The sequence below is a fragment of the Desulfotomaculum copahuensis genome, assembly GCF_001655685.1.
GTDB classification, from domain to species: Bacteria; Bacillota; Desulfotomaculia; order Desulfotomaculales; family Desulfovirgulaceae; genus Desulfotomaculum_G; species Desulfotomaculum_G copahuensis.
Map to the genome: position 1 here is coordinate 57672 of NZ_LYVF01000013.1, position 57671 is coordinate 115342.

General features: G+C 60.4%; 55 protein-coding genes, 2 pseudogenes and 2 riboswitches (2 of these 59 cut by a window edge). Of the genes and pseudogenes, 9 read left to right on the forward strand and 48 right to left on the reverse strand.

From position 1 onward, the window contains the following. Positions 1 to 662 carry the beginning of a class I adenylate-forming enzyme family protein gene (locus tag A6M21_RS01600; protein ID WP_151191749.1) on the reverse strand. It extends 1006 nt beyond the left edge of the window, so the window shows 662 of its 1668 coding nt (coding positions 1-662); its start codon is at positions 660 to 662; its stop codon lies off the left edge, out of view. Between the two features lie 486 nt (positions 663 to 1148). Between A6M21_RS01600 and A6M21_RS01605 the strand changes: the two genes are divergently transcribed. Next, positions 1149 to 1973, forward strand: a complete 825-nt coding sequence (locus tag A6M21_RS01605; RefSeq protein ID WP_066666277.1) for a sulfite exporter TauE/SafE family protein — start codon at positions 1149 to 1151, stop codon at positions 1971 to 1973. Positions 1974 to 2233: 260 nt separating this feature from the next. Here A6M21_RS01605 and A6M21_RS01610 read toward each other — a convergent pair whose 3' ends face one another. The 10 genes from A6M21_RS01610 to A6M21_RS01655 form a co-directional block, all read right to left on the reverse strand. Continuing rightward, positions 2234 to 4339: a proton-conducting transporter transmembrane domain-containing protein gene (locus A6M21_RS01610; RefSeq protein ID WP_066666157.1), complete on the reverse strand. Its 2106-nt coding sequence runs from the start codon at positions 4337 to 4339 to the stop codon at positions 2234 to 2236. Between the two features lie 39 nt (positions 4340 to 4378). Next, the gene (locus A6M21_RS01615; protein WP_066666158.1) at positions 4379 to 5149 is read right to left on the reverse strand and encodes an NADH-quinone oxidoreductase subunit B family protein; all 771 of its coding nucleotides are present in this window, start codon (positions 5147 to 5149) and stop codon (positions 4379 to 4381) included. A 13-nt stretch (positions 5150 to 5162) separates the two neighbouring features. Next, positions 5163 to 6731, reverse strand: coding sequence for a hydrogenase large subunit (locus tag A6M21_RS01620; RefSeq protein ID WP_066666159.1), 1569 nt, complete (start codon positions 6729 to 6731; stop codon positions 5163 to 5165). A gap of 5 nt (positions 6732 to 6736) precedes the next feature. Beyond that, positions 6737 to 8179, reverse strand: coding sequence for a proton-conducting transporter transmembrane domain-containing protein (locus A6M21_RS01625; RefSeq protein WP_066666160.1), 1443 nt, complete (start codon positions 8177 to 8179; stop codon positions 6737 to 6739). 7 nt (positions 8180 to 8186) lie between these two features. Next, positions 8187 to 8849, reverse strand: coding sequence for a hypothetical protein (locus A6M21_RS01630; RefSeq protein WP_066666161.1), 663 nt, complete (start codon positions 8847 to 8849; stop codon positions 8187 to 8189). A gap of 167 nt (positions 8850 to 9016) precedes the next feature. Then, positions 9017 to 9967, reverse strand: coding sequence for a respiratory chain complex I subunit 1 family protein (locus A6M21_RS01635; protein WP_078060305.1), 951 nt, complete (start codon positions 9965 to 9967; stop codon positions 9017 to 9019). A 158-nt stretch (positions 9968 to 10125) separates the two neighbouring features. Next, positions 10126 to 11937, reverse strand: coding sequence for a dynamin family protein (locus A6M21_RS01640; protein ID WP_066666162.1), 1812 nt, complete (start codon positions 11935 to 11937; stop codon positions 10126 to 10128). 55 nt (positions 11938 to 11992) lie between these two features. Then, positions 11993 to 12054, reverse strand: a riboswitch (Fluoride riboswitch). 195 nt (positions 12055 to 12249) lie between these two features. Next, positions 12250 to 13632: a radical SAM/SPASM domain-containing protein gene (locus tag A6M21_RS01645; protein ID WP_066666163.1), complete on the reverse strand. Its 1383-nt coding sequence runs from the start codon at positions 13630 to 13632 to the stop codon at positions 12250 to 12252. Positions 13633 to 13893: 261 nt separating this feature from the next. Beyond that, a complete protein-coding gene (aroH, locus tag A6M21_RS01650; RefSeq protein WP_066666164.1) occupies positions 13894 to 14271 on the reverse strand; it encodes a chorismate mutase in 378 nt (125 codons plus the stop codon). A gap of 65 nt (positions 14272 to 14336) precedes the next feature. Beyond that, on the reverse strand, positions 14337 to 14756 hold the full coding sequence (locus A6M21_RS01655; RefSeq protein WP_066666165.1) for a HutP family protein: 420 nt from the start codon (positions 14754 to 14756) through the stop codon (positions 14337 to 14339). A gap of 352 nt (positions 14757 to 15108) precedes the next feature. Between A6M21_RS01655 and A6M21_RS01660 the strand changes: the two genes are divergently transcribed. Together A6M21_RS01660 and A6M21_RS01665 are read left to right on the forward strand one after the other, a co-directional pair. Beyond that, entirely contained in the window at positions 15109 to 15669 is a 561-nt protein-coding gene (locus A6M21_RS01660; RefSeq protein WP_066666166.1) for a Uma2 family endonuclease, read from the forward strand. A gap of 15 nt (positions 15670 to 15684) precedes the next feature. Next, the gene (locus tag A6M21_RS01665; protein WP_066666167.1) at positions 15685 to 16272 is read left to right on the forward strand and encodes a flavodoxin family protein; all 588 of its coding nucleotides are present in this window, start codon (positions 15685 to 15687) and stop codon (positions 16270 to 16272) included. 158 nt (positions 16273 to 16430) lie between these two features. On the opposite strand, the gene A6M21_RS01670 is transcribed toward A6M21_RS01665, so the two are convergent. The 14 genes from A6M21_RS01670 to A6M21_RS01735 form a co-directional block, all read right to left on the reverse strand. Next, positions 16431 to 16892, reverse strand: a complete 462-nt coding sequence (locus A6M21_RS01670) for a hypothetical protein (protein WP_242868728.1) — start codon at positions 16890 to 16892, stop codon at positions 16431 to 16433. Between the two features lie 350 nt (positions 16893 to 17242). Beyond that, entirely contained in the window at positions 17243 to 18049 is an 807-nt protein-coding gene (locus A6M21_RS01680; protein WP_066666169.1) for a pseudouridine synthase, read from the reverse strand. A 32-nt stretch (positions 18050 to 18081) separates the two neighbouring features. Then, positions 18082 to 18615: a spore maturation protein gene (locus tag A6M21_RS01685; protein ID WP_066666170.1), complete on the reverse strand. Its 534-nt coding sequence runs from the start codon at positions 18613 to 18615 to the stop codon at positions 18082 to 18084. Between the two features lie 4 nt (positions 18616 to 18619). Then, complete coding sequence (locus A6M21_RS01690) at positions 18620 to 19213, reverse strand: nucleoside recognition domain-containing protein (RefSeq protein WP_066666171.1); 594 nt, start codon at positions 19211 to 19213, stop codon at positions 18620 to 18622. Between the two features lie 267 nt (positions 19214 to 19480). After that, the gene (locus A6M21_RS01695) at positions 19481 to 20806 is read right to left on the reverse strand and encodes an FAD-dependent oxidoreductase (protein WP_066666172.1); all 1326 of its coding nucleotides are present in this window, start codon (positions 20804 to 20806) and stop codon (positions 19481 to 19483) included. Between the two features lie 248 nt (positions 20807 to 21054). Then, positions 21055 to 21501, reverse strand: coding sequence for a GerW family sporulation protein (ytfJ, locus tag A6M21_RS01700; protein ID WP_066666173.1), 447 nt, complete (start codon positions 21499 to 21501; stop codon positions 21055 to 21057). Between the two features lie 7 nt (positions 21502 to 21508). Further along, positions 21509 to 22198 carry a DUF2953 domain-containing protein gene (locus A6M21_RS01705; RefSeq protein ID WP_242868734.1) on the reverse strand — a complete coding sequence of 230 codons (690 nt, stop codon included), beginning with the start codon at positions 22196 to 22198 and terminating at the stop codon, positions 21509 to 21511. 8 nt (positions 22199 to 22206) lie between these two features. Next, positions 22207 to 22530, reverse strand: coding sequence for a hypothetical protein (locus tag A6M21_RS18215; protein ID WP_151191750.1), 324 nt, complete (start codon positions 22528 to 22530; stop codon positions 22207 to 22209). Positions 22531 to 22593: 63 nt separating this feature from the next. Continuing rightward, complete coding sequence (locus A6M21_RS01710; RefSeq protein WP_066666175.1) at positions 22594 to 23415, reverse strand: Gmad2 immunoglobulin-like domain-containing protein; 822 nt, start codon at positions 23413 to 23415, stop codon at positions 22594 to 22596. 312 nt (positions 23416 to 23727) lie between these two features. Then, a complete protein-coding gene (gene trpS / locus A6M21_RS01715) occupies positions 23728 to 24711 on the reverse strand; it encodes a tryptophan--tRNA ligase (protein ID WP_066666176.1) in 984 nt (327 codons plus the stop codon). Positions 24712 to 24906: 195 nt separating this feature from the next. Further along, a complete protein-coding gene (locus tag A6M21_RS01720) occupies positions 24907 to 25536 on the reverse strand; it encodes a site-2 protease family protein (protein WP_066666177.1) in 630 nt (209 codons plus the stop codon). Beyond that, on the reverse strand, positions 25529 to 28177 hold the full coding sequence (locus A6M21_RS01725; protein ID WP_066666280.1) for a CBS domain-containing protein: 2649 nt from the start codon (positions 28175 to 28177) through the stop codon (positions 25529 to 25531). Before A6M21_RS01725 ends, A6M21_RS01720 begins: the two co-directional genes overlap by 8 nt. Before the next feature lie 169 nt (positions 28178 to 28346). Next, a complete protein-coding gene (gene lysA, locus A6M21_RS01730) occupies positions 28347 to 29690 on the reverse strand; it encodes a diaminopimelate decarboxylase (protein WP_066666281.1) in 1344 nt (447 codons plus the stop codon). 166 nt (positions 29691 to 29856) lie between these two features. Then, a riboswitch (Lysine riboswitch) is annotated at positions 29857 to 30044 on the reverse strand. 398 nt (positions 30045 to 30442) lie between these two features. Beyond that, positions 30443 to 31804 carry a TrpB-like pyridoxal phosphate-dependent enzyme gene (locus A6M21_RS01735; RefSeq protein ID WP_066666178.1) on the reverse strand — a complete coding sequence of 454 codons (1362 nt, stop codon included), beginning with the start codon at positions 31802 to 31804 and terminating at the stop codon, positions 30443 to 30445. Positions 31805 to 32011: 207 nt separating this feature from the next. Here A6M21_RS01735 and A6M21_RS01740 point away from each other — a divergent pair, with 207 nt between their 5' ends. Both A6M21_RS01740 and A6M21_RS01745 read left to right on the forward strand, forming a co-directional pair. Continuing rightward, on the forward strand, positions 32012 to 32320 hold the full coding sequence (locus A6M21_RS01740) for a carbohydrate-binding protein (RefSeq protein ID WP_242868735.1): 309 nt from the start codon (positions 32012 to 32014) through the stop codon (positions 32318 to 32320). Positions 32321 to 32555: 235 nt separating this feature from the next. After that, positions 32556 to 33122 carry a TPR end-of-group domain-containing protein gene (locus A6M21_RS01745; protein WP_161485976.1) on the forward strand — a complete coding sequence of 189 codons (567 nt, stop codon included), beginning with the start codon at positions 32556 to 32558 and terminating at the stop codon, positions 33120 to 33122. Position 33123: 1 nt separating this feature from the next. On the opposite strand, the gene A6M21_RS01750 is transcribed toward A6M21_RS01745, so the two are convergent. The 15 genes from A6M21_RS01750 to A6M21_RS01825 form a co-directional block, all read right to left on the reverse strand. Continuing rightward, positions 33124 to 34101 carry an acyl-CoA dehydratase activase gene (locus A6M21_RS01750; RefSeq protein WP_066666181.1) on the reverse strand — a complete coding sequence of 326 codons (978 nt, stop codon included), beginning with the start codon at positions 34099 to 34101 and terminating at the stop codon, positions 33124 to 33126. Positions 34102 to 34387: 286 nt separating this feature from the next. Beyond that, complete coding sequence (locus A6M21_RS01760) at positions 34388 to 35485, reverse strand: CoA protein activase (protein WP_066666282.1); 1098 nt, start codon at positions 35483 to 35485, stop codon at positions 34388 to 34390. Positions 35486 to 35535: 50 nt separating this feature from the next. Continuing rightward, positions 35536 to 36639, reverse strand: coding sequence for an acyl-CoA dehydratase activase-related protein (locus A6M21_RS01765; RefSeq protein WP_078060322.1), 1104 nt, complete (start codon positions 36637 to 36639; stop codon positions 35536 to 35538). Positions 36640 to 36819: 180 nt separating this feature from the next. Next, positions 36820 to 38367 (reverse strand): spore germination protein, encoded by a 1548-nt coding sequence (locus tag A6M21_RS01770; protein ID WP_078060308.1) that lies wholly within the window; start codon positions 38365 to 38367, stop codon positions 36820 to 36822. Further along, positions 38327 to 38935, reverse strand: a complete 609-nt coding sequence (spoVAEA, locus tag A6M21_RS01775; RefSeq protein WP_066666184.1) for a stage V sporulation protein SpoVABEA — start codon at positions 38933 to 38935, stop codon at positions 38327 to 38329. The genes A6M21_RS01770 and spoVAEA overlap by 41 nt, the downstream gene beginning before the upstream one ends. Further along, a complete protein-coding gene (gene spoVAE / locus A6M21_RS01780; protein WP_066666185.1) occupies positions 38935 to 39291 on the reverse strand; it encodes a stage V sporulation protein AE in 357 nt (118 codons plus the stop codon). Before spoVAE ends, spoVAEA begins: the two co-directional genes overlap by 1 nt. A gap of 147 nt (positions 39292 to 39438) precedes the next feature. Next, the gene (gene spoVAD, locus A6M21_RS01785) at positions 39439 to 40452 is read right to left on the reverse strand and encodes a stage V sporulation protein AD (protein WP_066666186.1); all 1014 of its coding nucleotides are present in this window, start codon (positions 40450 to 40452) and stop codon (positions 39439 to 39441) included. Positions 40453 to 40464: 12 nt separating this feature from the next. Continuing rightward, positions 40465 to 40929: a stage V sporulation protein AC gene (spoVAC, locus tag A6M21_RS01790; RefSeq protein WP_282434518.1), complete on the reverse strand. Its 465-nt coding sequence runs from the start codon at positions 40927 to 40929 to the stop codon at positions 40465 to 40467. Between the two features lie 102 nt (positions 40930 to 41031). Continuing rightward, the gene (locus A6M21_RS01795; RefSeq protein ID WP_066666187.1) at positions 41032 to 41223 is read right to left on the reverse strand and encodes a dodecin family protein; all 192 of its coding nucleotides are present in this window, start codon (positions 41221 to 41223) and stop codon (positions 41032 to 41034) included. A 157-nt stretch (positions 41224 to 41380) separates the two neighbouring features. Then, positions 41381 to 42166: an RNA polymerase sporulation sigma factor SigF gene (sigF, locus tag A6M21_RS01800; protein ID WP_427854588.1), complete on the reverse strand. Its 786-nt coding sequence runs from the start codon at positions 42164 to 42166 to the stop codon at positions 41381 to 41383. A gap of 12 nt (positions 42167 to 42178) precedes the next feature. After that, on the reverse strand, positions 42179 to 42637 hold the full coding sequence (gene spoIIAB, locus A6M21_RS01805) for an anti-sigma F factor (protein WP_066666189.1): 459 nt from the start codon (positions 42635 to 42637) through the stop codon (positions 42179 to 42181). 11 nt (positions 42638 to 42648) lie between these two features. Next, positions 42649 to 42987, reverse strand: coding sequence for an anti-sigma F factor antagonist (spoIIAA, locus tag A6M21_RS01810; protein ID WP_066666285.1), 339 nt, complete (start codon positions 42985 to 42987; stop codon positions 42649 to 42651). Between the two features lie 133 nt (positions 42988 to 43120). Further along, the gene (locus tag A6M21_RS01815; protein WP_066666190.1) at positions 43121 to 44299 is read right to left on the reverse strand and encodes a D-alanyl-D-alanine carboxypeptidase family protein; all 1179 of its coding nucleotides are present in this window, start codon (positions 44297 to 44299) and stop codon (positions 43121 to 43123) included. A 414-nt stretch (positions 44300 to 44713) separates the two neighbouring features. After that, entirely contained in the window at positions 44714 to 45562 is an 849-nt protein-coding gene (locus tag A6M21_RS01820) for a serine hydrolase (protein WP_242868729.1), read from the reverse strand. 319 nt (positions 45563 to 45881) lie between these two features. After that, entirely contained in the window at positions 45882 to 46631 is a 750-nt protein-coding gene (locus A6M21_RS01825) for an N-acetylmuramoyl-L-alanine amidase (protein WP_066666192.1), read from the reverse strand. 262 nt (positions 46632 to 46893) lie between these two features. Here A6M21_RS01825 and A6M21_RS01830 point away from each other — a divergent pair, with 262 nt between their 5' ends. The 4 genes from A6M21_RS01830 (at position 46894) to A6M21_RS01845 (ending at position 49378) form a co-directional block, all read left to right on the forward strand. After that, a complete protein-coding gene (locus tag A6M21_RS01830; protein WP_066666193.1) occupies positions 46894 to 47112 on the forward strand; it encodes a spore coat associated protein CotJA in 219 nt (72 codons plus the stop codon). A gap of 143 nt (positions 47113 to 47255) precedes the next feature. Then, the gene (locus tag A6M21_RS01835) at positions 47256 to 47516 is read left to right on the forward strand and encodes a spore coat protein CotJB (protein WP_066666286.1); all 261 of its coding nucleotides are present in this window, start codon (positions 47256 to 47258) and stop codon (positions 47514 to 47516) included. Positions 47517 to 47544: 28 nt separating this feature from the next. Further along, positions 47545 to 48117 carry a manganese catalase family protein gene (locus A6M21_RS01840; protein ID WP_066666194.1) on the forward strand — a complete coding sequence of 191 codons (573 nt, stop codon included), beginning with the start codon at positions 47545 to 47547 and terminating at the stop codon, positions 48115 to 48117. Between the two features lie 610 nt (positions 48118 to 48727). Beyond that, positions 48728 to 49378, forward strand: a complete 651-nt coding sequence (locus A6M21_RS01845; RefSeq protein ID WP_066666195.1) for a lactate utilization protein — start codon at positions 48728 to 48730, stop codon at positions 49376 to 49378. Here A6M21_RS01845 and A6M21_RS19420 read toward each other — a convergent pair. The 8 genes and pseudogenes from A6M21_RS19420 to ygfK all read right to left on the reverse strand — a co-directional run. Beyond that, a pseudogene (locus A6M21_RS19420) lies at positions 49373 to 50082 on the reverse strand (ATP-binding cassette domain-containing protein). The gene A6M21_RS01845 and the pseudogene A6M21_RS19420 sit on opposite strands and share 6 nt — an antisense overlap. Continuing rightward, a pseudogene (locus A6M21_RS01860) lies at positions 50051 to 50420 on the reverse strand (molybdate ABC transporter permease subunit); the annotation flags it as partial. The pseudogenes A6M21_RS19420 and A6M21_RS01860, both read right to left, overlap by 32 nt. A 45-nt stretch (positions 50421 to 50465) precedes the next feature. Then, positions 50466 to 51512 carry a molybdopterin-binding protein gene (locus A6M21_RS01865; RefSeq protein WP_066666199.1) on the reverse strand — a complete coding sequence of 349 codons (1047 nt, stop codon included), beginning with the start codon at positions 51510 to 51512 and terminating at the stop codon, positions 50466 to 50468. Positions 51513 to 51596: 84 nt separating this feature from the next. Next, positions 51597 to 51932 carry a winged helix-turn-helix domain-containing protein gene (locus tag A6M21_RS01870; RefSeq protein WP_066666200.1) on the reverse strand — a complete coding sequence of 112 codons (336 nt, stop codon included), beginning with the start codon at positions 51930 to 51932 and terminating at the stop codon, positions 51597 to 51599. Positions 51933 to 52259: 327 nt separating this feature from the next. After that, a complete protein-coding gene (locus tag A6M21_RS01875) occupies positions 52260 to 53381 on the reverse strand; it encodes an XdhC/CoxI family protein (RefSeq protein WP_066666201.1) in 1122 nt (373 codons plus the stop codon). A 19-nt stretch (positions 53382 to 53400) separates the two neighbouring features. Then, entirely contained in the window at positions 53401 to 54237 is an 837-nt protein-coding gene (gene yqeB / locus A6M21_RS01880; RefSeq protein WP_282434519.1) for a selenium-dependent molybdenum cofactor biosynthesis protein YqeB, read from the reverse strand. 17 nt (positions 54238 to 54254) lie between these two features. Beyond that, positions 54255 to 55586: a putative aminohydrolase SsnA gene (ssnA, locus tag A6M21_RS01885; protein WP_066666202.1), complete on the reverse strand. Its 1332-nt coding sequence runs from the start codon at positions 55584 to 55586 to the stop codon at positions 54255 to 54257. Positions 55587 to 55637: 51 nt separating this feature from the next. Further along, on the reverse strand, positions 55638 to 57671 hold the 3' portion of the coding sequence (ygfK, locus tag A6M21_RS01890; protein ID WP_066666203.1) for a putative selenate reductase subunit YgfK. It continues 1026 nt past the right edge of the window; the window shows 2034 of its 3060 coding nt (coding positions 1027-3060); its start codon lies off the right edge, out of view; it ends in the stop codon at positions 55638 to 55640.

The window sequence follows — 57671 nt, forward strand, 5'->3', positions numbered from 1 at the left end:
ATGATTACATCATGCGCGGACAGGACGTCGTTTATATTGTTGATGGGCACCCCCTTGGAACGGCCGGTGGTTCCGGAAGTGTAGAGCCGGGTGGTCTCGTCGTATATATGCATGGGGCGCGGGATGCCGGGATCATCGACGGGTCTGCCGCTTACGTATTCCTCATAGGTGATCGAACCGGCAAAAGGCTCGCCCCGCCCCCACGGATCCACCATCACCACCCGGCGGGGTTTGTGTCCGGCCATGGCCAGCGCACTTTCCGCCGTTTCCTTGAATTCCACGTCATAAAAAAATACGGCCGGCCTGCTGTCGTCAATAATGAAGGCAGTTTCCCCGTCCGCAAGCCGGAAATTAACCGGGCAGTTGATGGCGCCTATTTTCTGCGGGGCCAGGTAGAGAAAAACGAACTCCGCCCCGTTCAGCAACTGGTACATGACCACATCGTTTTTACCCACCCCGTCGGCCAGCAGGGCATGGGCCAGCCGGTTGCACTCACGGTTCAGTTCGGCGTAGGTCCAGGTTTTTTCACGCAAAGGACAGGTGAGTGCCGGCCGGCCGGCAAGCCGGCGCGCATTGCGCAAAAAGCCGTTCAGGTAGGTAAATTCATACTCAAAGGTGTCTTTGAACATGCGCATGTCGTAAGTGCGTTCTTCTCCGCTCATCATCCTATCCCCCCGTTTTTCCCGTACTTTAACCGTATTCCGGCACCAAATGGCAGCGGCCGGTTTCCGGTTACAGGCACGTTGTCTTGAATTTGCCGGTCATCCCGTCACTGTTTCCATCCTTTGTACATGGATTAATTGCCCACCGTATATTTCACCTTACGAATTATTTTATCACCAACAGCATTTCTGTCAAGTTCTTCCTAAGGGCAAACCGGCGTAGTTAAAAAGCTCCTGCCGGACATTTCCTGCAGGAGCCTGGCGTCGCAGCAGCGGGAATTTGGATTGGAGATGAGTCCCCCCACGAATGTAGGGGTTTTTTCCTGAGAGACGGTTTATTTTGTTTACCTAAACATTTGCTTGCCAATGAAGTTTTTTAGTGTTATATTATTAATTATGTATCTAAAGGGATTCATTACTGTTAGCCGGCACTCCGCCGGTAAACATACAGCCCAATATGTGGATTACTGTTTTGGAGTGATATTAATGCCAGTTCTTCTCCCGGTAGCCGGTCTGGCCATTGGTATTCTTGTTTCTTTAATGGGTGGCGGGGGCGGTATATTTTATATAATCATTTTAACCGGACTTTTTCACTTGCCGGTGCCCATAGCTGCATCCACTTCCCTGGCCACAATCATTCCCACCACGCTAATGGCTTTTTCCAGCCATTACCGCCAGGGCAATATCAAAGTGAATGTGGCACTTTGGTTAATTTTGGGTGCAGTGGCGGGAGCCGTCATTGGTTCCTATAGCTCTGCCTGGATACCCCCGGCCTACCAGACAAAAATTTTAGGATTAATATTGCTGGCCATCCTGGTGCCCATGTTAAAACGAAAAAAACAATCCGGGGTCAATACCCCGCAGACGTCCGTAGCCGACGGGGAAACCGGACATGATAGAGAAACGTATACAACCACTGTTGATACCGTTTCGTCCGCGCGGGCCTTTTCACAGCACCTCCTGGCCGTTTTTTACGGTTTATTTGGCGGAATTATGTCGGGCATGGTGGGCATCAGCGGCACTCCACCCATTCTGGCCGGACTTTATGCCCTTGGATTTAAAGCCAAAGAGGTGGTGGGAACTTCGCTCATGGTGTTGCTGGCTATTGGTATTACCGGCTTCATCGCCCACTTCGCCATTGGTTTAATAAATTGGCAGATAGTAATTTTACTGGGAGTGGGTACAGTTACCGGCGCCTTTATCGGCCCGCTGCTGCTCAATCGCATTGATACAGACGTTCTGGAAAAATTTTATGAACCTTTCTTTTTTTTGCTGGTCGGTTTTTTCGGCCTTTATGAACTCCTGGTTTAACATGGGTTATATCAACGAAAAAATCGACCCGCGCAGCATGGGGCTGGTCATGGGGGGTACGTCAGCGGCGGCAGTTCCACGGCATGGCCGGGCGTATTATCATCGGCACGCTTACTGATTTTTTTACCTGACACATTCCGTATTCGCCCCCCCCGGCATAATTACCGCACGCCGGGCGCGGCTGCACGGCCATAAAACGCCGGCAGCACCCGGACCCCGCCAAATGTGCAACTATCCCGGTGACAACGGCCGCCTGCCATTTACCAGACGGCGTAAATCAACGCGCCCGCCAGAAGAAGCAGCATATAGGCCACGTACTGGTTTACCCGCCCCGACTGAATCCAGCTCAACAGTCCGGCTCCCTTGTAGAGCAGCCAGACCGCCGGGCGATAAAGATAACGTTCGGCCGGCGAATAAATCTGGCGCTGGTAGCCGGTGGCCAGGCGGAAGTTGTTTTGCGCATGGTAATGCCGCACCAGGTCCACCCGCGGCCGGTAAATGGACCCGAAAAGCACCAGCACCGGGTTGGAATAGGCCGTACCGGTATACTGCTGGGCCGGATCAAAGCGCTCTTCCCCGCCGGCCCAAACCGGCCCTTTCTCCTGTACGGTCCGGCCGCCGAAGATACGGGCCAGGGCGGCGCCCAGAAGCAGCATCAGGGGCAGGGCCACCAGCAGATAAGTGGGCGATATGCTGGAGAACCCCGGATCGGTGGGTACCACCACGGCGCCCGGCGCCGGCAGGATGCCGCGCAGAAAACCGCCGCCCAGCATGACCAGGTCTTTGAACTTTTCCGGCTGGCTGAAAACGGCCGGGACCATCTGCTGCGCCGCCGTGCCGCCGGCCAGGATGGAGGCCGGGCCGTTCAGCCGGGGAATGACCAGGGTGGGCAGCACGCCCAGGAGCAGGCAAGCAACCGCCGGCAAGGCCATACCCAGCTTCATGCACGGGCCCGCTTCCCTCGCCCGGGCCGCTTCCGGGCGCCGGGCGCGGCCCAAAAAGGTTGTGCCGCAGGCCTTGACGAAGCAGGTTATGGCCAGGGCGGCGGTCAGAGCCAGGATCACCCCGGCGGCCGCCATGACCACCCTGGGCAGCACATCCGGCAAATGAAAGCTCAACAAAAGCGTCTGTAAGGTCAGCCATTCGCTGACGAAACCGTTGAAAGGCGGCAGGGCGGCAATGGACAGCGAGCCAACCAGAAAAAACAGGGTGGTGTAAGGCATGGTGCGTGAAAGGCCGCCCAAACCGTCCATGTCCTGCCGGCCGGTAGCGAATTCCACCGCCCCGGCGCCCAGGAATAAAAGCGTCTTGTAGACGGCATGGTTGATCGTGTGATACAGGGCGGTAATGGCGGCCAGTGCGGCCAGCACATACAACCCGCCGGTGCGATAGACCATGGCCGCCCCCAGTCCAACCAGGATCAGGCCGGTGTTTTCCACACTGCTCAAGGATAGCATGCGCTTCAAGTTCTGCTCCATCAGGGCGTATAAAATGCCCAGGATGGCCGTCAGAGCGCCCAGCACCAGCAGGACCAACCCCCACCAGAGGGGCGCCGCCCCCGGCAAATCCAGGATCACCCGGCACAGCCCGTATACACCCAGACTCAGCGTCACGCCGGAAAGGACGGCGGCCACATTGGCCGGCGCCGCGGCGTAGGCCGGCGGAAACCAGCCGTACAGCGGCACAATGCCCACCTTGACGCCGAAGCCCAGCAGCGCCAGGATGAATACCGCATTCTTCACCGCCGCCGGCAGCGAAGCGGCGGCCGCGGCGATGCCGGCGAAATCAAAGTGGCCGGTATGGATGCGCAGCATGATGAAGGCGGCGATCAACAGCACCGAGCCGGTTTCGCTCATCACCAGCATGAAAAAGCCCGCCTTTGTCGTTTCCGGGTTGCGGTGTTCAAAAACAATCAACAGATAGGAAAGGGCGGTCATCACTTCCCAGGCGATTAAAAAAGTCACCAGATCGCCGGCCAGTGTGGTCACGGCCAGCGCCAGGAACAGAATGTTGTACAGTGCGCCGAAACCCCGCACGTTGTAGCGCGGGATGAACTTTTGAAGATAATCCAGGGAAAAGATGGAGATAAAGAGCCAGATCAGCATGGTCAGGACAAAAAATAACAGTGACAAGCCGTCGGGGCGCAACAAAAGTGTGCCCAGGGGCGGTAATACGGCGGCCGCCAAAAAAACGCCGCTTCCGGCAAGCGCCAGCGTCACAGCGCCCGCCAGGCCGAAAAGCGAGGCCAGCACCGCCGCGCCCATGGATACAACCACCGCCGCCCGGCCGCCGGTGACCACGGCCATGAGCAGTGCGCCCAGCAACGATACGGCAGTCATAATCAACAACCAGGTTTGACCGGTCATAAAAGCACCTCCTTGCCCAAAATATTCCCCAACACAGGTCTATTTGCCGGCGGCACCGGTCTTATCCCCCCGCAATTCCATCTCCCCGCCCGCCTCTTCCGCCCGGCCGGCGGCCAGCAGCAGGCCGTGCAGCAGGGTCAGCGGCGCCGGCGGGCAACCGGGGACGAACACATCCACCGGCAGCAGATCCGCCAGGCGATAGGGGGCCGCATAATTCATCCCGGCAAACGGCCCGCTGCAGGCGCAGGCGCCGGCCGCCACCACCAGTTTGGGCGCCGCCATGGCCCGGTAAGCCTTGTCCAGGGCTTCGGCCATGTTCCGGGTCACCGGGCCGGTAACCAGCAACAGGTCGGCGTGGCGGGGCGAGGTGACGAAAAAGAAACCGAGCCGGTGCAAGTCATAGTACGGGTTGGATAAACCGTTGACCTCCCACAGGCAGCACTCGCAGGCGCCGGTGTCCACGTGGCGGATATAGACGGAACGCCGGGAAAGGCGGCGCGGCGGTCCGCCCGGCCGGGCCGGCCGGGCCAGCCGGAAGTCGTTCCGCCAAACCAGGACTTCACCGGGACAGTTTTCCACGCAAGCGCGGCAGAAAATACAGCGCATATAGTCGATCACCGGCCCGGCCGGTCCGCCAATGCTCACGGCGCCGGACAGGCAGACAGCAGCGCACCGCCGGCAGTCCGCCGGGCAGTTGTTTCCCTTCACCACCGGCAGGCCGGACCAGCCCCCCGGGATCTCTTCCATCCGGTGCGGGTAGCGGGTGGTGACCACACCGCTGCCCAATCCTTTCCAAACCCAGTTGGCCATCGAAATTCCTCCTTCAACGGTCGCTTTCGGCAAAGGACAGGCCGAAACTGGCCAGAATAATCGGGAAATCCTGGAAGGCGCATCCTTCCGTCCCGTGGGGATAGGTGTGCCAGTTGGCCAGGGACGGGGTGCGCATGCGGTAGCGCCACAGCTGATTGTTTTCACCGGCCATCACCCAGTGCAATGTGCCGCCCCGGGGACCCTCGCACCAGCCGCAGGCGCTGACGCCCTCCGGCAGGTGCGGCCGGGCGTCATTTACCGCCGGACCGGCCGGCAGCTCCGCCGCCAGTCGGGCCAGCACGGCCAGGGACTGCTCCACTTCCGCGGCGCGCACTTTCATCCGGGCCAGCCCGTCACCGTCTGTTTCCACCGGTACCTCGAAATCCACCCGCTTATAAGCAGCGTAAGGGCGATCCCGGCGCCAGTCCCGGTCCAGGCCCGAGGCCCGGCCCACTGGTCCGGTGGCGCACAGGTTCCGGGCGTCGTGCACATCCAGTACGCCGATGTTTTCCAGCCGGTCCAAAAAGCTGTCCGTGTTGAGCAGCATTTTAAACCAGTGCCGGAAATCCGCTGCCAGCGGTTTTAATATATCCCGCAACAGGTAAATCTTTTCCAGGTTCAGATCCCACCGGACGCCGCCATAGCAAATGCTGTACATCAGGTAGCGGTGGCCGGTCAACAGGGCGTTCAGGCGCAACAGCCGCTCCCGGAGCATGAACCCCTGCGCCGCGCCCACCGACAGCGAAGTGGATTCGCAAATTTCGGCGATGTTGCCGATATGGTTATACAGCCGTTCCAGCTCGGCCAGGATGGAACGCAGATAAAGCGCCCGGGCTGGCACCTCCAGGCCGGCGGCCGCTTCCACCGCCCGGCACAGGGCCAGGGATTCGGACACCGCGCCAATGCCGGAAATGCGTTGCGCCAGCAGGAGCGCCTTTTCCAGCGGGACTTCCTCCCCCGCTTTTTCCAGGCCCCGGTGCTTGTAGAACAGCCGGGGGCTGACCCAGAAAACCTCCTCGCCAATGGAGGTCAGGGCAAAATGGGCTGCTTCAGCGATCCCCGAATAAACCGGCCCCAGGGGCATCTCAAACACCCCCCGCCCTTCCACCGGGTGGGGCCGGAGGAGGCAGGACATCTCCGGCAGGCGATCCTCCCGGCGGAAGTTTTTGCGCAGGGGAAACGGGCCGTCGTCCCCCTGGTTGCGCAGGATAAAGCCGCCCAGCGCCGGGTGCCCTTGAGGAATAATGCCGTACATTTCATAAATCTCCCGTTCAAACCAGTCGGCGGCGTGTATATCCAGGCTGACGGCGGGATAAGCCGGCGGTTGGCCCGCCACCCGGGCGCACAGGGTGACAAAGCCGTCAAGACCCGGTAGATCAAAGACATAGCGGACCAGGTAATCATCCGGCGAGACGGGATCGGCCAGAGCAAAAGCGTCCACCAGCAGGGCCTGCGCCCGGTCGTGCCACCACCGGCAGACAGCGGGCAGATCGGCGGCCTGCAGTGAGCACACCAGTTGCCCGTCCGGATTGAGGTCCGGCCAGGCGGCGCAAAAGGCGTTGATTATTTCATGATTGGACAATTCGTTCACCTCCCGGCAAAAACAGCCGCCGCCGCGTTCAGCAACGGGTGCAGCAGGGGCAGGGCAATCAGGCCCGGCAAAATAATCAGCAGCAGGCTCAAAGCCATAGCCAGGTTGTTCCAGTTGCTGATCCCCATCTCTGGCACATCCCCGCCGGGCGGGCCGAAAACCATCTGGTACATGGACCGGACCAGACCGAAAAAGACCACGGCCAGCAGGGCCAGAAGCGCCACGGCCGCACCGGGGTAGGTGCGAAACCCGGCCGTAAGCACCGTCAACTCACTGACGAAAATGCCGGAAGGAGGCAGTCCGGCGATGGCCAGCACGGCGACCAGAAACACCACGCCGGTTAAGGGCAGGCTTTTGAGCAGCCCTTTCACCCGGAGGATTTCCCTGGTCCGGTATTTGAGCAGCACGTTGCCGGCGGCATAGAAAAGGTTCGACTTCGTCACGGCATGGTTGAAGAGATGAAACAGCATGCCGTAAATGGCCAGCGGTGTGCCAAAGGCCGCGCCCAGTCCGGCAATGCCCATATGCTCCACCGTGGAATAGGCCAACATCCGTTTATAATCCTGCTGTTGCAAAATGAAAGCGGCAGCGATAAGTACGGACAGCAGGCCGAAGAAGAGCATCAGATGCTGCGCCGTTGCTCCCAGGGAACGCACAGCGATGAAGTAAAACCGCAGCACCACGTAAAAGGAAACGGTGGTTTTGGCGCCTGAAAGCAGGGCGGACACCGGGGAAGGCGCCTCCCCGTGCGCGTCGGGCAACCAGGTGTGCATGGGGGCCAGGCCGGCCCTGGTGCCGTAACCAATTAAACAGAGCAACAGCACAATCTTCATAGTCTGGGGGTTGAGACTGCCCGCCAGCCGGTATAGATGCGCCCACTCCAGTCCCTGGTAGGCCGCCGGCGCATGCACGGTGCAGTAGTAGAGCAGCACCAGCCCCCACAGGCCGAGCATGGCGCCCACAAAGGAAATGATCAAATACTTCCAGGCTGCTTCCGTCGCCCGGCCGGTATATTCAAAGCCGACCAGGAAAACCGAGGTCAGGGTGGTCAGTTCCAGGGCAATCCAGACCAGACCCAGGTTGCCCAGCAGCGGAATGAGCAGCATGGCGAAGGTAAACAGGTTGAACTGCACGTAATAGCGGCGCAGGGAGGCGCCGGTAATGGGTGCGCCGTCGTGTGCCGACCGGACGTAGCCGGCCGAATAAATGGCGGCGGTGCAGCTGACCACGGCCACCGTGAGCAAAAACAGGGCGCCCACGGCGTCGATATAAAACCAGCCGTAATTAAGCGGGCCGTACTGGGCCACGCGCCAGGCCAGAACCAGGGAAAAGGCCAGCGTGAGCGCCTGCACCAGTGCCGTCAATCCGGCCAGAAATTTATCCGTGCAAATGGAAATTCCCGAAGCAGCCAGCGGCATCAGTAAAATCAACTCGGCCATTTTCCACCTACCCCTTCAAACGGCGCAACATTCCCACCGCCGTGGTTTCATTATGCCGCTGCAGGCGCATGACCAGCACGCCCAGAAGCAAAGCGCCCACCAGCACATCCAAAAACAGGCCGAATTCGGCAATCAGCGGCAGGCCGAAGGCAGTGACCACGGCAATCAGGATGACGCCGTTCTCCATGATCAACAAACCGGAAATCTGGGGCACCGCCTCTTGCCGGCCGACCATGATGAACAGGCCCAACAGGGCCACCGCCGCCCCGACGGACAAAAGCAGGCGGGCCAGCGTGTCCCCCGGGTAAACCAGGCGGATACTGGTGAAGTAGGCCAGCAGGCATAACAACCCGCCAATCAACAGGGAGCCGGGCACACCGAAAACAAAGTGGATTTCCCTCTTTTCCAGGATGGTATCGTGAATCACCCGTTCCAGGGAATAAGGAATAGCCAGCACCTTGAACAGCAGGGTGAGACCAGCCACCAGGTACAGGTGGTACATACCGGTGACGTAACCCACAACGGCCGCCGAGATGGCCAATAAAAGCGAATGTATGGCGTAAAGGCGGATGATGCCGCGCATCTGGCGCACCGCCAGCATGAACAGCGTCTCCAGCAAAAGCAAGGCGCCCAGTACGCCCAAAAGTTTTAATGCGGTAGCATAAAGCAATATCTTTCCCCCCTCCTACAAAACGTAAGCATTTACCTGTTGTCCTGCAATCGTAAAGCAAGGAACATTTCGCCGGGTTAAAACCGCAGTGTCCATCCGCCGTTCTTCAAACGTATCCCCCTCACCGGCAAGGTGGACCCCGTACCTCATGATACCCCGGCTCAACATTAAACGCCGATAAAGTAAGTGATCAACCCGAGCAGGGAAATGACGAAAGCCATGCCCAGAAATTCCGCCACCCGGAAAAGGCGCAGCTTGGCCAGGGTGGACTCGATAATCACGATCAGCACCGCCCCCGCCAGCATCTTAAGCAGCAGGGACAGGACAGCCAAAGTCAGGGCCGGCGCGGTGACGGCGGTGGCCAGACCCCAGGGGGTGACCAGCACATTCATGAATATAGTCATCAAAACAAACAATTTCATGTAGCCGCCCCATTTGATCAAGGCGAATCCCTTGCCGGAGTACTCCAGGGACTTGGATTCGTCAATCATGGCCAGTTCGAAGTGGCCGTCCGGATTATCCACCGGGATGCGGCCCGTCTCGGCCAGGATGACCATGAAGAAGGCGATCACCACCAGCACATGGGAAGGGTAAATGACGCTCTTGCCCCCCATGTACCAGGCGTGATTAACGATATAAGGGATGGTGGCCCCGGCCACCAGGGAGACCACGAAGAAAACGCACATTAAAACCGGTTCGGCCAGGAAGGAAACCATCCGGGTGCGGCTGCTGCCCATCTGACCGTAGGGACTGGCCGTATCCATGGCCGCCAGGGTGGCGAAGAACCCGCCCAATGAGAGGATGAACCCGCCGCCCAGCATATCCCCCATAAAGGCCCAGGTCAGGGGGAAGCCGGTGAGCACCGGAATGAGCAGGGTGACCAGAAGGGGCACGGCAAAAGAGACCAGCGGCGCGGCGCGGAAAATCCAGGAAGCGTCGGTAGAAATCACTTCATCCTTACGGAAAAGCTTGTATAAGTCATAATAGGGCTGCCAGATAGATGGACCGCGTTTGGACTGAATGATCGCCTTAAGGCGGCTGATTACCCCCTTGAGCAGAGGAGAAAACAGCATTACCACCAGCACTTGCATGATGTTAAGCAAAAGGCGTGCAGTCAAACTTTACTTCACCTCCACGAAAAACAAAGCTCAACGGTAAGACTTGTAACATAATTGCGAATATTATGTTAACCGTCGCAGCATCCCCCCACCGGTATAATTTTAGCGGCTGGCGTGTTGCCTTTCCGGAGAGCGCACTTTTCGGGCAAAGACACTGTTCATGTCCGTCCGGACGACAGTTCCTTATCCGGACGCGGACGTCCGGCGCCGCCTTCCAGGACGGCCACCCGGGCAAGCACATCCTTCACGCCGGCCAGGCGGGCCATCTGGCGCTCCAACCGGTCCCGGGCGGCGTCCGTCTCCACCCGGCTTTTTTCTTTCCGGGCCAGCGCCCTTTGCAGCACTTCCCGGGTGCCGTTGATGGTGGCATCGAACTTTTCGTCCAGCTGCCGGCGGAACTGCCGCGCGCTCTTTAACAGGCGCCCGGACAGGTCATGGCGCACCCGGCCGCAGTTACGGTCCACCAGCATGTCGATGCGCCGGCGCATCTCGCCCATCAGCACCGGGCCAAAGATAAACCGGGGTAAAACGGCGGAAATTTTCACCGGATCGGGAGCCAGCAGTGAGTGTTCCTCCTCCAGCAGGTAGTACAGGCCGCTCTCATGCTCCAGCGCCTCCACGCCAGTGAATCCCTGCACGGGCAGGTTGAACAGTTGCGCCGACTGGCGCACCACTTCGGCGATCAGCCGGTTGGTCCGTCCGGTAAAGCGGGCGACCAGACGTTCATAGCCCTGCTCCGCCTTTTCCTCCAGCGCCGGCCGCCACCGGTCCAGCGCCTCTTGCAAAGTGGAGCGCAAATAATCATCCATGGCCCGCAGCAACTCCCGGTTGGACCGGCCCTTTTCCCGGGACAGGCGCTCTATTCCGGACAGAAGCCTGCCGCCCTGCTCTTCCTGGAAGCGTAAAATTTCCTTTTCCAGCTCCTCCAGCAACCGTTCCAGTTCGCCTTTCAAGATATAGGCGTTGTCACGCCGCTCCTGCTCCATAGAGGCCGCCATATCCTCAAAAAGACGTATTTTCTCCTGCAGCTCCTGCAAAGGGGTGTCCAGGGCACGGAGCTCCATCTCCACACCCAGCGTCAGTTCACCCAGCGCGTTGGCCGCCTTGTTGGCCGCGGCCAGCAGCACGGTGCGCCCCTTTTCCGCCATCAGAAATGATTCCAGCTGGCGGGAGAAGGCCGGCAGCCGGCTGGCCTCCAGAGCCACTTCATCCCCGGCCAGACGCGCCTTCATGGCCTGGCGCGCCGAAAGGGGGAAGATTACCGCGTCCGGGAAGCCGGCTTGCTCCTGCAGCGTCCGGCGGGCGAAATCAAGCGCCGCTTTGCGGTCGGCCGGCTCCAGATAGTCGATTTTATTCAGGATGAAAAACATCCTGGCTGCATACTGCCGGGTATCCTGCAAGAAGTCCACCTCGGCCCGGCTGATCGGCTGGTCGCTGGATAACAGGAAAATGGCCGCGTCCACCATGGGCAGGTATTTATAGGTCTCGTCGGTATTATTCTGGTAGATGGAACCAACCCCGGGGGTGTCGATCAGCACCACGCCATCCTTCAAGTAGCGGGACGGATAGCGCACCACCACCTGGCGCACGCCCTTCTCATTGGCCGGGTTGCCCTCCTCGGTAATGTAGGCGGGCAATTCCGCCAGGCCGGCCTGCTGCCGCCGGCCGTCCCGAAAATGCACGGTGATTTCCAGGCTTTCCCCGTATTCCAGCAGGGTAACAATGGAAGTAAGGGGAACCACGGCGGTGGGCAGCAGTTTCTCCCCCAGCAGGGCGTTCAAGAAAGTGGTTTTACCCCGCTTGAACTGCCCCAGCACCACCAGGTAAAAGCGGTTGGCCCGCAGCCTGGCGGCCAATTCCCGCACATAGGCGGCTATAGAAGCCATCCCCCTTTCACCAGCCAGGCCTTGCAGCTCATCCAGGCCGTCAAGCAACGGCTGGCGCAAAGAGTTGAAAGATACAGCGGTCATAAACCCACCCCTTTGACGCTAATTTCAGGCATAAAAGAAGCTCCTGCCGGACGCGCGTCCAACAGGAGCTATCAGCTGCAAGAGCAGTTAATGGCGAGCTCCATCGCCCCAACCGTTTGTAAATTTGCTTATATTTTACGTCACAGGCAACCGTATGTCAATAAGCTTCTAGCGCCTTGTCACCCCTTTTAAGCGGTTTTTTGAAAGGTGCCGTTTTCACGGGAAATTACTGCCGTACGGCCGGGAAGCCGTGCCGGACATCAAACAGGACACCGGCCGTTGCCACCTGTATTTTGTAAAATGATAGTTTGTTTAAAGAGCCCCGGCTTTTTCCTCCTTGCACCGTTTCGCCCAGATGTCACCAGCCACCCGGCCCCATTCCCGGGAGCGGTTGTTCAGCTGGGCGGCAATGGTGCCGGTCAGGACGGTTTCCGCTCCGGCATGGGTAGGGCGGGCACCGGATTCAGCTACGATGTTCCTTAAAGCCCGGGGCACATCAATGATCGGGCAGGGACGGAGCAGGTTGTCATCGAAAGGCTGACGCTTCTGGTAAGCGGCAAACAGGGGCGAATGCAGCACTTCGACCAGGCTCTTTTCATTAATGTTGTCCACGGCGAAATGGACAAAGGCACAGGGTTCCACGTCGCCGGCCGCATTGATGTGGAAATAACGCCGCCCGCCGGCCAGGCACCCTTGTGTCAGTTCGCCGTCATTCCAAAAGTCGGCGATTTGAATCGGTTTGTGCGTGCGGATATAAGGGATGCGCTCAGCCAGGTAGGCCCTTTGCTCCGGAGTGACCATCAGATCCACATCGGGATTGCGGCCAATCGGAATATAATGGAATGTCCAGCCATAAACGGCCCCCTTGTCGATCAGAAAGTCGATAAACTCGTCAGCGGTCACTTCCAGCACATTTTCCCTGGTGATGGTAATGGAAACGCCGAAAGCCGCGCCTTTTTCCCGTAGCAGGTCCATGGCCCGCATCACCCGGTCAAAAGTGCCCTCACCGCGCCGGGCATCGGTGCGTTCCCGCCACCCTTCCAGGCTGATCGCCGGCGTGAAATTGCCCAGGGCCACGATTTTGCCGGCCACCTTTTCGTTGATCAGTGTGCCGTTGGTATAAGCCATGAAGGCCATGTCGCGGTGTTTGGCCATTAAATCAAATAAGTGGGGGTAGATCAGCGGTTCACCGCCGGAAAAGACAATCCAATAGATACCCAGTTCTTTGGCCTCGCTGAAGAGGCGGTCCAGCCGCTCCCGGCTCAAGGAATTTTTAGCCGAATACTTACCGGCCCAACACCCGGTGCAGGCCAGATTGCAGGCGCTGGTGGGGTCCACCAGGATCAAGTTGGGCACCCCCACCCCCAGCTTTTCCGCCATGCTCCTTTGCCGGGGGATGCCCCAGAGCATGGCGTTCATAAACCAATTGTAAAGCAGTTTGTTGCGCACATTCGGGTGCAGATTGCTAGCCAAACGGTTTATGTATTCCCGGCCGGCCGGGTTTTCCCGGTAATAAGCCGCCACTGTTTCCACCTGGCGCTTGTGGCGATCTTGAACGGCCAGCAATTTAACCAGCGTTAACAGGCGTGGAAAATTAGTTTCTGGATTTTTACTGATTAAAGCCAGGATGTTTTGTGTCAGGCGCGTGGAAAGAAAGTTTTTCGCTCCGCCCAGTCCCGGTGCCTGCAGGTGCATAAGCCATCATCCTTTACAAGTAATTACTTTAAATATTCATGTCCAGTAATATACCCAAAAGGCTGGCAATCATGCTTTAAGCAAGAATGTCTTTTCCTGGTGACCCCGGTGCGGGATGCTTTACGCCTCCGGAGGGATTCCGCCGCCCCGTCCGGACGAAGGGCCAACAGCGGGGTTGGCCGGCATGCCAAAGAAAGAAGAGGCTCCCCTTAAGGAACCCCTTCCAGTGAAACAATTTAATGCTGAACGGCTATTTGTAAATTACTGCGGCAGCAGGTCGGTACGCAGTTTGGTCGCTTCCCGCAGGTAGATGTGCTTGATTTCCCGCTGGGAGCGCTCCGTATTCACGTGCACCAGCACCCGGATGCACCTGCCCAGCCGGCCGGGCACGTCGATTTCCCGCGCGCATAACAGCGGTACATACTGCCAGCCCAGCAGTTCGCGGGCGGCGGCGGCCGGGAACTCGGCGTTCAAATCGGCCGTCACGGTGAAAAAGGCGCTGGCGATATCTTCCGTACACAGATCGTTTTCCTTCACAATGGCGCGCAGCAGTTCACCGGTGGCCTCCAGGATGTCCTCCGCCCTGTTCCGTTCTACCGTGATGGCGCCCCGGATGGCCCGCACAAAAGTCTTGCCCATGCTACTGTCTCCCCCGTAAATAATATTTAAATACACACCGGACCGGCGGCCGGATTTTACTCATTTCATGATGAAACCGCCCGGTGGCCCAGACCGATCGCCACGTCATCCAGGTGTAAAAGGCCGACGCCGAAAAATACAGCCACACTGATATGGTCGTTATAACGGGCGATGCCGATCTTGCCGCCCACATTCAGGCCGATGGCCTTCATCATCACCTGGGAGAGGGCTTCCCGGGTCGCCCCGGCCACCGCGCCCTCTTCGGCGTGCACTTCCTTGATCACGCCTTCCCGCTTGGCGGCCACCACCGCCCGCTCCGTAATCTTATTCACCGAGGCAACAAAGTCACCGCCGTAATCCACGGCCGCCGTTTTAAAACCCTCGCGGGCGTACTGGACTTTAAGCCCCTTCTCATGCTCCCGGTCCTCGCTCAAAGCCATGTTTACCGCCACCCGGGCCACCTGCCTGCTTCCCTGAAAGGCCATTTAAACCCCTCCCGATTGCCAAAAACCGGCCGGAAGGCCGGCACATACATTATAGGGCAGCCGGCCGCAAAAAACAATAGCCGGCGTGATCCGGCGGGCAAACCGGTGCTGAAATTAATCACGACGCCAGCAATTGGCGGCCGGTATCAATTGGCTGGCGTGCTGCCGGACAACGTTGCAGTATCAGCAGTAAGGAATAGATTCACGCAATGATACATCCTTGCTGGCGCATAGACTGTAGACATGGCATTACATATGGAATTGATGACACATAAGACATGTTTTATACCGTTTTTCTTTATGGTATAATACAACCAGAAAACGGCAGGATGCCGGGCGGGAGTGATGCCGGATGGATGAAGCTGTGCAAAGTTTGGGCGGCGGCTTTACGTACGAAGATTATTGCCGGTTACAAGATAGCCGGCGATACGAATTGATTGGAGGGGAATTGTATTTGGTTCCTTCGCCCAGCGTTCCACACCAGCATGTTTCTTTACGCTTGAGCTGGCGCCTGGCCGAACATGTGGAAAAACACGACCTCGGCATTGTTTTATCCGCTCCGATCGATGTTTTTTTAACTTTACATGATGTGGTGCAGCCGGACATCCTTTTCATTTCCCGTGAACGGTCGGATATTATTACCGAGGCCAATATCCAGGGCGCACCGGATATGATGGTGGAAATCCTCTCTCCGGCCACTTCATTGCGGGACCGGACAGTTAAAAAAGATCTTTATGCCCGCCACGGGGTGAAGGAGATGTGGATAATCCATCCATTGGCACAAACATTGGAAATCTACCGGGCGGAGCCGGCCGGATTGACCAAAGCGGCATTTTATTCCCGCCGCACCGGACAGCCGGTCTCTTCACCTCTTTTGCCCGGCCTGGCGCTGGATCTGAACGATATCTTTTAGGAACGGGTGATGAGCATGCCGGAACAGATAAAATGCCTGGCGGTGGCCGCCAGCCCGCGCAAGGACGGCAATACCGCCCTTTTAGCCCGGCAGGCGCTGGCCGGCTGCCGGGAAGCGGGGGCGGAAACGGAATTCCTGTACCTGGCGGATTATGCCTATGCGCCCTGCCGGGGCTGCGAAGCATGTTCAAAAACCGGCCGGTGCGTGGTAGCGGACGACGCCAAAGTCATCTTCGACCGGATCCTGGCCGCCGACCGGCTGATCCTGGCCGCGCCCATTTTTTCCATGGGCATCTGCGCGCAGGCCAAAATGCTCATCGACCGGGCGCAGCAGTTCTGGGCCACCAAATATGTATTAAAACGGCCGGTGATCCCGGAGGCGGCATTGCGCCCGCCGCGCCGCGGCATCTACATTGCCACCGCCGGCACCAACCTGCCCGGCGTTTTTGACGGCGCAATCCGGGTGGTTAAATATTTTTTCAAGATGCTGGAAATAGATCTAACCGGCACCTTTTGCTACCCCCGGGTGGACGCCAAGGGATCCGTGAAGGACCACCCCACGGCACTGGCGGAATGTTTGCAGGCCGGCCGGGAACTCGGATGACAACCCGGTTGAGCTTGACTGCCTCCACCCCGGCCGGATTAAATAAATGCCCGTGAAATTCACACATTACCAGGTTACGCAAATATATCGACAAAAAACGGCCTGGCATAATCCAGCTGCCAGGCCGTCAGTAATTCCGGCAACTCAACTTGCCGGAATTACCGGTTATATTTACGCTCCAGATTTTCCCGCATCTGTTTGAACTCCCGGGACACACTGAACAGCAGCCGCTCCATTTCAGTTTTATAGAAATTGAGAGCAGCAGGTGAAATTATTTCCACCTTGCGGAAATCATCCCGGGCGATAAAGCGCACCAAATCTTCCAGTGTATCGGCGCTCACGTCCATAATCACCGGAGCGAAGGCCACATCATGATTTTCAATGTCATCATGAATAGTATAAATGTCCATGCTCAAATCCAGGTCGTTAATCTGTATCCCCTGGATGGGCACGTTGCGCAGCATGGCCACCTGGTGCTCCCGGGCCTCTTCCGCCACCTTCTCCACCGCCTTGCCGCCAAAAAGAAAACGTCCGGACTTGCCCACACCTTTGAAGTCCAGCCTGACTTTTGCTCTTATTTCTCTATGCCCGTTGGATTCCCCGGGTTGCAATTCGGCCAAAACTTCACCCCCCAGCGCTTGACTAACATGAAGATATTAGCCTAGTTCGCCGGGAGGGGAAAAATTCCTGCATATGTGACATCTTTATGCCATACGGGGACAAAAGTTTTTTAACCGCACTTTGCCGGATCAGGCCGGTGTACACTCCGGACCTGCATATGGCGCGGATCAAAATGTATACACCATATACTGAGACAAGCGCGGATTTTACTGTTACCATACCGGTTCCCGGTTCGCATGCCTGCCGCCGGCGAAACTTTCAATACCGAATCATCAACCGGGAAGCCGGTCCCGGCTTCCCGGCCGGACGGCCCGGGGGACCGGGAAAATTGAAGGACATCTGACAGGCATCAGCTCCCGACTGTCTTCCGCGCCCGTTTAGCTGATGTTTGGGAGCATTCTGCCGGGGACAGGCCGGCTGCTTCCCGCAGTTGACGTACTTCCGGCAAAGTGAGATGACGGTACTGTCCCGGCTTCAGGCCGCCCAGGGAAAGCGGCCCGGTGCGCACCCGCTTGAGCCGGCGCACCGGATGGCCGATCTGCGCGCACATGCGCCGCACCTGACGATTGCGTCCCTCGTGAATGGTGATTTCGAGCAGGGCGTTGCCTTGCGCGTCCACTTCCACCAGCCCGGCGGCGGCCGGAGCGGTGGGACCGTCATCCAGCACCAGTCCCCGGGCCATCTGTTCCAGGCTTTCCCGTGCCGGCGTCCCCTCCACGCGCACCCGGTAGGTTTTAGACACCCGGTGCCGGGGATGGGTCAAAGCCTGGGTCAGCTCCCCGTCATTGGTCAACAGCAACAAACCCTCGCTGTCGTAATCCAGACGGCCCACCGGATAGACCCGCTGCGGCACACCGGTCACCAGATCCGTCACCTTGCGCCGTCCCCGGGGGTCTTCCACCGTGGTCACATATCCCCGGGGCTTGTACACCAGCAGGTAAACCTTCTTTTCCGGCCGCCCGATTTTGCGGCCGTCCACTTCCACCCTGTCCACCCCGGGAGTGACCCGGGTACCCGGTGTGGTCACCGTTTTGCCGTTGACCTTGACCAGCCCGGCGGCGATCATTTCCTCGCAATGGCGGCGCGAGGCCACTCCGGACCGGGCCATGAACTTCTGCAGACGCTCCAATTTGCTCACCCCGGATTTGCCAAACATAACTACCTACCGGTATTTTACCACCAATCCTTTTACCGGAACACCTGGTGGGCAATAAAAACCGAAGCGGCCAGAGTGGTGAAATCGGCAGCCAGGCCGGAAACAATGGCGTAACGGTACCTGCTGATACCGACGGAGCCGAAATAAAGGGTGAGCACATAAAAGGTGGTGTCGGTGCTTCCCTGCATGGTGGAAACCAGCCGGCCGATAAAGCTGTCCGGGCCGTGGGTGGCGATCAGATCGGTGGCGATGCCTAGGGCGGCCCCGCCGGACAGAGGCCGCATCACGGCGTGAGGCAGCACTTCGGCCGGAAAGCCCAGCCGGTTCAGATACGGGGACAGTGTGTGCACCAGCACATCCATCGCTCCCGAGGCGCGGAAGATGTTGATCGCCACCAGCATGGCCACCAGGTAGGGAATGGTTTTGATCGCCGTGGCAAAGCCCTCGCCAGCCCCCTCGACAAAGGTTTCAAACACAGGCACCCCGCGCACCATGGCCGCCAGGGGCACCAGCAGCAGGGTGAGGGGAATGGCCCAGCGGGAAATCTCCGAGATTATTTCATACATGCCGCTACCTCCCCTGGTTGCTGTAAATATAGCGCATGACGCGGTCCACCGTCACGGCCACCGCCATGCCGCAGGCGGTGGCAAAAATGGTTGTCCCCACAATGGCCGTGGGATCGGCGGAACCGTGCATCAAACGGATGCCGATGATGGTGCTCGGAATCAAAGTCAGGCAGGAGGTGTTCAGGGCCAGGAAGGTGCACATGGCGTCAGTGGCCGTTTTCGGGTCGCCGCGGTTCAGCTTTTGCAACTCCTGCATGGCGATCAGGCCCATCGGTGTGGCTGCATTGCCCAGACCGAGGATGTTGGCGCTCAGATTCATGATGATCGCACCCATGGCCGGATGCTCCCGGGGCACCGAGGGAAACAAAACGGCGGTCAGCGGCCGCACCAGGCGGGCCAGGGCGCGCACCAGGCCGGCCGCCTCGGCCAGCCGCATGATGCCCAGCCAGAAGGCGATGATTGCAATCAGGTTCAGGGACACCTTGACCCCGTTGGCAGCCCCCTCCAGGGCGGCTTTGGTGACCACTTCCACCTGTCCGTGCGCCGCCGCCGTCAGAATGCCAAAAACAATCATTCCCAGCCAGATGTAGTTGACCACCGCTTCTACCCCCCGCCAGGCGGCCCGCTTTCAGCAGGCCTGTCTACTAACTTTTATGAAGAGCGGGAGGCGGTTAGAACCACATGCAAAAAGGCGGCCGCCCGGCCATGCACGGAAAACAAGCTACTGTTTTGGAAAGCGGCGTCCTGGAATGTCCGGCACAGGCAGGTAAACCGGGAATTGCATCCCGGTTTGAATCAGCCGGTGCTGTAACCGGGCTCATGCGCCCCGGCCGGTTTGCGCTGAACACCCCGCCAGCCCGGCGGGTTATGTCCCGGTGCCTGCACCGGCCGGCGCCGCGACGGGTCCGCTGCACACCCGGAGCAGTTTGCTGTTGAACACCCCCGTCAGACCGGCCCGCGCCACCCGGCCGCGGACGGCCTGCACATCGGTGGTGTACAGCCCCTTTTCCTGCATGCGCTGGAAGTAAACCGAACCGGAGAAGGTGTATTTTTTCTGCAGCCCGGCGGGCGTTTTCATTTCCCGGTGCATGAAGGCGATCAGATCGCCCACGGCCAGTTCTTCCGGCAAAACAAGCAAATCTTTCCCGGCCAGGTGGCGCACGGCGTTATGCCCGGCCAGAAAACCGGTGGCGATGGCTTCGGTGTGCCCGACCAGCAGGCCGGTCTTCTCACCGGCACAGAACAGGTTGGCCACGCCGGCCACTTTCAGGGCATCGTCGCAGGGGGCGATGGCGTTAAAACGGATCGAGTTGCCCCGCCCGCCGGAGTACGGATCGGCATAGCGGGCCTCCCGGAAACCGTCGATGGTGCGCAGCACTTCAAGCGGGAAATAGGGCGTCATCAGCTTGGCGTGACCGGTATCGAGCAGCACCAGGTTGCGGGCGAAATCGGCCAGATTGTACTGCTGGCAGGCTTTTTTGCTCAACAGGTCGCCTTTTTGTATATGCGCCGGCAGGGGGACGACCAGGCGTCCCTCCCGTTCCAGTTTATCCACCAGCCAGCCGGCCAGGGAGTTTTTATCCAGCTTGCACGAGCCGCTCATCGCCTCAAAATGGGGAAAGCCGTCCCCGGCGCGTATTTCCTCCACACCGGCCTTGTCGGTCAGGCTCACCCGCGGACCGAAGGTGGGACAGCGCAGAATGCACATGGCACAGCCGGTGCCGAAACGGGTGCAGTTTTTAATCGGCCCGGCCGTACCGGTGGTGTCGATGAAAACCTCGCCGGCTATGTTTTCCCCCCGGCTGGTCAAAATTTCGCCAATAGCATCCCCTTTTTTAAACACCCCGGCCACCCGGCTCTGCAGCCGGATCTCCACCCCGGCGTCGGCCAGAGTGCTCCGGATGGCCGGCTCAATCCGGGTCACGTCGTAAAGCGTGGCGTGCCGGTGACCGGGGAAATCCAGCCAGCGGTGCCTGGCCACTCCCTCGATCCGGCGGATGAAATCCCCGCCGCCCATCGCCCAGACTTCCTCCAGAGCGGTAAACCGGCCGTTGTTGCGCATGATGCCGCCCACCAGACCGGTGCCCAGGAGCATATCCGTCTTTTCCAGCAGCACCACCCGCGCCCCGGCCGCTGCGGCCGCATAGGCGGCCGCGCAACCGGCCCAGCCGCCGCCGGCGATAACAATCATTATCTTCACACTCCCGGGGCTGGCACGCCCTTTCTTAACAGTATATTCCCCGGTACGGCGGAAGTGCCGGAAAAACAGTTTGGAGCCGGAACCGGCCCCAAAAATAAAAACCCCGGCCGGGAGACATATCCCCGACCGGCTTTATAGCCGGGACGGGCGGACATGGCGGAAGCCCGGCTTTTGCCGGGCTTCCGGGGTGTATTCGTTTTCCTTGCGGGCGTTTTGCCCGCCCCGCCGGGAAAAACTCCTTACAGGGGCGGAATGGTGGCCTGGGGCGGAGGCGGCGGGGGCGGGGGCATCATGGCGGGCTGCCGGCGCCCGTCCCCCTTGAAGAGGGACTCCAGTTGGGAAATCAGCTGGGGGGCCAGGTCCACCAACCGGTCCACGAGCATGTTGCCATCCACGGGCAACATGCGGATCTGTCCCTTACCGACCACCAGGAAGCCCACCGGCTGCACGGAAACCCCGGCCCCGCTGCCCCCGCCGAAGAAAGGCGTCTGCTCCGTCACGCCGGCCTGCTGGGGTTCCAGTTCCCCGCCGCCGGCGCCGAAGCCGCAGGCCACCCGGGAGATGGGGATAATCACCGTACCGTCGGGCGTTTCCACCGGATCCCCGACCACAGTGTTCACATCGGTCATCTGTTTGATGCTTTCCATAGCTGTTTTCATTAAACCTTCAATCGGGTGTTCGGGCATGGTAAGCTCACCCCTTTGGAAGTTTGTGTCCGGCCAATCTGTCCTGGATGCCGCCAAGCATGTACAACACAGCCATACGCAGGGCAGCGATCATAATATGACCTGTTCTGACAGTAAATATGCAGTCCAGATCCACGGCCAGCACCGGAGTGGTGAAACTGGGCATGACCACCAGTTCCGGCCGCACCGGGGACGGGCGCAAAAAGCGGTACAGGGCGGTAACGGCCGTCCCTTTCAGTGACCATAACCCGCCCGTGGCCAGACCGGTAGCGGCGGCGTCGGACAGTCCGATCAAGGTGCGCCAGCGCACGCGCCGCGGCTGCACCTGGCGGAGCAGGCAGCGCACCGCCGGCCAGAGCCTTTTCCCCAAACGGAGCCACCGTCTTGCCTGCCGCAGCAGGACCGGTAGATCGGGCCTGGTCAGGCACTTTTTCTCCATGGCCGGGGGCGGTCCGGCGCGCCCTTCCAGCCGGGCACGCAGCTTGATCGCCGGACGGGAAAAACGGCGGGCTAAATCAATAGCGGGCAAGGCCAGTTGATAACCCAATCCCGGCCAGATTTTCAGGTTCAACTCCAGCCGGTCGTCATGCCCGCGCCGCTGGTAACTGACCTGCAAGGTCAGCGGCAGTGCGGCCAGGAGCAACAAAAGAACAACCGGCACAAGCAAGACCCAGAGCAGCACAAACAAGCTCACCATCCCCGGCACTATTCTGCCGCCGCTGGAAAAATGCATACATCAATCCGTGGCGGTGAACTTTCACGGAACGGCATTGTCCGCCCCACTCCGCCCGGCGGAATCCCGCCTGCACAGGCGGGAAGATTAACGGCGGCCGGTTGATACAACAGGCAAATCCACTGCTGATGAATAGACATAGCCGGGTTGGAATTTATGACATGAATTTCAGTTTCAAGCCCTTTAGCGAGTATCGTGGCAATGGTTTTTAACGCACCAGCGCTGTGTAAGTTATTGCCATTTGCCGGGAAATCCGTTCCCGCCCCCGGACGGAACGAAGGCGGTAATGCAGTCATCCAAGGAGCACCTGCACCCGGTCCCGGGTAGCGGCGATCACCGGTCCGGCGCGGTAAAAGCAGTCATCTGATGGTCACCTGCACCCGGGAGAGCAGTTTTTCCTGTCCCCCATCCACGGCCAGGACTTCCACATAGCCGGTTTGCGGGGAAGCCGGCGCGGTGTAGTGGAGCGTGGTTTCAAACGGCCCCATGTGACCGGCGGGTACTTTCACCGGCGCCCCGGCCAGCGTGTGCCCCCGGCCGTCCACCAGGCTGATATGCAGTTCGCCGCCGGGATGGCGTCCCTGACCGCTCACTTTTACCGGACTGGTAATGGTGCTGCCCGCCGCGGGTGTGCTGATCGCAGCCAACCCGGCGGTAGCGGCTGGCGGGGCGGGGGACGGCCGTGCGCCGGACGGAGGCGGCGCGGCCGGAACGTGCGCGGGACGGCTGAAGGTAAACCCGACGCCGTTAATGGTGCGGTCCAGTTTGCCCACCCGGGCGATAGTGAGTACCGGGCCGGCGGGTGCGGCCGGAACCGCCGCCTGCCTGGTGTATTTGACCTTCACCTCCAGCCAGGTGAAGTTGTCCCGCGGTATGCGCTGTACTACATCATTGATCTCCGCCTTCAACCGGCGCGCCTGCGGCCCCTGGTTAAGCAGCAGGTAGGTGTCCGTGCCGGTACGTACCCAGGCCGTGCCGGCGGTGTTTCCCATGGCTTTGGCCACATCTTTCACTTCATCGGGCGCTTTGGCCGGATCCACCCGGTCAAAGGAGATGCTCTTTTCCGCCGGCACCACCACTGTGCGCGGCTGGGCCGGCGGAACCGGCTTGCGGGCGGCCGTACATCCGCCGAACAGCAACCCGGCTATGACGACAAGCAATAACAATGAAAAACGGCGCAAATTAAAATTCCCCCTTCCGGATCTTTTTAACAGTATCTTCCGGAAGGGGGTTAAACATGTATACCAGATATTTCTGCTCATGGCAACAAGTGTCTTTTGCCGTGTCCAACGCCCGTTTAAAGTGCGGCCGCAGCCAGCCCTGCCTTGGGCATCACCGCACACATTCTTCCTGCACAAACAGGCAGTTCAAGATGGGTTAAACGGAATCATGCCAATCTATGGCTAAAGGCTCCATCCGCACAACCTGCACACCCGCCGCTCGCCCGCCCTCCCGCCACCCGGGCGGGAATGCCGGCTGCCGGTCGATGATCCTTAAATCTGCATGGCCTCCCGGACCAGGGCCATGGTCTTTTGCGCTTCCTCCCGGGCGCGCCGGGCGCCCTCGCGCAGCACTTCCTCCACGTAGCCGAGACGGGCCATAATTTCCCGCCGCCGCTCCCGGATCGGCCCCAACATAGCATCCAAACCGCCGGCCAGCAGCTTTTTGCAGGCCACGCAGCCGATCCGGCCGCCCCGGCAATCCGCTTCAATTTCAGCCAGACGCTCCCGGGTGTAAATGCCATGGTATTTGTGCACCACGCATACCTCCGGGTGTCCCGGGTCGGTCTTGCGGATGCGCGCCGGGTCGGTGACCATGGCATTGACCTGGCGGTAAACTTCCTCCGGTTCGGCCACCAGGCCGATGTCATTGGCGTAGCTTTTGCTCATTTTCCGTCCGTCCACTCCGGGCAGCACGGAAACCTGCGCCAGCAGCGCCTTTGGTTCGGGGAAAACCGGCCGGTACAGGTGGTTGAAGCGCCGGGCCAGTTCCCGGCACAGTTCCAGGTGGGGCACCTGGTCCTCGCCCACCGGCACGCCGCCGGCCCGGTAGAGCAATATGTCGGCGGACATGAGCACCGGATATCCCAGGAAACCGTACGTCATGATGTCCTTGCCCTGTTCCTGGAACTGCTGCACCTGGTCCTTGTAAGTGGGCACCCGTTCCAGCCAGCCCAAAGGAGTAAACATGGAAAACAACAGGTGCAGTTCGGCCGTTTCCGGCACGTCCGACTGAACGAAAACCACGCTTTTTTCCGGGTCGATGCCCACGGCCAGCCAGGCGGCAATCATCTCTTTGATATTTTCTTTGATCCCCGCGGTCTGATCAAAAGCGGTGGTCAGAGCGTGCCAGTCGGCGGCAAAAAAGAAGCACTGGTTTTCCTTTTGCAATTCAAGCCAGTTTTCCAGCACGCTCAGGTGGCCGATGTGCAGCCGGCCGGTGGAACGCATACCGCTTAAGATTCTGCCTTTGGTCATGACAATGACTTCCTTCCCGCTATATTTTTAATTAAAAAATTTACCGGCCTTAAATGCGAAAATGGCCGCCTTTGAGGTGGTGGCCGGACCGGAACAGCAACTGGTGCCGGTCCGGTACGAAACACGACCGGTGCTTTCAGTAAGCGAGCCGGCAGCGCGAATCGCGCGCCGGGCTGGGTTCAAAAATCACGGCCGTCAGGGCGAAAGAACCGACAGGGCGTTGGCCAGGCCGAGCAGCAGCCGGTAGACGGGAAAGATGATCCAGCCCAGCACCCGGCCGATCACACCGGTGAACAGAAGAAACAACAATACAATGGTGCCGTACTGCTCCAGGCCGTAGATCCACCGCTGGCTGCCCGGCAAGAGGCCGGCCAGGATCTTGGAGCCGTCCAGGGGCGGCACGGGAATCAGGTTGAAGATGGCCAGCACCACATTGATCTGGATCAGGGCGCTCAATATTTCCTGCCCGTAAGGGAGCTTCCAGCCCCCCAACCCGAGCAGCACCGCGCCCAGTACGGCCAGCAGCAGGTTGGTGGCCGGACCGGCCAGAGAAACCAGCATCATACCCCGCCTGCGGTCGCCGCGGAAATTGAAGGGGTTCACCGGCACCGGTTTGGCCCAGCCGAAACCGGCCACAAAGAGCAGGATCAACCCGATGATATCCACGTGCGCCGCCGGGTTCAGCGTGAGCCGCCCCTGATCGCGCGCCGTGTGATCGCCCATCCGGTAGGCCGTCCAGCCGTGGGCCAGTTCGTGCAGCGTCAGCCCCAGCACGATGCCGGGCAGCATGAGCCCCATTTGATAAAAGCTGGGGATGTTAAACATCATTATCCTCCCCCCGGCGCCGGTTTAAAAATTCCTGCACAAAAACCTTCTCCTCCGCCTCGCTTTTCACCCGGCCCTCCAGGCGCGCCTGCCACACCGCGTCCAGCGCCCGCCGGAAAAGCGGCCCCGGACGGTAACCCAGGCTTTTGATGTACATGCCGGTGATTTGCGGCCGGCTGTCCCGGATCAGGGTCAACAACTGCCGCAGGCGCTGCCGCATCCAGTCCTCGTCCAGGATGGCCAGCAGCAGCGGGTAGGATTCCCGGGGCAGTTCCATCAAGGCCCGGGCCAGTTCCACCACCCCACCCTGATCCGGCGCCCGCCAGACCAGTTCCAGCGTGCGGCGCCAGCCGGTCACGGTGGCGAGCACCTTTTCCGTCTGCCGCTTGTTCAGGTGATAAAGCGCACACAGTTCCGCGGCCTCCGGCGCTTTTGTCCAGTGCAGGGCGGCGATGAAATAACACAGCCAGCACGCCTCGCCGGGCACCGGGAAATCCCAGTCCGCCAGCGTCTGCATGGCCCGGTGCAGGCCGTGCAGCACCGGCTGCACTTCCCAGTAGGTCACTCCGGGGAAAACATAGGGCCAAATCTGCAATTCGTCCAGGCGGGCGAGCATGCGGCCGGCTTCCGGTTCGTTCATGATATGCATCAATTCGTCCCACAACCGTTCCCGGGAAACACGGGCCAGCACTTCCCGGCGCACGGCCTCGCGCAGCAGCCGGCCGGTCTGCGATTCCAGGTTGAAGTGGTAGCGCTGTTCAAAGCGCACCGCGCGCAGAATGCGGGTGGGATCCTCGATGAAGCTCAGGTTGTATAAAACGCGCACCAGACCGTACTGCAAGTCTTCCTGGCCGCCGAAATAATCGATCAGGTCGCCGAAGCGATCGTCATTCAAGGCCACCGCCATGGCATTGAAGGTGAAGTCGCGGCGGTACAAGTCCTGGCGCAGGGAAGAGCTCTCCACCCGGGGCAGCGCGGCCGGGTACTCATAGAATTCCACCCGGGCGGTGGCTACGTCGATTTTAAACCCGGCCGGGAAAATCACCTCGGCCGTACCGAAATTGTGGTGCGCACGCACCCGGGCGTTGTATTCGCCGGCCAGCGCTCCGGCCAGGGCGATACCGTCCCCTTCCACCACCAGGTCGACATCCAGGTTTTTCACCCCTAAAATGATGTCCCGCACCACACCCCCGGCGCCATAGAGCTGAAAGCCCAGCACGGCGGCCAACTCCCCGGCCCGCCGGATGATCCCCCACATCTCCGGGTCCAGGTTCTGCTGCATCAGCTCGGCAATGTTGCGCTGATGGCCGGATAAGCGCGGGCCGGCGGAGTAAACCACGTGGTGACGGGGCTGCAGCTGGCCGTGCAGTGTGCGCAGCACATCGGTGCGGGAGACAATGCCGACCAGCCGGCCGTTTTCCACCACCGGCAGGCGGCCGATATCATGCTCGATCATCAACTGCTGCACTTCAGCCACCGGCAGATCCGGCGCCACCGAAATCACGCTGTGGGTCATAAAGCCCTTCACCGGCGCGTGGCCCAGCCCGTGATGAGTTGCCTTCTCCACGTCCCGCCGGGAGATCACCCCGACCAGCCGGTCGCCGTCCACCACCGGCAGCCCGGTGTGCCCATAGCGCAGCATGACGTGCCCGGTCTCGCTGATCGAAGCACCGGACGGCACGGTTTTCACCGGACTGGACATAATCCCGGCCGCGGTCAGGGGCGGACGCACCTTTTCCCGGATCGCGGCCATCAATTGTTCCGTCACCGCAGTCACGGCCGCCCCCTTGATCACCGCCGAGGCGGCCGCCGGGTGGCCGCCCCCGCCCATGGGCGCCAGGATTTCCCGTACATCCACCTGGGCCACATTGCTGCGCCCGACCACATGCACCCGGTCCTCCATCTCCACCACCGTAAAAACGGCATCCATGTGCTCGATCTCCGAGATGGTGTGGGTGAGCAGGGCCAGCCCGACCACAAACTCATCCACCGCCGCCGTGGCCAGGAGGATTTTCACGCCATTGACCTGGTGGTGCCGGGCGGAAACGAGCAGCATTTTGAGCAGTTCCTTCTGCTCCCCGGTCAGCGGCCGGCCGAGGAAATCAGCCACCACCCCCAGGTTGGCGCCCTTCTCCAGCAGGAAGGCCACCGCCGCCACATCCCGGGGCGTGGTGCTGGTGAACAGCAGGGAACCGGTGTCGCCGTAAATGCCCAGCACCAGGATGGTCGCCTCCACCGGAGTGACCGGCAGACCGGCTTCCCGGATGCGCTCCACCAGCAGGGTGGCCGTCGCCCCCACCGGTTCGACCACCTCCAGTGAACCGTGCGCGTCGCCCTCCGCCCGGGGATGATGGTCATAAATATGTACGTCCACTTTCGGGCGGTCCAGCACATCGGCCAGCTTGCCCAGGCGGCGCGGGCTCTTGGTATCGACCAGAATCACCCGCCGCACCCGGTCCGGATCGATATCCTTGACATTGCGCACCACCAGCGTGTCCTTATGCAGGGCCATGAACTCTTCCACATTACGGGAGAGCTTGCCCGGAAAAACAAGCACCGCTTCCGGATAAAGCTTTTGAGCGGCCACCATGGCCGACAGCGCATCCAGATCGGTATTGGTGTGCGAAGTGATGATCTCCATCTGCCATTCCCCCGTACCCGGTAAAAAAACAAGGTTATTATACCATAATATATTTTCCTTCAGCAATGCACAAGAAAAGGGGCGGTTCCATCCCCCCCCTTTTTGCGGCGCTCCGGGAAGGCTGGAACCGTCCCCTTTGGTGTTCACCCTTTGGTGTTCAAAAATATTTTCAGCGCACCGAAGCCACGTTCAGCCGGCGCTCCCGGCGCAGGCGCGCGGGGATGAGATCATTGCGCAGCAGGTCGCTGTAGGTTTCCCGTTCCACAATCAGGTCGGCCCGGCCGTCCGCCGCCAGCACCATGGCCGGCCTGGGCAGGCGGTTGTAGTTCATGGACATGGTATAGTTGTAGGCGCCGGTGCAGCTCACGGCCAGGATGTCGCCCGGTACCGCCCGGGGCAGACGGATGTCCCAGATGAGCATGTCGCCGGATTCACAGCATTTGCCGGCCACCGAAACCACCTCTTCCGGCGCCGCGCCGGCCCGGTTGGCCAGACAGGCCTCGTAGCGCGCCTGGTAGAGGGCCAGCCGCGGATTGTCCCCCATCCCGCCGTCCACGGCCACATATTTGCGTACGCCGGGAATGTCCTTGATCGCCCCCACGGTATACAGGGTGGTGCCGGCCGGACCGCTGATCGAACGACCAGGCTCCACCAGCAGCCGCGGCACCGGCAGGTGATGAGCGACCGCCCTTTCCGTCAGCGCCTGCATCATCACATCCGCATATTCCTCCACCGGGCGGGGTTCGTCCCCGGCGGCGTAATAAATACCCAGTCCGCCGCCCATATCCAGCTCGGCCGGCGCCCAGCCCGTTTCCCGGTGCACCAGGGCGGCGAAGTCCATCATTACATTGACGGCGTGCGCGTATGATTCCAGCTCAAAAACCTGGGAGCCGATGTGGCAGTGCAGTCCGTGCAGAACCAGGTGCTTTGAGGCCAGGGCGCGCTTGATCCCCTCCAGCGCCTGGCCGTTTTCAATCACCAGGCCGAATTTGCTGTCGATCTGACCGGTTTTGACATATTCATGGGTATGTGCTTCCACCCCCGGAGTCAGGCGCAGGATGACGCCGGCTCGCACATGCAGTTCGCCCGCCAGCCGTTCCAGCAACTCCAACTCGTACAGGTTATCCACCACAATGCGCCCCACCCGCCATTCCAGGGCCAGGCGCAGTTCCTGCGGCGATTTGTTGTTGCCGTGGAAATAGACCCGGGACATGGGGAAGCCGGCTTCTTGCGCCGTATACAGTTCACCGCCCGAAACCACGTCCAGGCCCAGTCCCTCTTCCTCCACCAACCGGGAAACGGCCAGGGTGAATAATGTTTTGGCGGCGTAAATGACCTGCCCGCCATGTCTTTCGGTAAAAGCACGGTAATAGGCGCGGCAGTTCTCCCGGAACAACTGTTCATCCACCACGTAAAGCGGCGTGCCGAACCGGGAAGCCAGTTCCACCGCGTCGCAGCCGCCGATTTCCAGGTATCCCCGGCCGTTCACCCGCATTGTGCCGTGCAGTTTCATTGAATTACCCTCCTGCTGGTTTATATTACGCCCGGAAATGACCATCGGTGCCGTCGGGAAAAGTAAAACGGCCTTTTCAGCGGAGCACGGAAATTCACCGGTGGTGAAAAATCCCAACCCGTTTGAAAGGCCGCCTGGATACAGGCAAAAATTAAACCCCTTCCCACGGTGAGATAGCGCTCCATCCAGGGGCGGGCTTTCCCCCGGATGACAGTCCGGCACCTGTTCGGTGACGGCCCAGCCCAGCCGGCCCCGGGCGGCGGCTGAACTTCGGCGGCAAACCCTTTCCCTCCGTCTCACCGGACCCCGGTCCTCCCCGGAGGTACTCATGTTTTCCGCGCCTCTACCCCAGCTCCGGAAAGGAGATGAGGTACATGCTTATATGCAGTTTGTCCAATTGTATCATACCGGAAGTACAACGTCAAGAAGAAAACGGCCGGTTCAATGCTGACGCACCTTGCTCCATACCCGAAACGCCTTATATAGTGCCATGTTCACAGTTCATGCGTCAGCATTGGGCCGCTTTGGGACGTTTTCAGTGTTGATGCCCGGAAATTATTGCAATTACATCCATCCCGGTGTACCATCCTGCCCGCCGAAATCAGATGTCTCCCCCTGTCGGCCCGCCGCCCGGCCGGATTTACTCCGGGTTCGACCGGCACGCGGCGGCCGGATGTAAAACGCCGGCCCGGACCAGCGCTTCGCGCTGCCGGGCCGGCGGCGGACACCGCACGGCTGTCGCCGCCGATGTATTATTTCTTTTGCGGCAGGTGGGCCAAGGATTTTGCCAGCGCCTCGCCGGGCAGCGGATAGTCCTGCAGCCGGCCGGACAGGTAGGCGTCGTAAGAAGGCAAATCAAGAAAACCGTGGCCGCTCAAATTGAACAGGATGGTACGCGCCTCCCCGGCCTCCTTTGCCGCCAGCGCCTCGTCGATGGCGGCGCGGATGGCGTGGGCGGATTCCGGGGCGGGAACGGTGCCCTCGCTGCGGGCAAAAAGCACCGCCGCCTCGAAGGTGGGCAACTGGTCCAGCGCACGTGCCTCCACAATGCCGTCGTGCACCAGCTGGCTGACCAGGGGCGAGTCGCCGTGATAGCGCAACCCGCCGGCGTGAATGCCGGGCGGCATGAACTCCGACCCCAGGGTGTACATGGACAAAAGCGGTGTCAAACCGGCCACATCGCCGTAGTCGTAGGCGAATTCACCCCGGGTGAGCGTGGGGCAGGCGCTGGGCTCCACAGCCATCAGGCGCACCTTTGCTCCCCGGACCAGTTTGTCGTAAGCGAAGGGGAAAGCCAGGCCGCCGAAATTGCTGCCGCCGCCGCAGCAGGCGATGACCACGTCCGGATAATGGCCGGCCCTGGCCATCTGTTCCCTGGCCTCCAGGCCGATCACCGACTGGTGCAAAAGCACGTGGTTGAGCACGCTGCCCAGGGCGTAATTGGTATCCTCCCGGCCGGCGGCCTCCTCCACCGCCTCGCTGATAGCGATGCCCAGACTGCCGGGTGAGCCGGGATCCGCAGCCAGTATTTTGCGCCCGGCCGCCGTCTGATCACTCGGACTGGCGTAAACGGTGGAGCCGAAAATCTCCATCATCGAACGGCGGTAGGGTTTTTGCTCGTAGCTCACCTTGACCATATATACCGTGCAGGACATGCCGAAGAAATTGCAGGCCTGGGAGAGGGCCACCCCCCACTGGCCGGCGCCTGTTTCCGTGGTCAGGCGCATAACGCCCTCCTGCCGGTTGAAATAGGCCTGCGGCACGGCCGTGTTCAACTTGTGGCTGCCCGCCGGGCTGACCCCTTCATATTTGTAGTAAATGCGCGCCGGAGTGTCCAGCGCCTTTTCCAGCCGGCGCGCCCGGCAGAGCGGGCTGGGCCGCCAGAGGCGGTAGATTTCGCGCACCTCTTCGGGGATTTCCACCCAGCGCTCCCCCGACACTTCCTGGGCAATCAGCCCCAGCGGGAAAATAGCTTTTAGGTCGTCCGGACCGACCGGCTGCCCGGTGGCCGGGTGCAGGGGCGGTCGCGGCAGGTGGGGCATGTCCGCCTGAATGTTGTACCAGTGGGTGGGAATTTCCTTCTCTGTCAACAAAATTCTGACTTCCCCGCTCATCTCTTCTCAAAACTCCCCTCTTCTCAATATTGATGAAACAGATCCGGCCGTACTGCACGCCGTGACTATATTTTATTGGATCGCCGAACTTAAATCAAGACCTGGTTTTTCTGCCCCCGGCTGCCTGAACTGACTAAATTACCCGGTCATACCGGCCTTGTTTTGAGAGAAAATATATACGGAACCATAAGAATAAATATTTTGGAGGTGCGGCAATTGATTCAAGGTTGGTCCGACACAATGAAAGGCGTAGAGGTCAAACCGAGCGGTTTCAGCGATGCCAGCATCATCTATAACGGCCTGCTGGCCAGAAGCGGCGCCGACCGGGTCTACATGCACTGCGGCTTCGGCGATCCGAAAAGCTGGCGCAACGTGAATACCATCTGTATGGACCGCACGGCCCGCGGCTGGGAACTCACCCAGCGCATGCAGGAGCCGTTGATGAGCTTCTGTTTCAAGGATTCGGCCGATCACTGGGACAACAACAACGGCTATAACTGGACCATTCGCGCCTGAAGCGGGAGGGGGTTTTTAACCCCCTCCAAATTATTGAGCAGGATTTTCCCTGCCGGGGGCGAAACATGATCTAAAATATCAGGGTTGGTCCCCAGCCTGCCGCCAGGGAGTGGTTTTTCTGAGAAAGGCCCGGATGATGCCATTTGTGATCCTGTTTGTCTGTTTGTGTTTCATGGCCTCGTATAAGTACATCCATCAGCCCACCGTGAACTCCGTCTTCCCACCGCCGGGATCCGTGTCAGCCGCCCCAGCGCCCGGGCCGGCCGAACCAGCCGCCGAACCCGGCGGCATGTCCCGGCCGGACGAAAAAAAAGAGGCGCTGGATATTTACCGGCAGGGCTACCAGGCTTACGCCGCGCATCATTACAGCGAATCGATCGGTTATTTCGACCGGGCAATCAATCTGGATCCGGCCTGCTACCAGGCTTACAGCTACAAGGGCGCGGCGCTGGCCTTCGCGGGACGTTATCAGCAGGCCATGCCCCTTCTGGACAAGGCAATCATGCTGAACCCGCATTACGAGGACGCTTATTTCAACAAGGCCATTTCGCTGGAACTGGCCGGGGTCTACGGTCAGGCGCTGATCTTTTATGACCAGGCGCTGGAGGTAAATGCCCGCGATCCCTGGGCCTACTACGGCAAAGCCAGTATTTACGGCCGGCTGAGAGACGTGGATGCCTGCGTGAAAAATTTGAAACAGGCCATCGCCATTGACCCGTCCACCAGGGAACACGCCAAAACCGAGGCCGACTTCAACAATGTGCGCAACGCGCCGGCGTTTCAGCAACTGGTATACCGGTAATTCAACCGGTCTTCTCTTCCGGGGTCAGGGCACTGGACCATTTTCCGCAACGGTCGCCCCAGCGGGCAATCACTTCCCCTTCCCGCTTGATTTCCACCACCTCGCACAGGTTGGGGCAACCGTCGCACTCAAATCCGCCGGCCGCAAAGCGCGTTGCGGCCACGCCGAACCCCCGGAAGCGGCTGTTCCCGCCGCGGGCCATTTTTTCCCGGGCCAGCAGCGCCGCGCCCACTGCGCCCATCACACCATAGTGGGGCGGAATCTGCACCGTCAGGCCCAGAGCCTGCTCGAATGCGCGCTTCATGCCCACGTTGGCGGCCACCCCGCCCTGAAAAACCACCGGGGACAAAATTTCCTTGCCCTTGCCGACATTGTTCAGGTAATTGCGCACCAGCGCCTCACACAGCCCGGCCAGGATGTCGGGCAGACCGTACCCCATCTGCTGTTTGTGGATCATATCTGATTCGGCAAAAACGGCACAGCGGCCGGCAATGCGCACGGGCGCCCCGGACTCCAAGGCGGTGGGACCGAAATCCTCGATGGGGATGTTCAGCCGGGCGGCCTGCTGATCCAGAAACGAACCGGTCCCCGCGGCGCAAACCGTGTTCATGGCGAAATCGGCCACCACCCCGTCGCGGATGATGATGATCTTGGAATCCTGACCGCCGATTTCGAGTACGGTGCGCACCCCCGGGGCAAGCGCACAGGCGGCGGTGGCATGGCTGGTGATTTCATTCTTCACCACGTCGGCCCCGGCGATCACCCCGGCCAGGTGCCGGCCGCTGCCCGTGCATCCCACGCCGCGCACAGCTGTTTTCGCCGGCAGGCGGCCGGCCACCTCCCGCAGCCCGGCCTGGATGGTTTCAATCGGCCGGCCCCGGGTGCGCAGATAAACGGCCTCCCGGACACCGCCGTTTTCGTCCACAAAAACCAGGTTCGTGCTGACCGAACCGACATCAATACCCAGATACCCCTTCACTGTCCAATCATCCCCTTTTGCAATTATGCTTGTCGCAAAGCCGGCCGGGCATCCGTGTCACAGCCTATGCAACCTTACCCCGAATTTCCGGCAGCGCCGCAGTCAACCCGCCCGCCGCACCTCCCGGCTATGCAACCGCCGGCCTGCACCGCATCGCCAACCCGTGTACCGTCCCGGCCGGCAGCCGCTGCCCGCGCGCCCGCCTTACCCTTCCCGCCGGCACTGCCGTCCGCCAGGCAAAGAGCCCGCCCGCCGGGCGAGCGGGACATCCAAAAGGTGCTCCGGTCTAGGCCGGGGCGGCGGCGGGCAGACTGACCCGCCTTTTTCCGCGCTGCTCCAGCAGGTCGACGAAAGCTTCCAAACGGGTGACCAGGCCGGCCTCCCCGGACTGCTCGTCCATAGTCAGGGTGAGCGTCGGAATATCCAGCCGCGGCAGGATGCTGTGGGCTACAATTTCCGGCATGCAGGTGAAGGGCAGCAATTGAATCACCCCGTCATAACCGGCCCGGGCGTAAAGTACGGTGCTGCCCACCGTTTCCTGGCCGTGGCCGCCCACGCAATGGTTCAGGTAGGGTGCGGCCGCCCGGCAGGCCGCCCGGCGGCTGCGCATGTTCCGGAGCAGGCCCAGGAACAGGTGGTCGTTGATCCACTCGCTCAGGTAGATGGACCGGTCCACCTCCACTCCCAGCTCACCCAGGCGCCGTTCAATGTCCAGGTTGGCAAACGGCTCCAGCAGGGTATAGATTTCCCCCACGATACCCACCCGCAGCACCGGCCGCGCTTCCACCGCCACGGCGGCCATTATTTCCCGCGCCCGGGCAACAGCGGCGGGCATATCCGCCGGCCGGCCGGCCTGGACGACAACCCGCAGCGCATCTTTGAATGCCGCGCTGGTGGCGCCCGGCACGGCCTCCCGCGGCCGCAGGCGGTGGGCGGCCATTTCCAGCTCATCCACCGCCCGCGCCTTGCAGTAGCCGAAACGGATGCCCTGCACAACCTGCCACCAGGAACTCTGCCCGGTCACGTATTTGATTTTAGCCAGCAGTTCGCCGATGTGGCGCTGCGGCGGCTCCATCACCACCAGGCGGTAATGGTGCCCCAGATCTTCCAGAATGGCGTGCTCCACCTGGGCGTAGTAGCCGAAACGGCAGGGGCCGCAGCCGCCGGCCATGAGCACGGTGTCGGCACCCGCCTCCCGGGCCTCGATGAAGTTGCCCAGGTTCAGCTTCAAAGGCAGGCAGGCAAATTCCGGACCATGCTTGACCCCCAGGGTCAGCGTCCGCTTGCTGGAAGGCGGCGGCACCACCACTGACACGCCCAAATACTCCAGCATGGCGGAAAGGCAGATCCACGCATGCCCCATATGGGGAAAGGTCACTTTCACCGGCAAAACCTCACAATCGTCATACTGTTTGTAAGCCGGCCGGCAGAACACTAACGGAAATTGCCGCCGCCGGCCGCCGACGGCACCAGCGCGGGCAATGCACAACCGGCCCGGCCGGCGGTTTCTTCCGTTCCGGCGGCGGGTGCACCGTCCCGGCACGGCCCGGCGGCGGGAACCCCGCCCCCGCGGCAACGCTGCAACATATCCAGAAAGGCCTCCAGCCTGGTCACCACTCCCGCTTCCCCGGTATGTTCATCGAGGGTCAGGTTGAGAAACGGTACGTGCCCTTCCCGGCGGGCCCGGCGCTCAATCAGTTCGCCGGTTATGGAATCGGGACCGCAGGCGAAGGAGGCCACGTGGATCATCCCCTGCACTCGCGCGTCGCGCAAATAATAAAAGGCCGCCCCGGTCATGCGCCGGCTCAAAGTCCAGAAAAGCCGCTTGGGCAGGGTGGCCGCCTCCCGCCGCACCGTTTCTTCGGACAGCATTTCGGCGGTCACCGGCCTCACCCCGGCCGCGCGCAAGCGCTGGAGCAGGTTCATGCTGATATAATGGTCGTAAATATTATATGGATGGCCGATCACCGCCACCAGCGGCTGTTCCGCCGTTTCCGGCGGCTGTTCATTCCCGTCCCGCGCCGCTAAAGCCATGGCCTGTTCCGGCGGCCGGCCGGCACGCAGCAGCGACTCAAAACGCCCCTGTTCAGCCAGCGCCCGCCGGTAGGCCGCGTAAACCAGCCAGCGGCCGCATTTCAGCCTCTGCCCGGTGCGGGCAAAGGTTGGCCACAGGGAACTGTGCCGGCGGTAAAGATCGACGGTGGTATCGATCAGCGGCGGCAACCCGTCCACCGTCTGCCGTACCATGTCCGGCAGCCCCAGAAACTTGGGGCAGATGTACTCCCCGGGGGCTACGCTGACCAGGCGGGGGAGGAACAAGTAGTCCACCCGGCCGGCCAGTTCAAGAATATGCCCGAAGGCCAGCTTCACCGGCAGGCAGACATCGTCCCCGGCCTGCTTGAGTCCGCGGCCGAGCACAGTCTTGTTGGTCGGTCCGGACAAGCTCACCTCGGCGCCCAGGGACTGGAAAAAAGCACGCCACAAAGGAAAATAATAATAGTAAAGCAACGCTCTGGGAATGCCGACTTTGGGCTTCATAACCACTCCCCTTTCCCGCACTAGTATGGCCGGAATGACAAAAAAATAAAACGCCGGCAGGCGCTGCCAATCCATCAAAAGTCGGCGGCCGTACCCCGGTCGCTCCAATGCTCCGGTACGGCCGCCAACTTCAAACCAGGTTCAAGAAAAGGGCGTGACTGCCCGCACCCCGGACCGCCTTCAGCGGTCCTTTTCCCCGCCTCTTTTGCGCGCCGGTTCGGGCACGGCCTGGCGGAAGACATTGCGCGGCCGCACGAAACCGGGGCGCACGTTTTGAATGGCCACCGGCGGACGCAGCAGCATATTTTTCATGGCCGCCCAGTTGAAGGGCAGCAGCGGCCACAGATAAGGCACGCCGAAGGAGCGGGTGGACGCCAGAAAGGCCAGCACGCCCAGTACGCCCAGAATAAAGCCGGGCAGGCCGAAGAAACCGGTGATCAGAACCAGGAACAGGCGCACCAGCCGGTTGGCCTGACCCAGTTCAAAACTGGGCGTCAGGAAGGTGCCCACAGCCGCTATAGCCACGTACAAAATGGCTTCCGGGGAAAATAAACCAACCACGGTGGCCACCTGGCCAATGAGCAGGGCGGCAATCAAGCTGATCGCCGTGGACAGGGCGGTCGGGGTGTGGATGGTGGCCAGGCGGACCATGTCGATGGATATTTCAGCCAGTACAAACTGCATAAAAATCGGTATTGATGCCGCCTTCTTCACCCCGAGAAATTTCAAAGCCGGCGGCAGCAGATCCGGATGCATGGCCGCCAGCAGCCACAGGGGCAGCAGGAACAGGGAAACGGCCACCCCCATGTAACGCACCCAGCGCACCCAGACGCCGATGGCCGGACTGTTCCGGAATTCCTCCGCGTACTGCAAGTGGTGGAAGTAAGTGGTGGGCAGAATCATCACGCTGGGCGAGGTATCCACCAGCACCAGCACATGCCCCTGCAACAGGTGCGCGGCGGCCACGTCCGGCCGCTCGGTGTAGCGTACGCGCGGATAAGGATTCCAAAAGCTGCCCGGGGTGATTAATTCCTCGACTGCTTTTTCCGCCATGGGCAGGCCGTCGATTTTGATTTGCTTGATCTTTTCCTTGACCGAATCCACCAGATCCGGGTTGGCTACGTCTTGCAGGAAGCAAATTACCAGATCGGTTTTAGAACGGCTGCCGGCCTCCAGTATCTCCACCCGCAGGCGGGGATCGCGGATGCGCCGCCGGATCAGGGCGGTATTGAAGACCAGTGTTTCCACAAATCCGTCCCGGGAACCACGCACCACTCTCTCCAGGTCCGGCTCATCGGGTGTCCGGACCGGATACCAGCGGGCATCAAAAACAATCGCCTGCTCACTGCCATCGATGAGAAAGATTTGCGGCCCCATCAAAACGTTCTTGACGCAATCCTCCAGATTGTCGATACGCTTAACCTGACTGAAAGGAATCAATTGAAATATTTTTTCATAAGCGTTGATGCTGATCTCTTCATGCTTTAACTCCGACAGGCGGCGCAGGACCATGGTCAGGTACTCGTCGTTGCTCAAACCCTGGGTATAAAGCATGGCGATCTTTTTTCCACCAAAGCTGAATTCCCGTAACAAAATATCAAAGCTTTCCCCAATGCCCAGCATCTTCTTCAGTTTACCGGTATTTTCCTCCAACCGCTTGCTGATCGGCGTCTTTTGACCCTGCCCGTCATTTTGTGGTTCGCTTTGAGCTTCTTTGTCCGGAGCCATTTCGCTCACTCCTGTTCAATATTTCCTGCAATGCCCTGGCGGTCACGGGGGCGCCGCAGCGATAATCGTCCGCACCCAGCATCTTGCCCACATCGCCCAACCCGACGGTCAGCGGCACGGGCAACCGGTTCAATATTTCCACCGTATCCCCGTGCAATTTGCGTCCGGGGCGGCGGGCGGCGCCGAATTTGTCCACCGCCCCCGGCACCAGGTTGCCGGTGCGGGTGACCGACTCATCCACCCGCACCCCCCGGGCGCCGGTGGTGTTGGAGGCCACCGCCACCACCCCGAGCACCTGGATGTCCGGATGGCGGCAAATATACTCCAGCGCCCGTTCCCCCGGTCCGGCCCCGGTCGCGCCCCGATCGTCCAGCATCACCACCACCGGATCATGCGGAGCTCTTTTGATCAGGGCGACCAAATCCGGCCCGGACAGGATGGTCGGGTTACCCGCGGACAGGGAAATGCACCGGGCGCCCACATTGCGGGAAGCCACTTCCACCGCCTGACGGGCCACGGCGTCACCGTCGGTGACCAGGATCACCCGGCATCTTTCACCGGCTTCCATTATCCCTTGGGGCGGAAAGCCAGCGCCGCCAGATAGCCGAAAACCACCGCCGCCGCGATGCCGGCGGAGGCCGCGGCCAGCCCGCCGGAAAAGGCCCCCAGCACGCCTTTTTGCTGCACGCCGCCGATGGCCCCCTGTGCCAGCAGGTGGCCGAAGCCGGTCAGCGGCACGGTGGCGCCGGCGCCGGCCCAGTTGACCAGGGGCTGATACAGGCCCACGGCGCTCAAAACAGCCCCGCCGGTAACAAAACCGACCAGCACGTGCGCCGGGGTCACTTTGTAGCTGGTCAGATCCATCAGCAACTGGGCAACCACGCAAAACAGGCCGCCCACAATAAAAGCTTTTAAAAAGAGCATTTTACGCACCTCCCGGCAAACCCTTCCGTAGCTTTAATCAAATACTCCGCCGCCAAGACAGCCGCCCGGCACGGCAGCGCCCGGCCGGACCATACTTTTCAGTGCTCCGCGGCTGCCGCCGCGGAAAGTTACCGCCGGCCGCCTTTTTTACCGGCCCTCGATCACCACGCCGTGGGCTATACCCGGCACCGTCTCCCCCTGCATGGTGCTCACCGGACTGAGCAGGGCGCCGGTTCCCAGGCCGAAAAAGCGCTTCAGCCGGCCGGCCCTGACCTCCTGCAGCAGGTAGCCGCAGGTGACCACACCCGAGCAGGCGCAGCCGCTGCCGCCGGCGTGGGCATCCTGTTCCGGAGAGAAAATCATCACACCGCAGTCGTTGAACCGGGTGGAAATATCATAGCCTTTCTGCCGCATCAATTGCAAGGCCAGTTCCCGTCCGTAGACGCCCAGGTCACCGGTAACGAACAGATCGTAATATTCCGGCTGCCGGGCGGTGTCGGCCAGATGGCGGGCCATGGTATCGGCCGCGGCCGGCGCCATGGCCGCACCCATGTCGTTGGGGTCGCCCTGGCCCAAATCGATCACTTTCCCGATCGTGGCGTGCGTAATCACCGGTCCCGTGCCCTGGCGGGAGAGCACCGCCGCCGCCGCCCCGGTGACCGTCCACTGGGCATGCAGCGGCCGCTGCACGCCCTGCTCGGTGGGATAGCGGTACTGCCGTTCGGCGGTGGAGTTATGGCTGGACACACCCACCAGCACGTTTTCGGCATAGCCGCCGTCAATGAGCATGGCGCCCAGGGCCATGCTTTCATACATGGTGGAGCAGGCGCCGTACAGGCCGATGAAGGGAATGCCGAGATCGCGGGCGGTAAAGTTGGCGCTGATGATCTGGTTGAGCAGGTCGCCGGCCAAAAGGAAGTCGATATTTTGCGGCTGCAGGTTGGCCCGCGAAACAGCGGTCTGCATCACTTCGGCAAGCATGCGCCGCTCACCGCGCTCCCAGGTTTTTTCCCCGTAATAGCCGTCTTCAACCACTTTGTCGAAAGTGTGCCCGAGCGGCCCCTGTCCCTCCTTGGCGCCCACAATGGTGGCCGTGGCCACAATCACCGGCGGGTTTTGAAACCAGACCGTCTGCTGGCCGTTCTTTTTCGCTGCCGGCATGGTCCTTCACCCCTATCTGAAAAAATAATAGAGCAAGGCGGCCGCCCAGGCGGTGACGATGCCGAAAACCAGCACTGGCCCGGCAATGGTGAACAGCCTGGCCCCCACCCCGAGCACCAGCCCTTCCCCCCGGTACTCCATGGCCGGTGCGACCATGGAATTGGCAAAACCGGTGATCGGTACAATGGAGCCGGCGCCGGCAAAGCGGGCAATTTCATCGTAAATGCCCAGGCCGGTCAGCAGGGCGGCCAAAAAGACCAGTGTAGCCGAGGCGGCCGCGCCGGCTTCCGTCAACGGCAGTCCCCGGCCCTGGTAAAAATTAATCAGAAACTGTCCGATCAAGGCGATCAACCCGCCCACCACAAACGCCCGGAAAACATTGCGCGCCAGGGCGGGACGGGGCCTGACCCCATCCACCATCTGCTTGTACTGCTTCTTTTGTATTTCCAGCGGCTGATCATCCTTCACTCCGGCCAAATGTCCTCACCCCGCAGATTATATTTCCCCGCCGGACACCCTTTATGTACAAGGGACACCGCTCATGGTGTCCCCTGTACCTGCTCAACTCCGGCAAGGCCTTTATTTGTGGGCAATTTTCAGGTTCGCCTTGTATTCCACCACCTGGCCGTTCTTTACATTGGCCGTGAAGTTGACCACTTCCACACCCACAATGTCGTGAATGGTTCTGGACGCTTCATCCACTGCCGACTGCACGGCGCCTTTCCAACCACTGGTGGATTCCCCGACCATTTCTGTTACTTTGACCGGCATATGCTTTTACCTCCTTGAAATTAAACTTTTCGCCGGACCATTGAAGGATCCGCGGCTAAAACTTATTATCCATCCGGCGGCGTTTTTTTATGCAACTGAAAAAAGCCCTCATTTGAACTCATTCGATTCCATCGAACTCGTTCCATGAGGGCTTTGATCAGGTCGCCTCCTCCCGGGGGGCGAACAATTCTTTTAATTTTTGCAGCGCCTGGCGTTCCAGACGGGAGACCTGCACCTGGGACAGGCCCAGGCGCCGGGCGATATCGGCCTGGGTGAGATCTTCAAAAAACCGCCAGGTGATTATTTTCCGGTCACGTTCGGGCAGTGTGTCGAGCAGTTGGTTGACAGCGATCCGGTCCAGCCAGGGCGCTTCCCCCCCTTCCCGGTCCCTCAGTTGATCCAGCAGGAAGATCGGATCGCCGTCGTCCTGATGCAGTGTTTCGTAGATGGATGCCGGCGATTGGGCGGCTTCCAGGGCGGTGACCACTTCCTCACGGGGGATGCCCAACTCCGCGGCCACCTCCCCGACGGCCGGTTCCCGCCCCAGTTTGCCGGTCAGGCGCTCCCTGGCCTGCTGGATGCGGTAGGCCGTCTCCTTGATCGAACGGCTCACCTTGACCGGGCTGTCGTCCCGCAAAAAGCGCCTGATCTCGCCTACAATCATGGGCACGGCATAGGTGGAAAACCTGACGTCATAATGCAGATCGAACTTGTCGATTGCCTTCATCAAACCGATGCAGCCGATCTGAAAAAGGTCCTCCAGCTCATAACCCCGGTTTTGAAAACGGCGCACCAGATTGAAAACCAGCTTCAGGTTACAATTCACCAGCTTGTCCCGCGCCTCGCTGTCACCGTTTTGAGCGCGCTGCAGAAGCGCGCGCATTTCGTCGTCACCGAGCAGCGGGAAACGGGGCAGGTTCATTTCGATCAGCCTGGTACTCACCAGTCCTTCACCTCAATGGCCGGCTCGCGCGGCGGCCGCCTCGGCGCCGCTGCATTCCGGCACCTTGCTCATGATTACCCGGGTGCCCTTGCCTGCGGCTGATTCCACCTGCACCCGGTCCATAAATGACTGCATGAAAACAAAGCCCAGCCCCATCCGGTCCGGATCAGTGGAAAAAGAAGGCTGCAGGGCCCTTTTCACATCGGCGATGCCCCGTCCGTCATCTTCCACCCGCACCTCCAGCATACGGTCCGTAATGACCGCGCCGACCCGCACGATACCGTCGGGAGAATTTCCATAACCGTGAATGATGGCATTGGCCACCGCCTCGGAAACGGCCACCTTGATTTCCTCCAAATCGTTCAGGGTGAAATCGAGCTGGGCGGCGAAGGCGGCCACCGCCACACGGGCAAACGCAACATTTTCCGGCCGGCTGGAAAACTCCATTTTCAGCTGGTTGACTGTGTTCATGTCATCCCTCCTCATCCGGCGCGGGCAACCGCTTCTTCTTCCGAAGCGTATTCACGCATAATCCGCAACAGTCCGGACAACTCCAAAATGCGCCGCACCTGCGGCTGCACACCAACCAGGGAAACCCGCCCCCCGGCGCCGGCCAGACGCTTGTAACGCCCCAGGATCACGCCCAGGCCCGAACTGTCGATGAAGGAAACCCGGGCCAGGTTGATCACCAGGTGGCGCACCGTATTTTCACCGAGGGCGCCTTCCAGCGCGTCACGCAGCGCATCGGCCACGCTCAGGTCCAGTTCGCCCCGGGGGCGCGCCAGCAGGATATCCCGGCTGATTTCAAGATCCAGGTCCATATGCATCTCTCCCCGGTATTTTTTAATCTAAGTTCTCCGTCCGGTGGTATATTCCTGCTAAATGTTACCATATTTTCTTTAGAAAAGCAAACCCGGGAGACAGTTCCCCCGGGCTGCATTTCGCCTGGCATGTTCACCCGCCGTAAAGCCGGGTGAACATGCGCTGTATTTGCTGTCCCAGGCCGGCTTTGGGCACGTCATGACCGGCCACCAGGGGCACCCGCAACTCTTCCCGGCCGTTTTTGACCACCACGCACTCGCCGACTTTCTGCCCCTTGACCACCGGCGCCGTCACCCGCGCGGGCAACTCCAGGCGCATGGCAAAACCCTTTTGCTCGCCCCGGGGCGCAACCACGGAAACCGGCGCCGCCGGCACCACCGCCAGCTTGTCCGCCACACCCTTGCCCACCGGCAGTTGCTTGACCGTTTCACCCTTGCCGGCCAGTTTGACCGCCTGAAAACGGGCAAAACCGTATTTATAGAGCTTGATCGATTCCCGGAAATGACTGCGCGGCTCCGGCGTGCCCAGCACCACAGCAATCAGGCGCAGGCCGTCCCGCTCGGCCGAAGAGGCCAGGCAATACTTGGCTTCGTTGGTCCAGCCGGTCTTGCCCGCATCCGTTCCCTGAAACCATTTGAGCAGCTTGTTGGTGTTCCATAACTTGAACTCGCCGCCCCGCAGGTCATACTCATAAATTGAAGAAATGCGTTTGAACAGGGGATACTTCAAACATTCACGCATGATCACGGCCATGTCGTGCGCCGAAGTGTAATGCCCCTTGGCCGGCAGGCCGGTGGGATTGACAAAATGGGTATGTTTCAATCCCAGTTGTTTCGCCCGCTCATTCATGGCTTGGACAAAGGCTTCCTCGCTGCCCAGCACGTGTTCGGCCACCGCTACGCTGGCATCGTTGGCCGAACCCACGGCTACTGCGATGAGCATTTCCTCCAGGCTCATTTCTTCGCCCGGTTCCAGGTAAATCTGTGAACCGCCCATTTCCCATGCGTTCTCGCTGGTCACCACCCGGTCGGTCAGCTTCACCTTGCCCTGCTCCACCGCCTCCACGGCCAGCAGCAGGGTCATGATCTTGGTCACGCTGGCCATGGGCAATTCCTTGTCCGGTTCTTTGGCCAAAAGCACCCGGCCGGTAGAGTTCTCCATCAGCACGGCGGCATCGGCGGTGGTTTCCAGAGCGGGCTTGTCCCCGGCACTCTCCGGCTTTGCTTCCGGGGCGGCCGCAACGGGGCCGGGCATGCCGCCCAGCAGGAAAGTACAGGCCAGCAAGGCAACCAGTATCCGTTTCCAATACATTGCTTTTCCCCCTTGGTATGTATTTTTTAATCCAATGGCGTGTTCGAACTGCAACTACCGGTATTATGCAACTGTCAAACGAAGTTAACTCCGGCTTTTTGTTGGTAATACATAGCAGCCCGGAATCCGTCCGCAATATGCATTTTCGTTCTTCCCAAGGGCGACGACCAGGACGGCAAGAGTTCATGTCCCGAAAATTATTTTTGTTCAACCGGCGGGCAATGCCGCCGGCGGGGCAGGGGGCCGCCCATGAATGCTATTTCGTACTCCCGGTGGTGACGCCGCGGGTGCTATGATTATCCGTCCGGTAAATACTTTTCGGTCCTCCGGTAGCGAGGCCGCGGGCGGCATGAGCATCTTGCGGGAAATACCGGTGCCCGCGCCCGAGGTATTTTTGTGGTCACGCCCGGCAGTTCACTTCAATCCCTGCTGATAATCGTAGGCCATTTTGCTCAAGGCGGCGATGTCGGCGAACCCCTGCCGGCCGTCCTTGATCCCGCTGGAAAGCACCACCATGATGTAGGGCCGCTCACAAAAGACAATGCCCACGTCATTGGCGATACCGTCCAGATCCCCTTCTTTATGGGCCACCATTACATGATCCGGCAGCTTCTCCGGCAGCCCGACGTGGAAAATGGGGTTGGCCAGATCATCCAGCAGGCGTTTCCCCTCTTCCGGATGCCGGCGGGCAAAATCAAGCACCGCCCGGGCATATACGGCCAGATCGCGCGCCGTGGTCAGATTCTTGCCGCCCGGATAAACGGTGCGCCCGCCCAGTTCCTGCATGAACGCAATGAAATTGGGCCGCCCCACGTGCCGGGCGAGCATGCGGAAGGCCACGTTGTCACTGATCGTGACGGACAGGCTGGTCAACACACGCAGCGAATAACGGTCCCCTTCCCGAGCCTCGTAGCGCAGCACACCCGACCCGTCCTCGTAATCCGTCGCCTTGTGGTAGGCGATCCGGTCGTGCCAATGCAGCTTCCCCTGCAGCACCAGATTGTTGACATAAAGGGCCATCGGCATCTTCACCGTACTGGCCGCTACCATCAGCTTGTCGCCGTTGATGTCGAAATGCCGGCCGCTGGCCAAATCCTCGAAGTAAACGGCATAGGTAGCCCCCTTTTGCCCGGTGAAACGGCTCATCTGCTCCTTCAGCGGTCCGTAACCGGGGTCGCCGGCAGCCACCGCGTCAGCGGCGGACGGCGCGGCGCAAACAGCGGCCGCGGCGAACAGCAAAGCGGCCAGAAGCTTTCCCGGCATAACCATACCTCCGTTTCATGCAACCCGTTTTTTTAAAGTGCGGGCGATTTTCATCCTCTGCCGGCGGCGCACCGGAACCCGGGTGTTTTACCCGGCGAACGGTGCTGCGCCCGGACATGAACCTTCTCCGGGACAAGCCCGGAAATTTCTATTCGGCGCCAATACGTTATTATCCGTGCAACCTTGCCCGGAGAAAGGCTTAATCCTTAATTCCCGCCGGGGCGCCACATAATACCGCGTTTGCAGTTCATGTCTTTGCACCGGCTTCTTTCGCCGGAGATTTTTCAATCTGTGCAAACTGCACCCGTCAAGCGGACGCTCAACCGGCGCGCCGGCCGCGGTTATTTGCTTTGGCGCCGAAATAGTTTTGCAGGCCGGTCAAAACGGCCTGTGCCGCCTTTTCCTGATAGGCCGGGTCGCGTAACTTGCTTTCTTCCCCCGGATGGCTCAAAAAACCGGCCTCCACAATCACCGCCGGCATGCGGGCGTGACGGCAGACATAAAAGTCGCCGGCCATCGCCTGGCGGCCGGAATCGATCAGGCGGCGGTTCATTTCAATTTGTATGAGCGCGGCCAGCTTTTTACTCTCCTCCGAGCCGCTCTGGTAAAAAGCCTGGGCGCCATATTCGGCCGGATCGGAAAAATGATTCATATGTACGCTGATCAGCACGTGCGCCTTATTATCATTGGCCAGGGCCACCCGGCGGGACAGATCCTGCACCTTGAGCCGCCGGGAATCATAAATGTCCCCGTCGGCCAGGTTTTTATCCTGTTCCCTGGTCAGGATGACCTTCGCTCCGGCCTGCTGCAGCAATGCAGCCAGACGCTTGCCCACCGCCAGGTCTATATCCTTTTCCAGCGTCCCCCGGCAGCCTACGGTACCGGGATCATCCCCGCCATGCCCCGGATCGACCACAATCACATACCCCTGCAAAGGCCGGCCGGCACCGCGCTCCGGCGCCGCAGCGGCCGGCGGGCAAAATCCGGCGGCCAGCCCGATGAACATAGCGGCGCTGCAAAACAGCGTCCCGGCATACAGGCAGCAACTCAGGTAACGTTCATAATGCAAAGCGTTCCCTCCTCAAAAATAAGATTTACAAAATCAAAAAGAATTATGACTTGTTTTAAGCAATATGGAGTTCTCCGCTTCGCTCCGGTGCAGCGTCCATTTTTCATCATCGGAACGGAGCATTGGAGCGACGGAGTACGTTCGCCAAATGGTTGTTTTTAACTGCCCTGGTTTGTGTCATCCGTATTAACCAGGGCATACACTATCTGTAGCATATTGTTATTTTTGACAACAGGCGTTAATTCAAGGAGGTGTTACCGGTATGAGCAATACGGAGGAAGGCAGGGACGGCCAAATCACTCCGGGCAATGACAGTCATAATACTACTGCACCCGCCGCCCATGTCAACGCATTTTATCCGCCGCTGCAACTGGCCCGGGCATACGTACCGGTGCAGCGCTACGGTAAAACCCTGACCCCGGCGGAAGCATTGGGGAAAGGCACACTATTCCCCGAGCTTTACAGTCCCTATCCCTATTAACTTCTTTCAACCCCCTGCCGGCGCTGCCGGACGGCTTGCCAGGCGCATCCACCGGCAGCAACGGACGGAAATACGTTATGCGGTACGGGCTTGCACGTTTGGAACGAAAAAGGAAAGGCAGCCGCAGGAAGGAGGAGAAAAAGGTGGATCCCAAACAGGCCCAGCTGCTTCGGGAAATACAGCAACTGGAATTTGTAGCGGTGGAACTGACCCTGTTCCTGGATACCCACCCCGGGGAGCAAGAACCTTTGAACGATTATAACCTGGTCACCAACCACTTGAACCAGTTGAAAGCCCATTACGAAAAAATGTATGGTCCGCTGGCGGTTTATGGATTTTCACCCATGGAATATCCCTGGCGTTGGACGGATGGACCCTGGCCCTGGGAAACGACCCACTACTAAAATTCTTTCAGAGAAAGGAACAGGGAGGATGTGGATTTACGAAAAGAAGCTTGAATACCCGGTGCGTGTCCATAAAACCGACCCGCGCATGGCCAAGTTTCTCACCGCCCAATACGGCGGTCCGGATTCAGAATTGTCCGCGGCCGTGCGCTATCTGACCCAGCGCTACACCATGCCCACCAACAAAGCCAAGGCCTTGCTCACGGACATCGGTACCGAGGAACTGGCCCACTGGGAAATCATCGCCACCATGATTTACCAGTTGCTTAAAGATATGACCGCCGAGCAAATGCGCCGGGAAGGGCTGGGCGACCATTTCGCCGAACACGACCGCGCCGTTTATCCCGCCGACGCCGCCGGGGTGCCCTGGACGGCCGCCTACATCCAGGCCACCGGCGATCCGGTCACCGACCTGCACGAAGACATGGCCGCCGAGCAAAAGGCACGCACCACCTATGAGCACCTGATCCGGCTGACTGACGACCCGGGAATCAAGGACACCCTGCGCTTTTTAAGGGAGCGGGAAGTGGTGCACTTCCAGCGTTTCGGTGAGGCGCTGGACGACATCCAGGAGGAAATGACCGGAAAGAAGATTTTTTAAAAAGTCAATTAATCAAGTAAGGTAGCGCCGCAGTTGATTAACTGCGGCGCTACCTTCGCATATAACGCTTTCAGCGACTTTTTCCCCACGCCTACATGGCGTTTCCCGAAGTGGAACCCAAGGAAGTCAAAACCTTCCTGGAAGCTACCATTGCCTCAATCATTACAGACGTGATGGATTCCCTTTCCTTTTCCGGCATTGACAAATTAGTGCTGATTACTAGTCATATGGGGAACCACCTGCTACGGAATGTAGTTCAGGTTTCATGCCCCACTGTTGATTCTCAAATTAAATCAGTAAAAATTATCACATTAAATTGTAATTCTCAAACTTCGTTAGCAAACAAAAAGCCGGGCTGCCTTGAAATTAGGCACCCCGACCAATTGTTTACCATGATACTCCATAAAAACTATTGTTTGGCTCTTTAATTTTAAAAAAATGTCTTGACACATGGGTACACCCTACTTTTGCTTCACATCACAGTCCGACGACAGGGCGCATCGTGCACCATTGACAAGCCCCGGAAGGAAGTGATATCTTGGATACAGAATATATGGATATTAAAAAATACCCAGTTTTTAAAAATTATTGAAATAGAGGAGGGGTTTTCATGAGCACACTCGAAGAACTGGTGAACTGGAACTATGAACAAAAATGCCTCAAAGCGGTTGAAGCGCTGAACAAGAACGGTTTCAAAGCTGTTTACTGCCGCACGCGGCAGGAAGCATTCGACTATATTTTAAAAGAAGCCCGCGAAGCGGAAACAATCGGTTTTGGCGGCTCCCTGTCGGTGGCCGCCCTGAAAGTGGCGGATGCGCTGAAAGAAGCGGGAAAAAAGCTACACAATCACAACACCCCCGGCCTCACCCCGGAGGAAAGGCTGTCGGTGATGCGGCAGCAGCTGACCTGCGATCTGTTCCTGACCGGAGCCAACGCCGTCACTCTGTCCGGCTTTCTGGTCAACATCGACGCCACCGGGAACCGGGTGGGGGCGATGACCTTCGGCCCCGGCAAGGTAATTGTGGTTGCCGGACACAACAAACTGGCGGCGGACAAAGAACATGCCCTGCAGCGGATCAAGGCCTGTGCCGCGCCGCCCAACGCCAAACGGCTCAATTTGAATACTCCCTGCGCCCGGACCGGGCTCTGCGCCGACTGCAATTCGCCGGACCGCATCTGCCGGATTACCACCGTCATAGAGCGCAAACCCAAATTCACCGATGTGCATGTACTGGTAGTAAACGAAGAAATGGGACTATAATTGAGCTGCCAGCGGCGGCTTCCGTCCGGACGGAAGGCCGCCGTCTGCTTCTCGTCCGCTGTCTTTGCTCACCCGACCGCGCTCCAGAGTGACCACTCGATCGCCCAGGAAGGCCGCCTCGTCTAGATCGTGGGTGACCAGAATAAACGGGATCTTCCAGCGCCTCTGCAGCATTTTCAGGCTGCCCCGCACTGCAAGGCGGGTATTTGCATCCAGCGCGGAAAGCGACTCGTCCAGAAGGAGCAGTTCCGGGCCGGCCAGAAGCGCCCGCGCCAGAGCGGTGCGCTGCCGCTCGCCGCCGGAAAGATGTTCCGGATAACGGCGGGCCAGATGCTCGATGCGCAGCATGGCCAGCACCTCATGAAAACTTTCCGCCCGTTCGGCCCGGTTCCTTTCATCCCGTAGGAGGCGTTTTGTTCCACCGTCATGTGGGGGAAAAGGGCATAGTCTTGAAAGACATACCCCATCCGGCGGCTGCGGTGGGACAGGTTGACCCGGGATGCGCTGGAAAAAAGAAACCGGCCGTTCAACACGATTTCCCCCTGCTCCGACTTCTGCAATCCGGACAGACACTGCAAGAGGGTGGTTTTGCCGGCTCCGGAAGGCCCGAGCACCACCAGGATCTCGTTCTGCACGGTCAACTCGAGCTGCAGCGTGAACAACGGTAGTTTTTTACTGATCCTCACATAAAGCGGATGGTTCATCCGTCCCCATCCCCCCGGGCAATCTGTACCCGTTCCACAGGTTTACCCAGAAAATAAAGATAAATCTCAACAACGTCATCATGCCCACCAGCACCAGGACGGTGCGGTTGTCCCTCGCCTCGGCGGCGGCGTAAATGGCCAGTGGTACGGTCCGGGTGCGGCCGGGGATGTTCCCGGCCAGCATCAGGGTGGCGCCGAACTCCCCCCAGGGCGCGGGCGAAGGCCATCACCAGCTTGGCCACCAGTCCCGGCCTGGCCAGCGGCAGGCTGATCGTCCAGAAAACCCGCCACTCGCCGGCGCCAAGGATGCGGGCGGCATTCTCGATGTTTTTGTCCACACACCGATTTTTTCAACTGTCCTCACCCTCCTCATTTCAGGGTTTTCATTCGTGCGATACGACTCCGGCCAGGCCGAAACTGCACCGCGGGTAGCGGCACTCCGGACAGCTCCGGCACAGCCCGCCGTGGCCTAGCGAGCTGATCTCACGGGCGGTCAGGCGTTCCCCGGTGCAAAGGCGCGGCAGGATCAGGTCCAGCACGGTGGTGCGGAAATACATGCCGCAGGCGGGCATGCCGATGACGGGGACTTCACCCCGGTAGGCCAGTAAAAACATCGCCCCGGGCAGCACGGGGGCGCCGTATTTTTCTATTTTCGCCCCGCTCAAGTGAATGCCCCGGGGGGTCACGTCGTCCGGGTCCACCGACATGCCGCCACTGACCAGCACCAGCTGCGCTCCCTCCGCAATCAGTTCCCGGATCAGCCGGGCGATTTCCTGCTCGTCATCCGGCGCGTATTTGATCCCCTGCACGCGCGAGCCCAGGGCCTCCACCTTCTCGCGGAGCACCGGCCCGAAGGCGTCTTTGATGCGCCCTTTGTACACTTCGCTGCCGGTGACGATGATGCCCGCGTCCAGCTGTTTGTACGGCTGCACGCTGACAACCGGCCCGTCGGCGGCGCAAATCCGCTCCACCGCGGCCACCGTTTCTTCTTTGACCACCAGCGGGATAACCTTGGTCCCGGCCAGCATGTCCCCTTTTTCCACCGGCGTGTTGTTGGGCAGAGTGGACAGGATCACGTCCGGCAGGGCGTTGATCTTCTCCAGGGCGGGAATGTTGATCTTTAAAAGCCCGGTTATGGCGGCAAAGAGGTTCACCCGGCTTTCCCGCGGCCCGGAGCAGGTCACGCCGTTTCCGGCCGCCGCCCGGCCCAGGCGCACCCCGGCTTCGTCTTCGTGCACTTCGTCCGCCGCCAGTTCCAGGACATAGATTTGTTCTTTGCCCATGGCCAGCAGGACGGGGATGTCTTCCGCGGTGATCAGATGTCCTTTTTTAAATGCCGGTCCCTTGAATTCCCCGCGCACGATTTTCGTCACGTCGTGCGGCAGGATGCGGCCCACCGCCTCTTCCACTTTGATTTTTTGCGCCTGCATAAGTGCTCTCTCCTTTTGCCGTGTCTATTTGCCCGAAACGTTATACCCTTACAAGTATAACGAAGGCGAAAATTACCGCCGCGCTCATTCTTCCCCTGAAAAGTGTGCGCCAAACAGCCGGTTCAGGGCGTCTGCTACTTCTTCCCGAAAGGCCCGGTAGCTGTGCATCAGCCGGCGCGCCTGCGGGGTGACTGTGGAGCCCCCGCCGACCGCCCCGCCCACCTGCCGGACGAGCAGGGGAAAGCCCAGGCGTCCTTCCAGCGTGCGCAAAAGGCGCCAGGCCTGGTTGTACGACATGCCGATTTCCGCCGCCGCTTTGCGCAGGGAGCCGGTCCGCTCAATCCGCTGCAGCAGGTCGCAGGGGCCGTCGCCGAACGCTTTGCCGTTTTGTTCGAGCCAGATTTTAAAGGCCAGCCGCACGGGCCGTCTCTCCTTTTTTCACACGGGGTCGAGCGGTAAAAAGCTGTCCCGGGAAGGTGGTCGTACCCCCCCCGGAGGGTGGGCCTGTACACGCGGCAACAAAGCAGGGCGGGTGCTTTTCGTCGGGCAAAACGGCTGCGCGAATTGCATTCCGCACGGTGCCGCCGGATGCCCCGGCCGGTGGGCGGCCGGCCCGGGGAAAGTACGGGAACCGCGCGTCACGGGGCGCCGCCCGGTTTTTTCCGCAGCGGGCCGGTGTTTCGCCGGTACGGTGCACCGGATTGATGAGGTACGACCAGCGTCTTTTTTTTCGCTCTGTGTGCAAATTTAATCCCTTTTTTCCGGACCGACCGGTTCGATGAATACTTCCATCCCGCCGCCGCAGGCCATGCCTTCTTCAGCCGCCGCTTCGGCGTCGAGGAGGTAGCGGCAGAGCGCGGGCCGGCCGCTGTCCAGTACGCTCAGGGCGTCCCGGCGCGCTTCGCCTTCTACGCATCCTCCGCCGATGGTGCCCAGCTGCCGGCCGTCCGGGAAGACGAGCATTTTGGCCCCGGCTTTGCGGGGGGTGGAGCCGCGTGTGTCCGTGATGGTGACCAGGGCGGCGGGTTCGCCCCGCCGTGCGGCAGCGGCCAGTGTTTTGAAGAGTTCGATGTCCCGGGTGCCTGTTTCCGGGCCGCCGGCTTTTTCTTTGTTCCCCGACAGGGAGGGTACCTGCCCTCCGCGGCGCACGTTGATCATTTCGGCCGCTATGCTGACGGCGATTTCCGCCGGTGTCTGCGCGCCCAGGTCCAGGCCGATGGGCATGTGCACCCGCTCCAGGCGTTCGGCGGGGACTCCGCGTTCGCGCAGGTGTTTTTTGACCAGGCCGACCCGGCGCCGGCTGCCGATCATGCCCAGGTAGGCCAGGTCTTTTTCCACCACCTGTTCCAGGCAGGCCAGGTCCTGGCAGTGCCCCCGGGTGACGATGACCACGCTGCTCCAGTGTCCGAAGGTGAGCTGCCCGATGGCCTGTACGAAGTCGGCGCAGATTACCCGCTGTGCTCCGGGGAATCTGGCCGGGGCGGCGAATTCCGGTCTGTCGTCGACCACGGTTACCCGGTAGCCGAGCAACCGGGCGATCTGCACCAGCGGCTGGGCGATGTTGCCGCCGCCCAAAACCACCAGTTCGGCGGGGGGGAGCAGGGGCTCGGCAAGCAAAAGCCATTCTCCGCGGCCATCCGGGCGGGGGATCTGTTTTCGTTCCAGCCGGCCGCTGTTCAGGGCGGCGGCGAGCAGGGCGTCACCTTCCCGCTCGCTTTCGGACGTCCCCAAACTGCCGGTTGTGCGGCCGTTGAGCCAGAGTTTTTTGCCCACCGCCGGTTCGAATGCGCCGTCTTTTTTTACCGCCAGGGTGATCAGCACTGCTTTTTCCCCGGCGGCCAGGCCTGCCAGCAGTTGTTCGTAGATCATGGCCGATCCTCCTTTTGAGTTAAGCCGCCGGTTCCCGGCCGCACAACCGGGCCAGCACCGCTTCCAGTACGCCGCCTCCGATCGCCCGCGCTTTTTCGGATATGGTGCGGCACATGGCCCGGTCGCCGCGCGGGTCGATGTCTCCCACTTTCAGGCCGGGGCTGACTTCCAGCCCCGGGTGAAGCATTCCCCGCACCAGGCCGTCGATGGCGGCCGTAACCGGTGCCCGGCCGCACCAGGCCACCAGCTGGCCGGCTTTTACTTCCGCGCCGATTTCCACCAGCGGCCGGAAGGTGCCTGCTCCGGTCGCCCGCAGTACCCGCTCGCTGGATTTTCCGGCGATTTCCCCCGGTACGCCGGTGTTGGTCAGGGCGGGGCCGGTGTAGATTACCCGGCCCAGGTAATGCCCGCGGGCTGTTTCTATGACTGCATGCACGTCCTCTCCGGCCGTGAACCCGGGTCCCAGGCCGATGACCAGCTGTGCTTCGTCCCGGCGGGTGCCCGGGTTTACTTTGGCCAGGCGCGCGTCCACCACGCACCAGGGGCGCAGGCTGCGCACCAGTTCGCCCGCCGGGTCGATGACCACGGGGATTTCTCCCTTGGCCAGGACGGCGGGTATTTCTTCCGCTTCAGCCAGCACGGCGCGCACTCCTTCCACTTCCAGGCGGCCTGTATAGACCGTCTGGGCGAAGGATACCGTGCGCCGGACGCAAAGGGGCCGGGGCAGTTCAGTCATCACGATGGGAAATCCCGCCCGCCACAACCGGTGGGCGCAGCCGGTGGCCATCTCGCCGGCCCCTTTGATCAGGATCAGGTGTTGCGGTGTTATTTCAAACCGGCACGTTGCTGTACTCAATGTGCACCCTCATTTCGTTATTTAACTCTTTCCCAGAGCCGGGCTGCCAGTTCGCGGGCACGAGCGTTGATCGCCCGCTCGTCCAGGTCGATCAAACGCCGGTTGAGCATTCTGATCCGGCCGTTGATGATGGTTGTTTCCACACACCGCCCGAGCACTCCGAAGTGCAGGTGACCGCTCCAGTTGGCCGCGGTCAGAGGCGTCGGAGGGGTGTAGTCGACGACGATGATATCCGCCCACGCGCCGGGTTGCAATACCCCCAGCGTACCGCCGAAGAGAGCGGAGGCGATGGCGGGATTGTTCCGGTAAAGCATCTGCGGCACTTCCGCCCAGGCCACCGAGGGATCTCCGGCGGTGTGTTTTTGCAGTATATCGGCCACTTTGGCGCTTTCAAACATGTCGCAGGTATAACCGTCGGTGCCCAGTCCGACTTTCACTCCGGCGGCGAGCATTTTCAGCACCGGCGCCGCGCCCACGGCATTCCCCATGTTGGACTCCGGGTTGTGCACCACCGGCGTGCCGGTTTCACGCAGGAGGTCAATTTCTCTGTCATTTACATGCACACAGTGGGCGGCGATGGTTTTCGGCCCCAGGATGCCGAAATGATGGAGGCGTTCCACCACCCGCATCCCGGACCGGTTCAGGCTGTCCTGCAAATCCTCCCGACCCTCCGCCACGTGGATGTGGAAACCGGCATCCGTGGCCGCGGCCGCCTCCACGCACTGTTTCAACGTGGCGTCGGAAAGGGTGAATGAGGCGTGCAGGCCGAACAAACCGGCCACCATCGGATCAGCGGCGGAGCGGCAGGCGGACAGGAAGGCACTGTTTTCTTCGATCCCTTCCCGGGTGACGGCCTCCCCGTCACGGTCGGAAACTTCATAGCAGAAGGCGGCCCGCACGCCGGCTTCCCGGGCGGCGTCGGCCAGGGTGTTCAGACTTCCCTTCACCGCATAAGGGCTGGCGTGATGATCGATAATGGTGGTGGTACCGGTTTTAATACATTCCATCAATGGAACCAGCGCACTGTAATAGATGTCTTCTTTGTTCAACAGTTTATCCAGCTTCCACCACAGACCGTTCAATATATCCAGGAAGTTTTTCGGCGGTGCGCTTTTGGTATCCATACCCCGGGCGAACGTACTGTAAAGGTGCATATGCGCGTTGATCTGACCCGGCATAATCAATTTCCCGCCGGCGTCCACAAACTCCGCTTCGGGGTGGCGCCGGCGCAGTTCACCGGTGGCCCCGATTTCTTTAATCACCGCGCCGTCGACGAGCACGGCGCCGTCAGCGATCACTTTTTGCTCGTCACCCATGGTTAAAACCAGACCGTTGCCGACTAAAAGCATTTGCGGGTTCTCCTTTCTTCAATCGTCGCTCCCAGGCCGCACCTTAAAACATCATACCTGAAACAGATAACGGTAATTTGTATACGCGCTTTCAATTACGGCCGCCACCGCTTCCGGAAGCGCCGGAGCAAAACCGGCGGCGGTCAGTTTCGTTTCCAGCACTGTGCCGTTCAAACGAACTTTGAAGACCGGCTCTTTACCGCCGTAGCGCAGGAGAAAGCCCGCGCCGGAGCTGCCGTCGAAGTCCGCCTCGCTCCAGAACAGGGTGAGCTTGTCCCGGTAAGGAGCACCGGTATATGGGCAGAAGGTGGCGCAGTTGCCGCATTCGTTGCACATGCCGTCGACGTGCAGAACCTGGTTGGCCTGGCGCAGCCCTCCGCCGGTCACCCGGATCTGAACATTGGCCCGGTTCAGACAGACCTCGGTGCATATATTGCACACCAGGCTGCATTCCAGGCATCTTTCCGGCTCCGCCTCCGGAACATCCTTACCCCTTAAAACACCTTTTTTGGCGCATATTTCGCTCCGGCGGTCGGTCTGATCAAAGCCGACATTTTGCGCGGCGGTAGCGGTGACGACCGCATTTTCCCGGGCGGCAATCGCCGCGGCCACTTTTCTGCCGTCTGCAATGGCCTCGACCACCGTAGCGGGGCCGGACAGAGCGTCACCGCCGATGAATACGCCGGCCAGAGCGGTCTCCAGTGTGCCGGGATCAACGGCGATCCTGCCCCGCTCGTCCGGGCGCAGGCCGAGCCGCGCCAGATAATCGGTGTCCACCGATTCACCGATAGCCGTGAGCACGAAATCGGCGGGAATATCCTCGTATTCCCCGGCCACAGGCACCGGCACGCGCCGTCCCGAGGCGTCAGGCTCACCCATGGCCATTTTCTGGCAGCGCAGTGCGCCCTGTTTCAGCTCCACCGGGGCCAGCAGTTCCTTGAGCACGGCTCCTTCCCGCTGTGCCAGCTCCAGTTCCTCCGGCAGCGCCGGCATGTATTCCCGCGTCCGCCGGTAAACGATATATACTTTTTCCACCCCGGGCACCCGCAGGGCGGCCCGCGCCGTATCCATAGCCGAATTGCCGCCGCCGATCACGGCCACATTCCGGCCTAGGGAAATGGTTTCTTTATTCCGCTTAAATTGTTCGAGGAAGGCGATGGCCCCCATCACCCGCCCGGTATCGCCCTGCAGCGACAGCGCTTTTGATTTGCCGGCCCCGATGGCCAGATAAATATACTTGAACCCCTGCGCCCGCAGCTGCTCCACGGTCAGCTCATCTTTTACCCCCAGTACAAACTTCACGCCCGTGCGCCGGATCAGCTCCAGATCATGTTCAATGGCCGCACGGGAAATGCGGAAGTCGGGGATAACCCGGGCCACGGTACCGCCCGCCTCATCGCGGCGGTCGAACACGGTCACGTCGATGCCCGCCCGGGCCAGGAAATAAGCGGCGGCCAGGCCGGAGGGACCGGCCCCGAGCACGGCCACCCGCGCGCCGGACGAACCGGCGGCGGCCGGTTTGAGCTCCTCAAGATATGCGCTACAACCGTTTTCAGCAGCCATCCGTTTCATTTCCCGGATGAGCACGGGATCGTCGTAATCCAGGCGCGTGCATTTGGTCATGCATTTGTGGTTGCAGATCGTGCCGGTGATGAACGGCAGCGGGTTCTTGTCCACAATCACGGCATAGGCCTGCGCGTATTTTTTCTCCCCGACCAGGCGGATGTATGCGGGGATATCCTGGCCGATCGGGCAGCCCCTGGTGCACGGCGCGACAAAACAATCCGTCAGCGGCAGGGTGTCCGCGATTTTACGGCTCTCTACCGCTCTTTTTTCCTTCCGGTGGTTGCGGTCCGCTAAAGCTTCGGCGGCCAGTGCGCCCAGTTTTTCCAGGTCGATGCGCCCCTCCCGCCGCTCGCCCAAATGAGGTTCCAGCAGAGCGGCGATCTGCTGCAAACGGTAATAACCGCCCGGTTTCAAAAGGGTGGTGGCCATGGTGATCGGCCGGATGCCGGTGGCGAAAATGCGGTCGATATTGAAATAATCCGCGCCCCCGGCGTAGGAGATCTTCAGGTCCCCGCCGAA

Bases quoted from the DNA above. Each gene is read 5' to 3' on its own strand.
- ssnA (WP_066666202.1), bottom strand. From the start codon at position 55,586: ATGCTTTTAGTCGGCAACGGTCTGGTTTTAACCATGGGTGACGAGCAA.
- A6M21_RS01735 (WP_066666178.1), bottom strand. From the start codon at position 31,804: ATGAGCGGGGAAGTCAGAATTTTGTTGACAGAGAAGGAAATTCCCACC.
- A6M21_RS01765 (WP_078060322.1), bottom strand. From the start codon at position 36,639: ATGAAGCCCAAAGTCGGCATTCCCAGAGCGTTGCTTTACTATTATTAT.
- A6M21_RS01695 (WP_066666172.1), bottom strand. From the start codon at position 20,806: ATGATTGTTATCGCCGGCGGCGGCTGGGCCGGTTGCGCGGCCGCCTAT.
- A6M21_RS01720 (WP_066666177.1), bottom strand. From the start codon at position 25,536: ATGTTTAACATCCCCAGCTTTTATCAAATGGGGCTCATGCTGCCCGGC.
- A6M21_RS01705 (WP_242868734.1), bottom strand. From the start codon at position 22,198: ATGGTGAGCTTGTTTGTGCTGCTCTGGGTCTTGCTTGTGCCGGTTGTT.
- spoIIAB (WP_066666189.1), bottom strand. From the start codon at position 42,637: ATGAACACAGTCAACCAGCTGAAAATGGAGTTTTCCAGCCGGCCGGAA.
- A6M21_RS01665 (WP_066666167.1), top strand. From the start codon at position 15,685: ATGCCGGAACAGATAAAATGCCTGGCGGTGGCCGCCAGCCCGCGCAAG.
- A6M21_RS01830 (WP_066666193.1), top strand. From the start codon at position 46,894: ATGAGCAATACGGAGGAAGGCAGGGACGGCCAAATCACTCCGGGCAAT.
- A6M21_RS01645 (WP_066666163.1), bottom strand. From the start codon at position 13,632: ATGCACCTGCAGGCACCGGGACTGGGCGGAGCGAAAAACTTTCTTTCC.
- A6M21_RS01865 (WP_066666199.1), bottom strand. From the start codon at position 51,512: ATGCAGGCGCAAAAAATCAAAGTGGAAGAGGCGGTGGGCCGCATCCTG.
- A6M21_RS01655 (WP_066666165.1), bottom strand. From the start codon at position 14,756: ATGGCCTTTCAGGGAAGCAGGCAGGTGGCCCGGGTGGCGGTAAACATG.
- A6M21_RS01680 (WP_066666169.1), bottom strand. From the start codon at position 18,049: ATGTTTGGCAAATCCGGGGTGAGCAAATTGGAGCGTCTGCAGAAGTTC.
- A6M21_RS01685 (WP_066666170.1), bottom strand. From the start codon at position 18,615: ATGTATGAAATAATCTCGGAGATTTCCCGCTGGGCCATTCCCCTCACC.
- spoVAEA (WP_066666184.1), bottom strand. From the start codon at position 38,935: ATGGAAGCCGGTGAAAGATGCCGGGTGATCCTGGTCACCGACGGTGAC.
- A6M21_RS01605 (WP_066666277.1), top strand. From the start codon at position 1,149: ATGCCAGTTCTTCTCCCGGTAGCCGGTCTGGCCATTGGTATTCTTGTT.
- trpS (WP_066666176.1), bottom strand. From the start codon at position 24,711: ATGACCAAAGGCAGAATCTTAAGCGGTATGCGTTCCACCGGCCGGCTG.
- A6M21_RS18215 (WP_151191750.1), bottom strand. From the start codon at position 22,530: ATGACTGCATTACCGCCTTCGTTCCGTCCGGGGGCGGGAACGGATTTC.
- ytfJ (WP_066666173.1), bottom strand. From the start codon at position 21,501: ATGCCCGAACACCCGATTGAAGGTTTAATGAAAACAGCTATGGAAAGC.
- spoVAD (WP_066666186.1), bottom strand. From the start codon at position 40,452: ATGCCGGCAGCGAAAAAGAACGGCCAGCAGACGGTCTGGTTTCAAAAC.
- A6M21_RS01660 (WP_066666166.1), top strand. From the start codon at position 15,109: ATGGATGAAGCTGTGCAAAGTTTGGGCGGCGGCTTTACGTACGAAGAT.
- A6M21_RS01770 (WP_078060308.1), bottom strand. From the start codon at position 38,367: ATGGCTCCGGACAAAGAAGCTCAAAGCGAACCACAAAATGACGGGCAG.
- A6M21_RS01610 (WP_066666157.1), bottom strand. From the start codon at position 4,339: ATGACCGGTCAAACCTGGTTGTTGATTATGACTGCCGTATCGTTGCTG.
- A6M21_RS01615 (WP_066666158.1), bottom strand. From the start codon at position 5,149: ATGGCCAACTGGGTTTGGAAAGGATTGGGCAGCGGTGTGGTCACCACC.
- lysA (WP_066666281.1), bottom strand. From the start codon at position 29,690: ATGAAACTGCACGGCACAATGCGGGTGAACGGCCGGGGATACCTGGAA.
- A6M21_RS01725 (WP_066666280.1), bottom strand. From the start codon at position 28,177: ATGGAGATCATCACTTCGCACACCAATACCGATCTGGATGCGCTGTCG.
- spoIIAA (WP_066666285.1), bottom strand. From the start codon at position 42,987: ATGGACCTGGATCTTGAAATCAGCCGGGATATCCTGCTGGCGCGCCCC.
- A6M21_RS01875 (WP_066666201.1), bottom strand. From the start codon at position 53,381: ATGATCTACGAACAACTGCTGGCAGGCCTGGCCGCCGGGGAAAAAGCA.
- A6M21_RS01795 (WP_066666187.1), bottom strand. From the start codon at position 41,223: ATGCCGGTCAAAGTAACAGAAATGGTCGGGGAATCCACCAGTGGTTGG.
- A6M21_RS01820 (WP_242868729.1), bottom strand. From the start codon at position 45,562: ATGCCGGGAAAGCTTCTGGCCGCTTTGCTGTTCGCCGCGGCCGCTGTT.
- A6M21_RS01845 (WP_066666195.1), top strand. From the start codon at position 48,728: ATGAGCACACTCGAAGAACTGGTGAACTGGAACTATGAACAAAAATGC.
- A6M21_RS01625 (WP_066666160.1), bottom strand. From the start codon at position 8,179: ATGGCCGAGTTGATTTTACTGATGCCGCTGGCTGCTTCGGGAATTTCC.
- A6M21_RS01840 (WP_066666194.1), top strand. From the start codon at position 47,545: ATGTGGATTTACGAAAAGAAGCTTGAATACCCGGTGCGTGTCCATAAA.
- A6M21_RS01815 (WP_066666190.1), bottom strand. From the start codon at position 44,299: ATGTATTGGAAACGGATACTGGTTGCCTTGCTGGCCTGTACTTTCCTG.
- spoVAE (WP_066666185.1), bottom strand. From the start codon at position 39,291: ATGCTCTTTTTAAAAGCTTTTATTGTGGGCGGCCTGTTTTGCGTGGTT.
- A6M21_RS01640 (WP_066666162.1), bottom strand. From the start codon at position 11,937: ATGACCGCTGTATCTTTCAACTCTTTGCGCCAGCCGTTGCTTGACGGC.
- aroH (WP_066666164.1), bottom strand. From the start codon at position 14,271: ATGGGCAAGACTTTTGTGCGGGCCATCCGGGGCGCCATCACGGTAGAA.